The organism is Peribacillus sp. AS_2, assembly GCF_026891895.1.
GTDB classification, from domain to species: domain Bacteria; phylum Bacillota; class Bacilli; order Bacillales; family DSM-1321; genus Peribacillus; species Peribacillus frigoritolerans.
Window position 1 is genome coordinate 115,344 of sequence record NZ_JAPTGA010000006.1, and the last position, 57,671, is coordinate 173,014.

Here is a 57,671-nt window from a genome sequence, read left to right on the forward strand (position 1 = left end):
GTCTTAGTTGGTGGTACTGGAAATGGTCCAACAGGGGAACATCTTTTTAAAGTCCCAACACTAATGTTTCAAACAATCTTTCTTTTAACTAGTAGTTTTACCATAGGTCTTGGAATCAATGCGATGAGACTTGGCAGGCAGAAAGCGACGATTGGTTTCTTCATTATCACCCTTATTCTTGGTTTAGGCTTTTTAGGAGTCGAAATTTATGAATTCGTGGAGTATGTACATGAAGGAGCAACGATTCAAACAAGTGCTTTCTTATCTAGTTTGTTCACACTACTAGGTACGCATGGAGCTCACGTTACACTTGGTTTATTCTGGGGAACCTTCATCACCATGCAGATTAAAAAACGCGGTATGACTCCACAGACAACAAACAAGGCTTTCATCTTTTCACTTTACTGGCATTTCTTGGACGTTGTCTGGATTTTCATCTTCAGTTTCGTCTACCTGAAAGGAATGATGTAATATGAAAGAATTATTCCCACGGGGCCAAGTTATGGGATTTGCTTTTTCGCTAGTTCTGACTTTGGTCGCATTATCAGTTATTATGTTTGATCTCTCACTTAAAATGGCTATGATCATCCTACTTGTTACAGCTTTCATGCAAGCAGCACTTCAATTTGTTATGTTCATGCATGCAGGAGAGTCTGAAGATAAAGCATCGATTTACACAAACGTTTACTACGGATTGTTCGTTGCATTGGTTACAATTTTCGGTACAATGCTAACTATGATTTGGGGATACCAATAATCGATTCTGGAAAAGCTGGGCGTCTTGATGACGTCCAGTTTTTTTGTATGTTAATTCTTATACCGGCCTATCCATTTCATTCATGGAAGTTTGCTTAACAAGGATGTGGCTATCCATTTGTTTAGTATAACCATTTCACAACATTATATTTATAAATGGGGATTTTCACTTTTGAAGCATTCCAGTGTGTTTAAGTGCAATGTGTTACTGGGGTAAAACGTTAATAGAAGGGACACATCAACTAAGAAGACGATCAGCCATTTTTGATATAAAAAGTTATATAAGAATTAATTAATTAATATAGCGGAGATGATGAATTGACATTGCCGGTTTTGATTGTGACAATTATCTTAAGTTTGTTAAAAATATTGGTTTTCTGTCTTCCAACAGATGCAGTTAATTGGATTATCAGTAAATTTAAAATACATTCAGAAATTAGTGGCGGGAATGCGATCATAACCTTTGACGGAAAACGTTTGGAAGGTGAAGAAAAAATTCAAGTTATTAATTATTTTTAATAGCGCTAGATTTTTGAAGAAAAATCATATATTCCCGGGAATGAGGAATTGTTTTTACATCCAGATAATAGTGGGACTCCATTGGTCATTGATACTAAAAGAGGCAAAAAGGATGTTAGGTTATTTGTATATATTTACAGCGACCGCGTGGATGTAGTTAAACAGTACAAGAAGAAGCTCATTTCTTATAGTCTGTTTTCCGATAGCCTCCAAGAACGTTCCATGCCATTAATAAGAAATTTAGTTTAATAGAACATTAAAAAGACGGTCCTTAAAAGACCGTCTTTGAGATTGTAAACAAAAGGGTTAAAACATAGTTGATTGGAGCGGGTGTGCGAGACTCCTGCGGGAAAAGCGAGTCCAAGGGAGACACCGCGGGCGCAAAGGCACCGGAGAGGTTCCCGGACCGCCCGCGGAAAGCGAGTGCCTGGATTGGAAATTAACGGTTAAATTGTCTGCAGCTGAGACGGGCCTTAAAAAGACCTTCTTTTTTATAAGGCTTTTAATATAATTCCATTTCAAAGATATTTTTTCATTATGAAAATTCTGGTACACAAACTGGCATCTTGATTTTAGTGCCTTTTGAAAAAAACAATTAAAAGTGTTATTAAGTAGGAGGGGATTGCAAGAGGGTCGTTAATCGTGCATATGAAAAGTATTTGGGATAGTATTTAAGGGAATAAAAAAGCAGGTATCTATTGCGATGCCTGCTTTTTTATGCTTTCCATTGTTTTTCAACTTGATGAAGGGCTTGTTGTAAAATTACTTCATGATCAGTACCCGGTTTAGCAAGGACGTTAGTTTGATAAGATTTTCCTTGGAAATCAACTGTTACTGTAACTTTTACCATTATGCATCTTTCCTTTCCTAATTCAGAATTAAATGAGGTGGTTGTACCTATTTCTTTTATACCCGTAGCAGAAGGATAATCAAACATTTCAAAAGCTAAAATCGTGAGAATTAATATTCAAAATTATCTGATATTTTAAGCGGGGTGTCAACACTTTTTTTTTGACATGCCCCATTTTCAGGTTTTTTAAAAAACGACCTGGCTTGTATACATGACAGCCAGGTTGTTTTTTTAAAACGAACTATATTCATATTTTAGTTAAAATAATACCGATTAATGCTGCAAGGACACCAGCAATTTGATAGTTTTTTAGTCTTTCCTTGAATATATAACATCCAGCGAATACGACAACCAAACAGTTCAGGCTGACGACAGGGAAAATGATGCTTGCGATGCCAGTGTTCAACGCAAAGAAATAACATCCATAGCCTATCATGCTTAAAAAGCCTACTAAGGAACCGATTTTGACTTCCTTTAGCTTGATTTTTTCTTTTTTAAAGGCTAGAGCCGAAAGAAGATAAAGCATTCCGCCTCCATACATTGATACAAGGATATCAAGGGAGTTTAATTGAAGACGTGTTGATGTCGTCATAAGAATGCCGAGCACACCAAAAGATAAGATGGAAAGTAATGTGTGCATCATCCATGGGACATATTGATGATTACCTTTTGCATTAGGTGTATATTGGATGACTAATGTAGCGATAAACATGCAGGCGATTCCACTCCACTGCAAGGAAGAAATATGTTCGTGAAATATTAAAGCTGCACAGAGAATGGGGAATATGGCATTCGCTGCGATTAATGGAGATGTCAAGCTTGCCGGACCTTTTTCAAAGGCGCTTGCCATCTGGATGTTACCATTGGCGTTCAGTACACCAATTGCTGCACCAAGCATGATGGACAGCCAGTTCAGCTGCAAACCATCCATTGATACTCCATAAACAATGGACAAAATAAAAGCTGAAAAATAAAAGAAAAATTGGATATGTATCTTGGAATACCCTTTTCCGCTGCTCCATTTAAAAATGCTGTTATTGATTCCGAAACATAAACTCGTGATGAGTGCTGCAAAAATCCACATTGACTTAATCTCTTCCTTCATGTAGGATAAACTTCTTCTACATTTTAAGCTGAATGCCCTTAGGAATCAAACCAAATTTAAAATGTATGATTGACAGATTAGATATTTTTTTCTATATTTACTATGACAATTTTAAAATATTTCCCGATAAACGGGAGAGGTTCATAGCATCACCCTCTTAAAAAAACTATGGCTTTGATATTTTTTGCGAATCAACCATATCTTTGAGGAGATATGGTTTTTGTTATATAGAGGCCCATTTTATGAATCTCCCTGAAATGTGGGATTAGGAGGACTTTTCATGTCTGGAAGAAAAGAAGAAGAATTAAAAAAAGATATCACACTGCTTGGGAATCAAGGAACAAAATATACATTTGACTACGCTCCTGAAATCCTTGAGTCATTCGATAACAAGCATCCGAACCGGGACTATTTCGTCAAATTCAATTGCCCGGAATTCACTAGTTTATGTCCAATCACGGGCCAGCCGGACTTTGCTACCATTTACATCAGCTATATTCCCAGTGTGAAAATGGTGGAAAGTAAGTCTTTGAAACTCTACTTATTCAGCTTCCGTAATCATGGTGATTTCCATGAAGACTGCATGAACATCATCATGAATGATTTAATCGAATTGATGGACCCTAAATATATTGAAGTCTGGGGCAAGTTTACACCAAGAGGCGGAATTTCCATCGACCCTTACACGAATTATGGGAAACCAGGTACGAAGTATGAGGAAATGGCGAATTACCGCTTGATGAATCATGACTTATACCCGGAAACCGTGGATAATCGCTAAAGAATAGGAGGGACAATGGGCATATGCCCGTTGTCTTTTTTTAGTTTATAGCTAATTTCGATCAGTGGTCCTGTTATTCTGTCCTTTTTAAAAGTACAAATGTCCTCCTATAATGGAATTTCCACTTGATTGTTTCGAGAAAAAGCGTAATAATAGGGAGAGTTAATTTTGACAGAATATTTACGAAAATAGGGGATGTCGAGATGAAAGTTGCAAAGTTTGGTGGAAGTTCACTTGCGTCAGGTGATCAGTTGAGGAAGGTATTCGAAATTGTTGTTTCTGATCCAGAGAGGAAGATTGTGGTCGTTTCCGCTCCAGGAAAACGCAATTCCGATGATATAAAGGTGACGGATTTATTGATTGAAGCTGCGGAACAGCAGCTGCGCGGGGATAACGGAGAGCATTTGATAGAAGATGTTGTATCCCGCTATGCGAGCATTGCTGAAGAGTTGGATATATCCGAGAGTGTCATCACAGGGATTCATGAAAATTTAATGGCGCTGCTGCATGCAGATCAAACTAACCCAAAGCGCTATCTGGATGCCTTGAAGGCAGGTGGCGAGGATAATAATGCGAAGCTGGTCGCAGGTTATTTCCAAAGCCTTGGAGTGGAGGCACAGTATATCAATCCGAAGAAGGCAGGCTTGATCGTAACGGATGAAGGTGGATTTACCAGGGTGCTGCCAGAGTCTTATGATCGGTTATATGCTCTGCGTGATGAGCCGGGAATCGTTGTATTCCCAGGATTCTTCGGATATACGTTAGATGGTGATGTGTTAACCTTCTCAAGAAGCGGTTCCGATATAACGGGTTCGATTCTTGCTAATGGGGTCAAAGCTGATTTGTATGAGAACTTTACGGACGTGGATGCCGTTTATGCGGTGAATCCAAATGTGGTTTCCAATCCGAAGGGAATCCGGGAATTAACCTATCGTGAGATGCGTGAGCTTTCTTATGCAGGTTTCTCGGTATTTCATGATGAGGCGCTGATTCCTGCATTCCGGGCGGGAATACCTGTCCATATCCAGAATACCAACAATCCGGCGGCACAAGGGACCCGCATTGTGAATACACGGGATAATACGAACGGGCCTGTTATTGGGATTGCAAGTGATAAAGGATTTTGCAGTATTTACATTAGCAAATATTTGATGAACCGGGAAGTTGGTTTTGGCCGGAAACTGCTGCACATCCTCGAGGATTATGGAGTTTCATATGAGCATATTCCATCAGGCATCGATGATGTGACGCTTATTCTAAGGCAGGACCAGATGAAAGGGGATGCCGAAAAGAAAATCATTTCCCGAATCAAGAAAGAGCTTCATGCCGATGAAGTGAATGTGGAACATGATCTTGCCTTGATCATGGTTGTAGGGGAAGGAATGCGCCATAATGTCGGTACAACGGCAAGAGCGTCAAAAGCCTTGGCTGAAGCAAAGGTGAATATTGAGATGATCAATCAAGGCTCTTCGGAGGTAAGCATGATGTTCGGTGTGAAAGGGCACAACGAAGAGACGGCAATTCAGGCATTATATCACGAGTTCTTTTGAGTAGGGACCTCCTTTTAGAAGGGGGTTTTTTGTGATTGACCTTTTAATCACTATACATACGCTGGATTTTTTTCATCTGGCTCTTTATGGTAGTGGCAATGACCGTGGGGATAATCATTCCAAGCTAACAGACGCGCTGCAGGGTTCAGAGCGTCTTTTTTCAGGTGGCTAAAGCAATTGGAGGAGAACGGAGTTGACGCTCTTGAAACGGATAAAAAGGGACGTCCAACCCCATACATATCTTACACCAAATTATAAATGAAATAGATGTCAATGGCACATCAAGTTTATGAGCTAAATGATTCACTGGCACCGAATAAGTTCTATCTATATGTGATTGGAGTGTAAGGCACGAGACTCCTGCGGGAAAAACGAGTGCCTGGAGCATAAATCAACATTCAAATTGTAAAAAGCCATAAAAAAACTGTAGAAAACCCGGTTTTCATCGAGTTTGTCTACAGTCTGAGCCTCCAACTGGAAGATTGGAGGCCTTCCTTTTATGTTAGTCCATGACGGTCAGGAGCTGATCGATCGCGTTCCTTGGACGAGGGGCAGGAATCATATCGGGATAGCCAACGTGAAGGCTGCCGACGATCTTCTCGCCTGGTTTCACTCCCAAAGCTTCACGAAACTCCATGCTGTGTATCATGCCGTATGTTTCCCATATCATCCCGATTCCCTGTTCCCAGGCAAGCAGGCTGAAATTCTGGATCAAGGCACTTGTAGCCGCATAATCTTCTTCACGTGTCATGGGATTCGGATTCTCTTCCATGATCACTGCGACAAACATCGGTACACCTATGAGTTTATTATATCCTCGCTGTCCGGCTGCTTTTTTCTTTTCAGGGTCCTTCTCTTTGCCTTCCATGAATGCACGTGTTGCTTCTGCGAGTTTTAAACGGCTATCACCATGCACCACGACGAAGCGCCATGGCTGGGTCATTTTATGGTTCGGTGCCCATGTCGAAGTTTCCAATAATGATTGGATGGTATCAATAGGAACAGGGATGTCCTTAAATCGTTTGATGCTGCGCCGTTCTTTAATGATATCTTCTAGTTTCATGATCATCCTGCTCCTTTAATCATATATGTAAGTTTAATAGTTGAAAAAAAAATAATCCCCGGCTGCCTAATATGCTTCCAATGTGAATAAATTACTTGAATAAAGAGGGGGCAATATTCTAGTGACTTGCATTCGCTAATGAGCATATAATTTTACTAGGCACAGAGAAGCCGGGGCGACATTGTATCTATGTACAATATCAAAAGGGTACGATAAGAGAATATCGTAATTGCTTATCAAATTTCAGAGATCGATAATGAAATTGAAAATCATTATCAATTAGAATTTTCGCTTATTTCCTGTTATTTGTCAAGGGTATTTATAAAAAAAAATCAAGATATTTACCAATGCTTTAAAACAGTTAAAATCTTTTAAAAAATCTGTATAAAAATGTATAATGAGAGGATAAAAAAATGCTATTTACATACGGAGAATCGAAGGTGTCATAGATGAAAAAATTGTCCTCATTTCTTAAGCCGTACTGGCTTTTGATCATTCTTGCTTTATCCTTAATGATTGTCGAGCTCGGGGTAGAGCTATTACAACCTCTATTTATAGCAAAAATCATTGATGATGGCATTTTGCAGAAAGATTTATCGGTGGTGATTAAATGGGGAAGTGTCATGGTTGGACTTTCCGTTTTTTCATTTCTTGGCGGGATCGTTAATTCATTTACGGCATCACATGTAAGTCAAAGCTTTGGACATGATGTCAGGACAAGCCTTTTTGGTAAAATACAGGCGTTTTCTTTTGCGAACTTGAATAATATCCCGACTTCCTCGTTGATCACAAGGATGACGAATGATGTGACCCAACTTCAAAATACGGTTTTTATGGGCTTGCGTATCATGGCAAGGGCGCCGTTGATCGTAATCGGCGGAGCGATCATGGCTATTGCGGTCGATTTGAAATTATCCCTAGTATTGGTCATTTCAATTCCGGTTCTTGTTTTCTTCTTGGGATGGATTATGAAACGGGCGGCTAAGCTGTTTAAGCTCGTCCAGAAAAAACTCGATAATGTCAATGGAGTCATGAGGGAAAACCTGATAGGCATGCGCTTGATCAAAGCTTTTCTTCGTAAGGAGCATGAAATCGGCCGATTTGACGATGCGAATGAAGAGTTGAAAAGAAAGACTGTGTCTTCCCTTCGTTTAATTGAAACGACGATGCCTGTGCTGATGCTTGTCATGAATGTGGCGATTCTGATCATTCTCTGGCTTGGAAGTGAATTTATAACGACGGGAGATATACAGGTAGGGGAAGTTGTGGCGATTGTCAACTATGCCACGAGGATTGCGGCATCCCTTTCCGTTTTTTCATGGCTGATCATGGTCATTTCCCGTGCAAAGGCTTCAGCGGAACGTGTGACGGAAATATTTGAAACTTCGATAGATATTGATGAAGGTAAGGCGGAAAGCAAGAGTGGGGCCGTCAATGGGGGAGGCATTAAGTTTCTGGATGTATCTTTCCGCTATCCTGGAACCGAAACCCCGATATTGAAAAACCTGACCTTCTCCATCGATCCGGGAGAATCGCTTGCCATCATAGGAGCGACAGGATCAGGGAAGACATCACTGTTTCAGCTGATTCCGAGATTATATGAAGTTGAAAGCGGCTCCATTCAAATTGATGGCCAAGATCTGAAAGATATTCCCTTGAATTCGCTGCGGAACAGGATCGGCTATGTACCGCAAGAGGCCCTGCTTTTTTCGGGGACCATAAAAAATAATGTCGCTTGGGGAAAAGAGGGTGCCTCGATGGAGGAAATCATGGCTGCGGCCATGCATGCTCAGGTCCATGAGACCGTAATGAAACTTCCGAAGCAATATGAAACCGAGTTAGGGCAAAAAGGAGTGAATCTGTCTGGAGGGCAAAAACAGCGCTTATCGATTGCAAGAGCATTGGTGCGCAAACCGAAGATTCTCCTTCTGGATGATAGTACAAGTGCGCTGGATTTGAAGACGGAAAGTAAATTGCTTGCCGCTTTAAAGGACTATACATGCACAACGCTCATCATTACACAAAAAATCAGTACAGCCATGGAGGCTGACAAAATCTTGTTGCTGGAAAGCGGTCAAGTCCTTGCGCTGGGGAAACATCAGGATTTGATGCAAACAAGCGATCTTTATCGAAAAATCGTTCGCTCACAGTTTGGGGAGGAGGGGATTTCGCTTGAGTCGAAGAATATCTCCCGATAAGGCAAAGTCTAAACCGGTCAACTCCTGGAATACGGTAAAAAGGATCATTCCCTACTTGGCAACGAATAAAAGCCTGCTATTATGTGTCCTTTTCATGGTACTGATAAGCTCGGTTTTGGGATTGCTTGGCCCCTTTCTTGTTGGGATGGCCATTGATGATTATATTGTCACAAGAGATAGCGGGGGGCTGATCAGCCTTCTTTTAGGGCTTCTCGGAGTCTACATATTTTATTCCCTATCCATGTGGCTTCAGAATTATTGGATGATCGGAATTGCACAGGATACGGTTTATGCGATGCGCAATCAACTATTCAAAAAGCTTCACCAGTTGTCCATTCCCTTTTTTGATCGGCGTCAGCACGGGGAGTTGATGAGCAGGGTCACGAATGATATTGAAAATGTCAGTTCCACTTTGAATAGTTCCGTCATCCAGATCTTTTCAAGTGTGCTGACACTTGTCGGGACGATCGGAGTCATGCTGTATTTGAGCCCTTTATTAACTATACTAACTTTATTCATCGTTCCTCTCATGTTCTTCGGTCTGAGGTGGATAACGAACAGGACGGGAAAGCTGTTTAAAGCACAGCAGAAGAACCTTGGAGAACTGAATGGGTTTATAGAAGAAACGATTTCCGGACAACGGATCGTAAAGGCTTTTTCACAGGAAGATAAAGTGATCCGTGATTTTATCATCCGGAGTGAAAATTTAAAGAAAGCCGGATTCCTATCACAATCATACTCAGGGCTGATTCCAAAACTGATGAATTTACTGAACAACTTAAGTTTCACGGTAATAGCCGCTGTCGGAGGGTTTTTGGCGCTGAATGGCATAGGTACGGTTTCCATCGGGGTCATTGTCATCTTCACCGAGTACTCAAGGCAATTCACCCGTCCGCTCAATGACCTGGCTAACCAATTCAATACACTCCTCTCAGCTGTTGCCGGTGCTGAACGGGTTTTCGCCATACTTGATGAAAAAGAAGAAGAAGTGGATGAGAAACAGGCTTCTGAACTTCGTGAAGTCCGCGGTGAGGTGGACTTTGAGGGTGTTTCCTTTTCGTATAATGATGAAGAGCAAACGATATATGATGTTAGTTTCCATGCAAAAAAAGGGGAGACCATCGCGCTTGTGGGTCCCACGGGGGCAGGTAAGACTACGATCATTAATCTTCTTGCCCGTTTTTACGAGCCGAACAGCGGCCGGATATTGATTGACGGCCAGGATATCCAACAGGTGACGAGGTCAAGCCTCCGTAAGCATATGGGCTTCGTTTTACAGGATTCCTTCTTGTTTCAAGGCACGATTCGTGAAAATATCCGCTACGGCCGGCTGGAGGCAGAAGATGAAGAAGTGGTGAATGCAGCCAAGCTTGCCAATGCCCATTCCTTTATCATGAAACTGCCAGATCGATACGATACCATCTTGAATCAAGATGGCAGTGGAATAAGTCAGGGGCAGCGCCAGCTATTATCGATTGCCAGGGCTATTTTAGCGGATCCCGTATTATTGATTTTGGATGAAGCGACAAGTAGCATAGATACGATAACCGAGCTTAAAATCCAGGAAGCATTACACCGCTTGATGGAGGGAAGGACAAGTTTTGTCATTGCCCACAGATTGAATACAATTCAGCAAAGTGATCAAATCCTCGTACTCGATGAAGGAAGGATCATTGAAAAAGGATCCCATGATGAATTGTTGCGACAGAGGGGTTTTTATTACGATCTAAACGGCAGATCTTTAAGGGAAAATCAGATAGGATAAAGAAAAATGTGTGCCATCCGGCGCACATTTTTTGTGTTGGTCCCATAATGAGCATCATAAACTTGGGGATCGCATCCCGTTCAGTTAATGATGAACCTTCTAAAAATGCGTTCACACAATACGGTTTTTATAAAGCGTTGAAATCATTGGTTCCACTTAAGTGGGAAAAGAGGGAATTATCGACAAAATAATGGAAAATACTTTACAAATTGACTAAATTGCTATTGCTAAAAAACCTTACGGTAACATATAATTCAGAATATATATAAAATTCTTTAAATTTAATGGGTACGGGGAGAAATATAGTCCTGGCCCCTAATAAATGAAGGTTTTTTATAGTTGTACACTAGATCGATAGAGAGGAGATGGAAAAAAATGAAAGCGCTTAAGTCTGTTATTCTTTGGGGGATCATATCTGCATTGGGTGCGGTGAGTTTTGGTTTCGTCGCGCTAAACCGGGGGGAAAGCATCAATGCCATGTGGATTGTTACTGCGGCACTCTGTGTTTATTCAATTGCATACCGCTTTTATAGTAAATTCATTGCACGGAAAGTGTTTGAGCTAGATGACAATCGCCAGACTCCATCGGAAGCGAATAATGATGGGAAAGATTATGTACCTACAAACAAATGGGTGTTGTTTGGTCACCACTTTGCAGCAATTGCCGGAGCTGGACCTCTCGTAGGCCCCATCCTTGCAGCTCAGATGGGATATTTGCCAGGGACGCTATGGCTTGTAGTCGGAGTTGTTTTGGCTGGTGCCGTACAGGATTTCATCATTCTTTTCGGTTCGATGCGCCGTAACGGCAAATCTTTGGGAGAAATGATCAAAGAGGAGATTGGACCGATTACAGGCTTGATAGCGATGGTTGGTATCCTCGGTATCATGATCATTTTACTGGCGGTACTTGCCCTGGTTGTCGTGAAAGCGCTGGTGGGCAGTCCGTGGGGAATGTTCACGATTGCCTCGACCATACCGATTGCAGTCCTTATGGGCATTTACATGCGTTATATAAGGCCGGGACGGGTTGGTGAAGGGTCGATTATCGGAATCATACTTTTGATGCTCGCGTTATATTTCGGCCGCTTTGTAGCCGAGAGCGCAACATTGGCGCCGATGTTCACTTTCGACGGGGAAACGATTGCCATCATGTTGATTGTCTATGGTTTCGTTGCCTCCGTTTTGCCAGTATGGATGTTATTGGCACCGCGTGATTATTTAAGTACATTCTTGAAAATCGGTACGATCATCGGACTTGCACTAGGCATCTTTATTGTCATGCCGAGCCTTGAAATGCCTGCTGTCACTCAATTCATCGATGGAACGGGACCTGTATTTTCCGGAAATTTATTCCCGTTCCTATTCATTACGATCGCTTGTGGAGCGGTATCGGGATTCCATGCACTCGTTTCCTCAGGTACGACTCCTAAAATGATTGAACGCGAATCGCATGCACGTCCAATCGGATACGGGGCGATGTTGACTGAATCCTTTGTAGCCATCATGGCGATGATTGCCGCCTGTGTATTGACGCCAGGTATCTATTTTGCCATTAACAGCCCGGGGGCCGTTGTGGGAACGGAACCAGCGCAAGTGGCTGCTACGATATCAGATTGGGGTTTCCTTGTGACACCTGAGATGATTACCGGCCTTGCAGACGATGTTGGGGAAGAGACCATTATATCCCGTACTGGAGGAGCTCCAACATTTGCAATCGGCATGGCCCATATCTTCTCGCAAGTGATTGGGGGGGCGTCCCTGATGGCGTTTTGGTATCATTTCGCGATACTGTTCGAGGCATTGTTCATATTGACCACCATTGATGCAGGAACCAGGGTGGGACGTTTTATGATACAGGATATCATCGGCACCTTTTACAAACCATTTGCCGAAACGAATAGATGGCTGCCCAATATAATTGCGACTGCCATTTGTGTAATCGGTTGGGGCTACTTCCTTTATCAAGGGGTCATTGATCCTCTTGGCGGAATCAATACCCTTTGGCCATTGTTTGGAATCGCGAATCAGATGCTTTCCGCCATTGCGTTGCTGCTTGGGACGACGGTCCTTTTCAAAATGGGCAAAAAAGCGTACACATGGGTCACTCTTGTGCCCACTACATTCTTGTTGATAGTGACCATGACGGCAGGGTGGCAAAAGCTGTTCCACGAAAACCCGGCAATTGGCTTTTTAGCACATAAGGATAAATTTAAAGCGGCTTATGATAGTGGGGAAGTTCTTGCTCCGGCAGCCAATCTCGCCGAGATGAAGCGGGTCATCGTCAATGATTATGTGGATGCTGCCCTATGTGCCATCTTCATGATCGTGGTGATCACGGTCCTGATTTCTGCCATTAGGTTATGGATAAAAGTCTTGAAGAACCAGAAAATAGATTTACATGAAACGCCTTATGTATCAAGGTCGTCATAAGGGAGGGAAAGCGATGTTGAAAAGAATAATTACAATTCTCAGCTACAGAAAGCAATTCGTCAGTTTGCTCGTCGGCGTGCCAAGTTATGATACGTATGTGGCACATATGAAAAAGCATCATCCTGAAGATCCCGTGAAAACCAGGAAAGAATTTTTCTGCGAAGCCCAGGATGAACGGTATAACGCAAAGGGTGGGAAAGTGTCTCGTTGCTGTTAATGAATATTTATTGAAGGGCCCTCAATAGGGGGCCCTTTTTTTAATGGTTTTCGAGGGGGGGATAAGTGGAGGGTGAAATGTAACAGCCATGGAGTCGTAAAGATGGCAAAGTAACTATTAAACCAAAAAAATCAAATTTGCTGATCCTTAATTCTTATTGATGTTATTTAATCTAACATTTTTTCTGAAAAACACAAAAATTAAGTTGAATTATTAGAAAATTAAGTATATGATAAAAAATATAACATAATGATGTTAATAAACATAACGTATATATAAAGGGGGAAAAAACAGTATGCAAATGGCAGATTCGGTTTTCATGTTTTTGGCGACGATGATGGTTTGGCTAATGACACCAGGGATTGCCCTATTTTATGGAGGGATGGTAAAAAGTAAAAATGTCTTGAATACGGCAATGCATAGTTATATGCCTCTGGCTGTCATTTCTATTCTTTGGGTGCTGATTGGGTATTCATTATCATTTTCACCTGGTAATTCACTTCTGGGCGGTCTGGACTGGGTTGGTTTAAAGGATGTGGGTTTTGCACCTGGACCTTACAGCGAAACAATTCCCCATAGTTTGTTCATGTTATTCCAAATGACTTTTGCCGTTTTAACGGTCTCGATCATTGCTGGTGGCATTGCCGAGCGGATGAGGTTTTCAGCATTCCTGATTTTTACGATCCTATGGTCTTTATTCGTATATGCTCCCGTTGCACACTGGGTATGGGGTGGAGGCTGGTTAGCGGAACTGGGTACACTTGACTTTGCAGGTGGCAACGTTGTTCATATATCTTCAGGGGTTGCAGGTTTGGTATTGGCAATCATGTTAGGTAAAAGGAAAGAGTCGGGGGACAGTGCGCCGCATAATCTTCCTTTAACATTTCTTGGAGGATCATTAATTTGGTTCGGTTGGTACGGCTTCAACGTCGGAAGCGCACTGACAATCAATGGAGTGGCGATGAATGTATTCGTTAATACAGCTGTTGCAGCAGCTGCTGGTATCATTGGATGGCTGATCGTCGAGTATATGGCTAATAAAAAGGCAACATTGCTGGGTGCAGTATCCGGAGCCATTTCTGGCTTGGTGGCCATTACACCCGCTTGCGGATTCGTAACGCCCGCTTCATCAATCATCATCGGTGTCATCGGCGGTGCCGTTTGTTTCTGGGGCGTATTCTTCCTGAAGAATAAACTGGGTTACGACGATGCGCTTGATGCTTTCGGATTACATGGGATCGGCGGGACTTGGGGTGGCATAGCTACAGGTTTGTTCGCGACAACTTCCGTAAACGAAAGCGGTGCAAATGGTTTATTCTATGGAGATTTCAACTTGTTGTGGAAGCAGCTTGTAGCGATCATTGCGACCTATATCTTCGTTGCCGTGGTCACTTATATCGTTGCTAAAGCCATTAACCTTTTCGTACCGTTGCGTGTCAGTGAAGAAGATGAGTCAATGGGGCTTGATCTTACACTTCATGGAGAAAAAGCTTATCACGAATCAATCTAAAAGGGGGTGCCTATATGTCCGAGATTTTAACGAAAATAGAAATCATTACACGTCCTATCCAATTTGAACAATTCAAAGCGGAACTTGCGAAAATAGGGGTAAGCGGAATGACAGTATCGGAAGTAAAAGGAACGGGTCTTCAGAAAAGTTATGTGGAAACATATAGAGGCAGAAATCGTGAAATGTCATTGCATGATCGAATGAAAATCGAAATCGTCGTGTGTGAAGTGCCAGTTCAGGATGTTGTGGATGTAGCAAGGAAATTCTTGAGTACCGGTAAACCGGGAGACGGTAAAATCTTCATACATGAATTGGCGAATGTTGTGAATATCCGTACCGGTAAAGAAGGTCATGATGCGCTAAAGAATGACATCTGATGCTGTGATCAATTCCGCCGGATACAGAGGATTAAAGAAAGGGAGCTGAAAATGGGGAGACTGGTCCGAATTGTTAATGCAAAAAAACAGAAGATCGTTAATACGCTCATTTCAGAGGATGTATATCAACCTGATGACCGACCCTTTTTATTGGAATTGCCACTGAAAAATTTAGAAGAGATGTTATCACTCCGATTAAAATCCCCGTTTCAAAATCCCCCTTCAAAAAAATGACCTTTCAGCCGTTATCCTAGGAGAGCGGCTTTTTTGTTTGATGTCCGCTGGATTTTGATATTTAAATGTTTGTATAATAAGGAAACTTTTTTCTTGAATCCCCCATGGAAATCGGGGAGCATTCCAACTATAATGAATAAGGACATAAATTTAAATACGATTTTTTTGCTTTTTTCGACGCTTTTCGCTTAGTTACTTCAATTTTTCTTTAATTTTCCGAAAAGTGAATTCAAAAAAATGTAAGTTTACCAAAAAACTATGAATTACTTCATGAATGCCCTGCTTAAAAATGGGGGAATTATTAATATGTTCTTTTAAGAGGTGAAAGGGAATGGATCAATTTACGGTCGAATCCGTTTTAAATATCATCAGGGAGTTTGTACCGAAGGATGCTTCAATTTCTGTGGCTGATTCCGAAAAATACATTTATTATCAACCGAGCAAACAAGTGGACTTAAGAATAAAACCAGGTGATTTAATCAGTGAAAATACTGCGACATATAAAGCGCTGAGCATCCGTAAAAAAATAGGGGTGCAAGTTGAAAGTAATGTATTTGGCGTACCTTACTATGGGCTGAGTGTTCCTATCATGGACGAGGGCAACCCTTTAGGGGCGGTAACGGCCATCTTGCCGTCAAAGCCATTGATTTTACCGACATCATTCCTGACCATTAAAACAGATGATCGCTGGATACCGCTTCCATATGATGAAATTATGTATTTGGAAGCTCAAAATAGGAAAACTAAAATTCAGTCCGAACGTGTGAGTGGATTTCATAAAATGAATTTAAGTGAATTGGAATTCATTTTACCTAGTGATTTATTCATTCGTGTGCACCGTTCGTACATCGTCAATATCAACTATATACAAGAGATCCTCCCTGATTTCCATTCTACATTTTTATTGATAATGAAAGACAACTCCAAAATCCAGGTCAGTCAAACATATGCAAGTCAATTCAGGAGGGCTTTGGGGTTTTAGTGATTCTCCTTTGTGTGAAAGAAATGCTGGTTTATGCCCAATTTAAGGCTTTTCATTCGAAAATGAATGTGACGATTACACATGATTGGTAAAATTAAGTGTAAGAAAAGCGAAAAATGGGGGTCTTTTGTATGAACGAAAGCGTTTTCAAAAAAATTCGCAACGAACAATTTAAGGGGAAAGTAGTTACAGCGGAAGAAGCAGCATCATGGATTGAAAATGGGATGAAACTCGGTATGAGTGGATTTACCCGTGCTGGTGATGCTAAAGTTATTCCGATGGCTCTAGTTGAAAGAGCTAAAACTGAAAAATTCAAAGTTGACGTTTATACTGGTGCCTCATTAGGACCGGAAGTCGACCAACATATGGCGGAAGCAGGCATCATAAATAAACGTTTGCCGTTCCAAGCGGATAAAGGCATTCGCAATAAAATCAATGCTGATGAAGTAACTTATGTGGATCAGCATTTGTCTCATACGGCTGAACAAGTTCGTCAAGGCATTGTCGGACCAATCGATTTTGCAATCATCGAAGCATTGGCGATTACGGAAGATGGATTGATCATCCCGACAACTTCTGTAGGCAACTCAGCCATATTCGTTCAAGAAGCTAAACATGTGATCATTGAATTGAACGTATCCCATCCAGAAGGATTGGAAGGGATGCATGATATATATACACCGGCTAAACAAGGGGAACGCGAACCGATTCCTATGACTAAAGCAAGTGATCGCCTTGGATCGATCGGCATTGCGGTTGATCCTGAAAAAGTAATGGGAATCGTCGTTTCTACAGATCTTGATGCACCTTCCACAATCGTGCCGCCGGATGAAGAAACTGCAACAATCGCCAACCACCTCATTAACTTCCTTCGTGGAGAAATAAAGGCTGGCCGTTTAACTGAAAGCCTTGCTCCGCTTCAGTCGGGTGTAGGTTCAGTGGCAAATGCAGTATTCGCTGGCTTCCTTGATTCTGAATTCAAAGATTTGGAAGTTTATTCAGAAGTGCTGCAAGATGCGGTATTTGATCTGATCGATGCTGGAAAGGTTAAATTCGCTTCAGGGTGTTCGATTACATTAGCTGAAGAAAAAGGGAAACAAGTTTACGGTGAGCTTGAAAAATACCGTGATAAGCTAGTTCTTCGTCCACAAGAAATATCCAATCATCCTGAAATCATCCGTCGTTTGGGCTTGATTTCAATCAATACAGCGTTAGAGTGTGATATCTATGGTAACGTAAACTCGACACATGTTTCTGGGACAAGAATGATGAATGGAATTGGCGGATCAGGAGATTTTGCCCGTAATTCACGCCTAGGAATTTTCGTAACGAAATCATATGCAAAAGGCGGCAAAATTTCCAGTATCGTTCCTTTCGTTTCTCATGTGGATCATACTGAACATGATGTGGACGTATTAGTGACAGAGCAAGGGATCGCTGATTTACGTGGCTTGGCACCAAAAGAGCGCGTAGAGTTAATCATAGAAAACTGTGCTCATCCTGATTACCGACCACAGCTACGTGCATACTTCACTGAAGCTGTCGCGCAAACGGGCGGGCATCAAACTCCGCACATTCTTGAAAAAGCATTTTCATGGCATACGAACCTAGCTAAAAACGGTACGATGCTTGAAGCGGTTCTTCAAGATCAAAAATAAGACTCAAAACCCCGCCAATAAAAAGCGGGGTTTTTTATTGGGTCCGTGTCCGATATAGGTGAAAACCAATGAATCTTTCGTCACATCAATGGAATATTGAAAGGTAAATAGATTATTTCTCCTAAGTAATTTGTATGGTGTTTCCTATTGGGATTCTTTTTCCTGCGACAAATAACAGATTTAAAGTGTAAAATGATGCTTAACCATCAAAAAGTTAGGGAACTGTACCTTTAGGCTTTTTTCTATTATTTTTATATATAATTATTCATCCAAGTTATAGATATATGGTAAACTGCTAACAATGAATGATTATCATACATAGGATTTTTCGCATTTATGATGTTGTTTCCTTAGAAATAGGGAGTTAAATAGAATTGCTTATAGTGGAGGAGATAATTTGTTCAAGCAAAAACTGCATTTTTGGACGTTAGAGTTATTACTATTGTCTTTACTTTTTTATGTTGGTACAAAGATTTCTTTTCTTTTTGAACCAATAGTCATTTTTACATCTACATTGTTCTTTCCAATCTTGATTTCGGGTTTTCTCTACTTCCTGTTCAATCCCACTGTTGATTTCCTCGTTAAAAGAAGAGTGCCAAGGGGATTGGCGATTTTATTGCTTTACGTATTTTTCCTTGGGTTGATTAGTTTACTGGTCGGTTTGGTTGGCCCGTCACTTTCCAAACAGGTTACGGATTTACTCAATAACCTTCCGGATTATTTCAATCAAACAAGGAAGTTCATTGAAGATTCAGCGGAGTCAAAATGGTTTTTATGGACGGTGGAACAAGATTATGTACCTCTGCAAGAAGTAGGGGATTCGCTGCAAAAATATTTGACGAACTTACCTAGTAATATAACGAACAGTTTAACTTCCGTTTTCAGCGTGGTGACGAATATCACTTTAGTTGTCGTAACGGTTCCTTTCATCCTGTTTTATATGTTGAAGGATGGGGATAAGCTTCCGGCCGCCATTATGAAATTCGTACCGGTTCGCTATAGAAAACCAGCTTTAACAGTACTTCAGGAAACTGGCGGGACGCTTACTACATACATACAAGGGCAGATGCTTGTTTGCATGTTTGTCGGGATCGGAACGTTCATCGGATATCTAATCATTGGGTTGCCTTATGCGTTCTTATTCGCGCTGATTGGCGCCGTAACCAATATCATTCCATATGTAGGTCCGTTTATCGGAGCCGCTCCTGCCGTCATTGTGGCGTTGATCCATTCACCGACAGAGGCATTATTGGTCATTCTGGTTGTAACGGTCATTCAGCAATTGGATGGTAATTTCATTTCACCGTTAGTCATCGGGAAGAAATTGAACACACATCCGCTTACCATCATCATCCTATTGCTTGTCGCCGGAAACATTGCCGGTATCATCGGCATGATTTTGGCGGTTCCGACTTACTCTGTTGTTAAAACGATCGTATTGAATATCGTAAAATTCATCAGGATCCGAAAAGAGGAAAAGCTTGAAGAAGATATATTGGAATGAAAAAACGGGTCAGACTCAATTGAGTCGGGCCCGTTTTCTTATTGGGGTAAATAGGTCACAAACCTAAGGAAATATATTTTACTTCCAGGAATTCTTCGATGCCCTGGTGTCCGCCTTCACGGCCGAGTCCGCTTTGCTTGAATCCGCCGAATGGAGCTTGCGGAACGGAAGGAAGTCCATCGTTCAAGCCAACAATACCGAATTCAAGTGCCTCGGTGAATTTGATGCCCTTTGTGATGTTTTCAGTGAAGACGTAAGCTGCCAAACCGAAGATGGAGTCATTTGCCCTCTTGATTGCCTCTTCATCAGTCTTAAAGGAGGCAATGGGAGCTAGTGGACCAAATGTTTCTTCCTTCATGCAGAGCATGCTGTCATCAATGTTGGACAATACGGTCGGTTCAAGAAAAAGGCCGCTTATTGATTTACCGCCAGCTTCGAGCTTAGCGCCGCTGCTGATTGCTTCATCAATTTGTTTTTGAACCTTATCCACTGCATTTTGATCGATAAGCGGACCGATATCGACGCCATCTTCCAGTCCATTTCCTACCTTTAGTTCCTTGACCTTGGCAACGAGCTTTTCGATGAAGGCCTCTTGAATGGCTTCGTGGACATAAATGCGATTTGAACAGACGCATGTTTGTCCTGCGTTACGGAACTTTGAACTGATGATGCCATCAACCGCTTTATTAAGGTCGGCATCCTCAAGAACGATTGCTGGTGCGTGACCTCCGAGTTCTAGTGAGATTTTCTTTACCGTGTCTGCGGAGCCCCTCATCAGGGTTTTGCCGACTTCTGTAGAACCGGTAAACGTCAATTTACGAACCCTCGTATCTTGAAGCCAAGTTTCGCCGATTTCTGAGGATTTTCCTGTCACGACGTTGATGACCCCTTTTGGAATGCCAGCTTCTTCGGCTAATTCAGCCATTTTTAAAGCTGTTATGGGAGTCAGGTTTGCCGGTTTAATGACGACTGTGCAGCCGACGGCAAGCGCTGGTGCCACTTTTCTTGTAATCATGGCTGCAGGAAAATTCCAAGGCGTAATGACAGCTACAACTCCGACAGGCTGTTTAGTCACGAAAAGCCGCTTATTGGACACGGAAGCAGGAATCGTTTCACCGTACACCCTTTTTCCTTCTTCGGCAAACCAAGATAAAAAGCCATTGGCATATGTCATTTCACCAAGAGCTTCTTTAAGGGGCTTTCCTTGCTCTTCAGTCATGATTTTTGCCAGTTCTTCTTTATGATCATCAATCAATCGATGCCATTTCCAAATTAGTTCAGCACGTTCGTAGACTGAGAGTGCAGCCCAACCCGTAAAGGCTTCATATGCGGCATCTGCAGCCTTCGCAGCTTCAGTTGCACCGCCTTTAGGAACGGTGGCAACTACTTCATCCGTTGCCGGGTTTCTCACTTCAATTTTATCCAATCCAAAATCCGACCACTCACCGTTAATAAATAATCCGTAATCCTTCATGATAAAACCTCCTAATTTGGTTAAATCCATCAAACTACTAAACTTCTAACTATATACTTTTACCTGTTACATAAAAGTATAAACACTTTTCAGTGATTCTGAAATTTATTTGTTTGGCTATTTATAGAAAATTGGCTATTCATTGCTAGAAAGGGAGGAATACACACAAAAAAAGAGGTGCAAGCTGCACACCTCTTCATTCAAGGTTCAATTATTTTTCCGATGAAACAGCCACTTCATTCATATCATCTGAGATGGCTTGGTTTGGATTGAATTCACCTTCTGATTTAGAAATGACCACCGTAGCGACACTGTTACCGATTAGATTCGTGATGGCGCGTGCTTCTGACATGAAGCGGTCGACTCCAAGCAGTAATGCCATTCCTTCAACTGGAATCATTGGGAAGGCAGCTAATGTTGCAGCAAGTGTGATGAAACCGGATCCCGTTACACCGGCAGCACCTTTGGATGTTAACATCAAGATTCCTAGAAGGGTCAATTCCTGCCAGATGCTTAAATCGACACCATAGGCTTGGGCGATGAAAATCGCAGCCATGGATAAGTAGATGGAAGTGCCATCAAGGTTGAAAGAATAACCGGTTGGGACAACCAAACCGACTACCGATTTTGAGCAACCGTATTTTTCGAGTTTTTTCATCACGCTTGGCAGGGCGGATTCCGATGAAGAGGTTCCTAAAACTAAGAGGATCTCTTCTTTTATATAGGCAATGAACTTGAAAATATTAAAGCCATACATTTTTGCAATTGAGCCAAGGATAAGAACGATGAAAAGTGCCATTGTGATATAAACACTGCCCATTAATTGTCCTAACGAGGATAAAGAACCAAGGCCAAACTTACCGATTGTATAAGCCATTGCTCCAAATGCGGCCAATGGAGAAACTTTCATGATCATACCGACGATGCCGAAGAAAATGTCGGCAATATGCTGAAAGAAAGAAACGACTGGCTGCACTCTCGGTCCCATTGCTGCCATCGATAATCCGAATAATACGGCAAAGAATAGAATAGGTAGTAAGTCTCCGCCAGCCAGTGCGGCAACGGCATTATCAGGAATGATATTAGAAATGAAAGCAACGGCGCCATGTTCCGTTTCGGAAGCGGCTGTCGTATATTGTGATACATCTCCGCCCTCGACTGAATCGATGTTAAAGCCTTTACCAGGTCCCAGCAGATTGACCACGATGATTCCGATGGCAAGTGCGAAAGTGGTAACGATTTCAAAATAAAGCAGGGCCTTTCCGCCGATGCGGCCAACCTTTTTCATATCGCCCATACCGCCGATTCCGATTACGACGGTTAAGAAGATGATTGGTGCGATGACCATTTTAATCATTTTAATAAATAAATCAGCCAATATCTTTAGTTGTTCACCGAAAGCAGGGAAGAAGAAACCGACTGTTATACCCAGAATGATACCGATGATGACCTGAACTGTTAAATTTTTTAATATTTTCAAGGGGCATTCTCCTTTGTTATATGATAGCGCTTTCTTAACTTGATAATAGTGTAACAGAAGAAAGAATCAGAATATTCTTTTGGTGATATTGTTTTCTTTTTGTTCTTTTTGGTCTTGGGGATTTTGAATAACTGAAGAGGAATTAAAGTGAAGATCAGGATATAAAGAGATTACTAAGCCGTAAAAAAAATACCGGTGGAGCACCGGTATTGGCGAAAATCAATTTTCAAATGGTTTTATTAGTGAATATATGGTTCCGATCACAGGAAGTTTCAAACCGACCTTGTCGGCTAGGCGCAGTGCACCGCCCTGTAAATGTTCCACTTCGAGGGTTAGGCCCTTCCGGCGGTCCTGGTGCATCGAAGAGGTTGATTCATGAGGTAATCCTGCCATGTTTTCCAACGCTTGAGCAATATTCTCCACAGTAATTCCGACGTCATAAGCATTTGCAAGCTCCTTCATTTCAACAAGGACCTTTTCTAGCAATCCATTGGTTTCCGGGTATCTCCGTATCGTGCCGATAGGGAGGTTCGATGCTGTTGTCACACCGGAAAACGCGGTGATGAACATGTATTTGATCCACATCCTGATCAAAATGTTTTCCGTTCTGCTTACCTTCATGATAGCTGTTCCCGCCGCCTGTTCGAATTCATCACATATCTTTTTTTGTGACGGATGAAGCGGGCCATAGATTAAATCGTGATTTTCATTGGAGTGAATGACATGCCCTTTTTCATCAAGGGTGGCGATGATGAAGGCACTTCCTCCCAAGACGGCTTCCTCGCCAAGCGCCTCCTGTAAAATGGATATATGCTCCAATCCATTCAAAAGCGGGAGCACCTTTGTGCCCTTTTCAACAAGCACCTTTAAATCTGTAAGGGTGCCTTGCAGATGCTGGCCTTTTACGGCGAGAATCACGAGGTCGACCTTTTCGATGTCATTTACATTCTCTGTGATATGAAGGTCGTTGAATTGGTAGTTTCCATGTGGGCTGGTTATGCTGATCCCGTTTTCCTTCAATTGTTTGGCGCGGTTCTTTCGGACAAGGTATTGAACATCCTGTCCGGCCTGCTGCAACCTGCCCCCAAAGTAGGAGCCAAGTGCCCCAGCCCCTATAATGACAATATTCAAAGCGCACACCTCTCTTTTGATTAAGATGTACTAATCATAACATTGACTGAAATTTCAGTAAATATTTCCGTTTGAAGGTCAACTGGTTGTTTAGATGTTTGTAAGAATGGGAAAAACAAAAGACCAGCCTGAAAGGTTTCAGGCTGGTGCTTATCATTATTTATAGATTTTTACTTTAACGGTTTTTCTGCCCCAATTGATAGCTTTTGAGTGAGAAGAGTAGAAGACGTCAATTTTATTCCCTTTGATTGCGCCGCCTTTATCTGCCGCAATGGCATCCCCGTATCCTTCTACATGAACTTTTGTTCCTAGTGGAATGACCTTAGGGTCGACCGAGATGGCTTTTACGTTAGGGTTTTTCTTTAAGTTAAGACCAGATGCTGTAATCCCGCTGCAGCCTTTGCAGTTCGCAGTGTAAGCTGTTGCCTTCACCGTGATCGTTTTGTATTTCTTGGATGATGATGATGTTTTTGCTTTAGCTTTAGGTTTAGCAGAGGTCGATGTTTTCTTGACCTTTAAAACTTGTTTTGGATGGATGTTATCTTTTTTCAGGTTGTTCCAACTTTTGAGTTGATTGACTGTTATATTATGTTTATTGGCGATACCCCATAGTGTGTCGCCGCTTTTAACTTTGTATGTAGTAGTAGCAGCCGATGAAACTCCGGAAAAACTAAATACCAAAAAGAAAGCAGTGAATAGTGGAAGTAGTATTTTTTTCAAAATGAATAGTCTCCTTTGTTTTAAATCGTAGACTTAGAATAACAGGTCTTTATGACAATAATGTTTCGGTGGAATAGTAATTGTGTTACAAAAAGGTTTCCCTTGATAAATAAATGTAATATAAACTAGGTCAAAAGTACTTATCTGTTAAATGTAAATATATTATTTATTATGTCAGTATAAGCGTATTTTTGTTAAATAGTGTTGATGTAATGGCGTATTCTGTTTAATGAGGTAATATATGGATGTTGAATCCCTGGTTTTAAAGTCCTGTATATTTTGTAAAAAAACAACGTAATATTAGACGATTGAATGCTGTTTATTTTAGTAGGAGAGGATATGCGGAACATGGAAAAAGCCGACATCTATGTGATGCCGGCTCAAACTGTAGACAAAATCGATGAAAATCGAGTTTGTCTAATTTTTTTGAGAGCTTGTTAAAATTCGAACATTGATTTCCACTCCAGGCACTCGCTTTCCTCGGGCGGTCCGGGAGACTCCTCGGCGCCTTTGCGCCTGTGCGGTCTCCCTTGGACGCGCTTTCCCCGCAGGAGTCTCGCACCTTTTCAATCAACTTTGTTTTTAAAATGTAGATAGACTTCCTTTTGTCTATATGTGATGCGGCTTTTTTCATGATTTGGCCTAATGTAAAGCAAATTCAGAAGCGAAATCGACCAGCATTTTTTGATAGACTGCTACTGATTCAAGATTGACGCATTCCCTATCTCCATGCCAGTTCTCGCCTTTTGGTCCGAATTCAATCGCTGGGATATCATATGCCGCAAAAAAGACGGTATCTGCGGAGCCATGTTGTCCGAAAATGACAGCGTCTTGCTTGGTGTTTCTTTCGATAATCGGTCGGAGCAAAGTGATGAATGGGTCTGACTCTTCGGTTTTTACAGGTTTACTGTACATATTAAGGTGAACATTTTTTCCTGTCACACTTTCGATCTGAGCAATGATATCTTCCATTGTTTGCGTAGGGAGATAACGAATATCAAGACTTAGCAAACAAGCATCCGGTACCTTATTATAGACATCCCCGCCTTTTATTTTTGCTAGGTTAAGTGAAGGTGAAGAGTAAAGGGGAGTATGATCCCGGGTGAATGGAAGTTCCTTTATTTTTTGATAGAGATCATAGGCCTTTTCAATTGCATTCACGCCTTCCCATGGACGGCTTCCGTGTGCAGATTTGCCGGATACTTCAATATCGAGACGAAGGGCACCCTTTGCCTGGAGTCCGATTCCCAATTGCGTCGGTTCAGCACAAATTACAAAGTCCCCCCGATAACCATGTTTCGCTAAATATCCGGAACAGTTCAACCCGCCAATCTCTTCATCCGATACGATCTGTAGCTGGATTTTTAAACCTAAGTCCTTATCTTTCAGTTCGGTAAATGCACACATCATCCCTGCAACCCCAGCTTTCATATCGGCTGTTCCGCGTCCATATAAATTTCCTTCATGAACCTCAGGAAAAAATTGATCCGGCGAACCGCTGACAACATCGACATGGCCATTCCAAATTAGGGTTTTATCTCCGCTGCCAATCTCGCTAACAAGCATTTTATAACCGTTATTTACGATCACATTCACGGTAAGTCCTTGATCTTTAAGCCAGTCCGCACAGTAATCTACCGCTTGGTTGGCTCCTTCTTTCGATGAACTGTCGATGGATACTAAATCTTTAAGTAACTCGATGAGCAAAAAGAAAACCTCCTAAAAATATGCATACTACTATTATATATACCCTTTCTGAGTAAGGGTTAACTCGAAAATATTTTCCTGTTAAATAACGTTTAGCATTTTCATCCCCTGGGGTATGTAAAGGGGGAGCGACAATTTACATTCTTTAAGGAGGATGATAGATATGGATAAACGTATAATTGGTGTATATGAAACTGGAGAAGAAGCCATAAAGGCTGTTGAGTCATTACAGGCCCAAGGGTATAATCGTGAAGATATTTCAGTGGTAGCTAAAGATAAAGAAGAATTAAATGCAGTGAATGAAGAAACGGGTACAAAAGTTGAAGAGGGGCTCGCAGCTGGTGCGGCGACTGGAGGCATTTTGGGCGGTGCTGCCGGATTATTGGCAGGTGTGGGTGCGTTGGCGATTCCGGGAATCGGGCCGGTACTGGCTGCTGGACCGCTTGCTGCAACATTAGCCGGAGCGGCTGTAGGCGCTGGAACAGGAGGATTGGCCGGTACATTAATCGGAATGGGCATACCTGAAGACGAAGCGAATCGTTATGAAGCGGATGTAAAGAGCGGCAAATTGCTTGTGTTAGTCGATTCGGATGCTAGAAAATCTAGTTCTTCTTACTCGGGAATAACCGAAACCGATGAAACGCTGACGAATGGCAGAAGAACTCTATAAGTCGTACTTTTAAAAAGGACGGATCCCTTAGGGGGCCGTCCTTTTTTTGATTAGAATGTGAATTTCTTTATTTCTTTGTGCATTTCCTGGGATAGGGCATCCAATACACTAGCCAGGGCATTTAATTGTTCCATGGAAGCATTCGTTTGTTCTGCGGAAGCTGATACTTCTTCAGTTCCTGCCGCAGTTTCCTGACTGATTGAATTTAATTTTTCTGCATTGCCCGCCATCCGTGTGACCTCGTTTACCATATCGTTCATCATCTCTTTTATTTCGTCAAAATTGCTGAATGTAGTCGTGATGATGGATGCAATGTGACTGAAAGCATTTTCCGTATCCGTTACGGAAGTATCCTGAAGATGGATTTTTTGATTGACTTGACCAATCAAATGAACGGTATTGGTTGTATCTGTTTGCATGGCTTGAATGATTTCAGAGATTTCTTTTAGTGATTTTTCCGTTTGTTCGGCCAATTTCTTCACTTCATCGGCAACAACAGCAAACCCTTTTCCGTGTTCACCAGCCCTCGCTGCTTCGATGGCAGCATTCAGGGCGAGTAAATTCGTTTGTCCTGCAATCCCGCTTATGGTTTTTACGATCGCACTGATATCATTGGATCGTGCATCCAATGATTTGACTGCCGTGCTCATCTTATTGGATATCTGGGACGTTTCATTGAATTGTTGTTTCAGGCCTTGTACTTGAGTGATTCCGTTTTCGGAAGCCTTGAACATATTTTCGGATTCCGTGGCCATTTTTCCCGTTTGCGCCTCAAGATCATTGATTTTGTCAGCCAATAGCTTTACGGCCATTCGTTATTCTGCCCGACTTCGATTTGGTCTATGGCACCGGCTGCTATTTGTTCCATCGTCATGGCCACTTCGTTAGCTGCCGCTGAATTTTCATCGGCACTGGCCCACTAGCGTCATGGAGGAATCCGATACTTTATCGGAAAGGTTGTTGACAACCCCTAACATATGACTCATATTCCTGGTCATTAAGCTGATATCTTCTGCAAGTTGGCCAATCTCACTTTTCTGGAAATGGAATTCCAGGAGGTGAAATCGCCGTCAGCCATTTTCCGTATGGATTCCTGCAGCTTTTTAATGGGATTCGTTAAAGAACGGGTGATGAAGATGGCAGATAGTGCAGTGACGGTAAAGACAATCAACAGTGTGATGACATTTTCGACTATCATCGGGCTTGCCCGGACTTTCACTTCATTTTCCTCCATTACCCCTGCTATTCTCCATCCGGTGGTAGGATTTGTGGCGTATCCGAAGATCCGGCTCTTCCCTTCAAATTCCTCGATCATTGATCCGGATTCACCTTTCATTTTTTTGAAAATATTTTCCTTTGATATATCCTGTTGAATTTTTTCCTTGTCTGGATGTGTAACGAATGACCCTTTCTGATCAAGCAAAACCGTATAGCCCGTTTCGCCGAATTTCGTTTGATTGACCATCGTGATCAATGTATCGATTGAGATGTCGACACCGAGCACGCCTATTAATTCATCACGATCATCATATATGGCCTTTGCTGCCGTAATGACAAGTTCATTCGTAGCCTGATCAGTATAAGGTTCCGTCCAAATGGTCTTGTTTTTTTGTTTTAATGCGGATTGATACCAATCCCTTTGTCTCGGATCGAAGTCAGCCGGCAAATCCGCTTTAGGGAATATTAATGTTTTTCCATCTTTCTCGGTGCCAAGGTATAAACCATTTATTTCAGAATTGCTTGACTGTGTATGGGAAAACTCATCCATTATGGATTCGGGGTTCTTATCATAAGTACTCATGATAGGATACTTACTGATCCTATCCAATTGATTTTCCGTTTTTTGAAAGAATGTCTCGAAAGAATCGTTCATTGACTTGACTTGCTCTTCCGTCGATCCGGTAATTTCCTGGGTCGTCAACTCGATACTATTTTTATAGCTCATGTAGGAAATGGCCATTCCGCTTATCATGATCAAAGCTAAAAAGGGAATCAATATTTGTTTTTTTAGCGAATTAAAATACCAGTCTGTCAGTCTTTTCATCTGTAAAATTCTCCTTATATACTTCTAATTAATTTTGACTTCTATTTGATATTTCGGTCTTCTTTCGCTTTTTTTGAAGGGACAAGTTAGAAAATTCCAATATTAATTTTGTCGTGAAGTGCAAAGGTGGGAAGGGGGTGGAATATAGTGGATAAAAAAAGAGCTGACTGCCATGGTCAACTCTTTCATTCATTGAATACTATTCGAATTGGATATTTTTTGTCCTATCCATATACCATGTGTAAAACTCGTCTGCATATTCAACGGATACATCTTGGAGCTTTGTATGGTGTACAGGCTTGGAGCGGTTGGTCGTTTCAATTGTGGCAAGCCTGAAAAACTTTTGCAGCTTCGAACGTTCCACCTCAATTTGAATGACCTTGCTTCTTTTGGTAATGAATAGTGATGTTTCCAAACTTCCGGATTTGAACTGAATGAACTCATCATTTAACAAGTAACGGCTATTTTTGTAATCCATTATTCTCAATGTATAAATGAGGACGAGTAGAATCAGCGAGATATACCATAGGGAGGGTTTGAAATAATAAATCGCCAATGTTGTGAGAATCCAGAAAAAGCTAGGTCGCAGCATTCGGATTTTGAAGGCCTGTTTCGATAGTGACCTCATTGATCGTTCCACTTTGTAATCGGGTAAAATCTCTTCTACCATCCCATATGCCCGTTCAATTGATAAAAAGGGATAGAGGGTGTTCGTTTCCAGCTCTTCATCACCGGTGCTTCCTGCACTGATCAGTTTCACTTCTGCCAACCCCAGCACTCTTTTAATGATTGATTGGGTGATTTCGACTGCTTGTACTTTTTCTTTCCGAATGGAAAAAGCGGATTCGTCCAGTACACCTTTCTTGATATATATGCGCTCGTGATCGGATGAAATTTCATATTTTCCATATTTAACGAATGTGGAAACGATTCCGAAGGCAACGGCGACACATATGAGGCCTGCAATAACGATGGTAATGATCCACCATGTATCCAATAACTTGGCAAGAAACCCTTCGGTATTCTCCAAATCGAAAAAATCAACGAGTGTATTATATAACGTAGCCAATATCGGGATAAGAGCCAGGAAACTGAGTGATGTAAAGGAAGCTTTCAGCACATCATGTTTGCTAGGAGTGAAATGGATCGTTTTTTCAATGGCTGGTTCCATATCCTCAGCAATTCGTTCTTCGGGAATATCCGCTTCAATAACCGGAAGTTCCTGTTTTGAAGCATATTCCCCCTCAAGCCGTTCGGCCTCTTTTCGGGAAATCATCTCGAAAGGTACGCTACCCTGATCACCAGTCATCCCCGTTTCGAAAGTTAAAGAGGTCAATCTGAAAATCTTATGAAATAACGTCGTGCGTTGCTGGACATTCTGAACCTTATGAAGCGGGACAGTTCGATACGATTTCGAGACAAGCCCTGAAGTGATGTATAAGGTACCTTCTATGATTTGGTATTTGTATGTATACCATCTAAGGATGACAGAAATGACTTTCCAAACCAAATAAACTAGAAAGCCGATTTGGAGTACCTTCATATACATCTTTTCAGAACCGAAATTCAGGACATAAAGCATGATTATGAAAAATACATTTCCTTTCAGCAATTTCCAAAATTCGAAAGGGATTTTGATAGGGTGTAATCGTTTTGCGTGTTCTTCCATCATTAATCCACTTCCTTAATTTTTGCGAAATGGGCAATTTTATCTCGTAATTCATACGCCTCTTTCTCGGGGATGGCCGGTATGTCATGAGAGTCGCCCATTGTTCCGATGCTTAGGGAATAAAGGTTGTATTTTCGCAAAAACGGTCCTTGGTTCAATTTGACGGATTGAACCTTCGTCATCGGAATGAGTTCATGCGTTTCACTCCAGGCTCCACGTTTTGTTTGAATGAATTCTTCGTTCACGTCGTATCGCCAATACTTTTGCAAAAGTATCGGTTCAATGAAGATGGACCAGATAGCATGGAAAAAAGATAATACGATAAGTCCGTTTAAAATCCATCCAATCCATTCTTTCCAAGTGAAATAATCATCAACAAATAATAGGATGCCAAGGACGGCGAGGATAATGAGATTGGTAATGGCTTCAGTCATCCGCCACACCTTCACTGATTCTTTGGATATTTTCTTCGTTGGTGGCTGTATCTTGGAATACATATATTCACTCCTTACTATGTCTTTATACTTATACGGATTATCTTGCAAAAAAGTTCCCTATTAAAGGTATATGTATAGGAACTGTGCAGCCGCATACCGTGGAGTGGCGGGCGAATAATCCTGCAGTTTCCCGAGTATGTATAAATAAGGAGTTTTCTAGTGGATCTTTTCTTTTTATATGACCGAATAATGGACAAGATAGAAGTGGTGAGTTTCTAGAGTGGGAGTGATAGGTTTGACGTATAAAAGGAAGTTGAGTTTTATATTCTTCCTGTTTTTGATTTGTTTTTTTAATGGAGAATCGATGCAGGCTGCAAATGATGATGGAAACCTAGGGCAGGAAATTCAACGAATATTGGAGCAATCGCCAGGATTGGCTGGGGCGTTGACGGGAATTTCCATCCGTTCAGCTGAAACGGGGGAAAAGATTTATGAACGGGGATCGCAAACGAGATTGCGGCCTGCTTCGAATCTTAAGCTTTTGACAGCAGCAGCCGCGCTTGAAACTTTAGGGGAAGATTATACTTTTCAAACGGAACTATACATAAAAGGAGTGCAGGTTGGCCATGTTCTGCAGGGCAATGTATACCTGAAGGGGAAAGGGGATCCCACATTATTGGAAAAGGATTTTGATGAGCTGGCAGCTTCACTGAAGCAAAGGCAAGTCAAGTTCGTTCACGGGGATCTTATAGGGGACGATTCTTGGTATGATGATGTTCGTTATTCTCAAGACTTAGTTTGGGGCGATGAACAGGAATATTACGGTGCAGCCGTTTCGGCTTTAACTGCTTCCCCGAATGAAGATTACGATACCGGTACCATCATCGTGGAGTTAGCTCCTGGGGAAAAGGCTGGAAAGAGGGCAACGGTAAAGCTGGAGCCTGAAACCGATCACGTGAAGGTCATCAACAAAACGAAAACTGTATCGGCAGATGCTAATAATAAGATTGAAATCGAACGGTCTCATGGCACACAAGTCATTACGGTGACCGGGACCATTCCGGAAGATGCCGGGGTGACCAAAGAGTGGGTCTCGGTGGAAGATCCCACAGAATATGCCTTGAGCCTATTTGAAAAATCAATGAAGGAACATGGAATTAAAGTGTTAGGAAAAAGGAAAAAAGGGAAAACGCCAGTAGGAGCGCATATGATTGCCACTCATCAGTCCATGCAGCTTTCACAGCTGCTTATTCCTTTCATGAAATTGAGCAATAACAGCCATGCCGAGGTTTTAGTGAAGGAAATGGGCAAAGAGGCAGATGGGGAGGGAAGCTGGAAGGATGGTTTGAAGGTTGCTCGAAATCAGCTGAAGAGTATGGGTCTCGATATGCAAACGATCATGATGCGTGATGGGTCTGGAATTTCCCAAGTCAATATGATTCCAGCGAATGAAATAACGAAGCTGCTGTATGCCATTCAGGAAAAAACGTGGTTTCCTGCTTACTTGAATGCTTTACCGATTGCAGGCAACGAAAATCGGATGGTGGGCGGTACTCTTAGAAAGAGGATGAAAGGGACACTTGCAGCCGGGAATGTCCGCGCGAAAACAGGGACAATTTCAGGTACGAGCTCCTTATCCGGTTATGTGACGACCAAAAGAGGGGAAAAAATCATATTTTCAATCATCTTGAATAATTTTGTAGAAGAAAAAGGCATTACGGCAATCCAGGATAAGATAGCCGTAATGCTCGCAGAACAGGAAAACCTATTGGGAAGCGGCCATTAGTATTCATGGAAAGCTAAGTTGAAGTTCAGGATCTGCGAGAAAGAGGTCGGTATCAGCCATATCATTTTCTTCGGCAAGTCCGAATTGGCAGCATAATGCCGCTAAGCCGTTTTATTTGCTGATCTGATCAGGTTTCAATCGCAGATCCGAATGGCGTATTCAAATCGATGGTCATTATATGACATTGCATCAAGTCGGCAATCGAACATTCGAAGGCCATTCTCCGATATATATGTCTATAACAAGAAGTTTTCAAGTCCATTACATGGAAAGTCCTAGCCGTTTGATCGTAGACAGTTTCTCCATGAAGTGGAGGGAAGGGGGCCCTTTTCCTCCTCTGTTTCTTTAATCAGACATGAAGCTGGGGGCAAATTGGTTTTTATTCAATATCAGCACCTTCTTCTTATTTTTTTAAATTATCCCCCTCAAGGAAGGAGTTTAAGGGAGGATTAATAGAAATAAGTATATAGGAGGAATGCTTATGAACTTTCCAACACTTAATGGACAGTATACGATCAGCAGTCTTATAGCTGAAATTCACGAAATTTCCAAAAAACGCTCACTCTATATATTGGCCATAGATGGCCGGGGCGGATCTGGAAAAAGTACACTCGCTGCCCGTATCCAAGCAGAATGTCCAGGTAGCGTGGCCGTTCATATGGATGATTTTTATTTGCCGTCATCGGAAAGGGTTCAACTGCCTCCATCCCAAAAGCCTATCGGGGCGGATTATGATTGGAAACGGGTTTTTAACCAAATCCTAAAACCGCTTACAAAGGGGAAGGAAGCAAGATATCAAAGGTATGATTGGGAAACGGACACTATGGCCGAATGGCATGAAGTTCCTGCTGGGGGCCTTGTGATTATAGAAGGAACGTATTCAATCCGTAAAGAATTGGCAGGGTACCATGATTTCACGATTTGGGTGGAATGTCCCCGTGATCAGCGTTTGAAACGTGGCCTTGAGCGGGATGGTGAAGATGCGCGTCAAATGTGGGAGGATAATTGGATGGTTCATGAAGATCTCTATGTGGGAGTGCAAAGGCCTCAAGAAAGAGCGGATCTTGTTGTGGACGGAATGAGCTGAGCCAGTGGATATTTTAATTGTAAGGGTTTACCTATAAAATATATTGTATGTTTAGATAAATTTCCGGGGAGCCGGAAATAGGGGGGAAACTATGTTTACTAATGAAGAACAAGCTGCCGTATATAAAGCCATTTATAACCGTAGGGATATCAGGAGTTTTTTGCCAAAGCCCATTTCAAAGGATATACTCCGCAGAATTTTGGATGCTGCACATCATGCGCCGTCTGTAGGATTCATGCAGCCTTGGAGTTTCATCGTGATTTCGTCTCAGGAAACCAAGAACAGTTTGGCATGGGCAGCGGATAAAGAAAGAAGGGCCCTCGCCATTCATTATGAAGGAGGTAAAGAAAATAAGTTTCTTAGTTTGAAAGTGGAAGGGTTAAAAGAAGCACCATATACCATTTGTGTTACATGCGACCCGACACGGGGGGGCTCCCATGTTTTAGGGAGGAACTCCATTCCGGAAACCGATATCCTATCCACTGCCTGCGCCATTCAAAATATGTGGCTGGCTGCCTATGCGGAAGGGTTGGCAATGGGATGGGTAAGCTTTTATAAGAAAAATGATATTCGTGATATTTTGGAGATTCCGCCCCATATAGAACCTGTTGCACTCCTGTCGATTGGCTATACTGATCAATATCCGGATAAACCGATTCTTGAACTTGCTAATTGGGAAAAAAGAAGGCTGATGGATGAACTTATTTTCGAGGATAAATGGGGGAATAAATAAACCGATATATTATGATTCCAAAACAGTTTATTAAGCCTCTGGTTCAGGGGTGGAAAATATAGAAGACTCTTACAATAGATACTCATTTGTAAGAGTCTTCTTAAAAATTCGGTTTGATTTTAAAATCTGCGCCGTTTTGAAGATCCCGGTATACCGAGGTCTTCACGGTATTTTGCAATAGTGCGGCGGGAAATCTTCGTCCCTTCATTTTCGAATATTTGACAAAGTTTCTGATCTGAAAAAGGCTTTATTTTATCTTCATCGGCAATCAGGACCTTTATTTTTTCTTTGATGGTGGCCGTTGATTCGGTTGCTGGGCTGTTCACGCGGTGTAACCCTCTAGTAAAGAAGTTCCTTAGTTTAAAGAGGCCATGCGGCGTCTGGATATATTTATTGCTCGTCGCCCTGCTGATCGTTGATTCATGAAGCTGAAGTTTTTCCGAAATATCCTTCAGTGTCATAGGTTTTAATCCTGTAATTCCTTTCATGAAAAACTCATGCTGCTCCTCCACGATTGACGCGGTCACTTTGTAAAGCGTCATTTGCCTTTGTTCGAGCCCTTTTAACAGTAATTGGGCATCATTTATATGCCCTTTTATATAATCTTTAGCTGGATTAACGGAATTGATGGCGACGTGGTTCTTGTAGTAAGGATTGATGGAAAGTTTAGGTGTACAGCTATCGTTGACCGTTATCAGAAAACCTTCCTTATCTTTTTCCACGTAAACGTCCGGAACGATGTAATGAGTCATATCATCGGAAAAGTGACTGACAGGACGCGGGTTTAACGTACGGATGAAATCCGAGGCCTCTTGTACTTCCTGAACGGTCACTTGGTGAAGGGCGGCAATTTTCCTGTAGCGTTTTTCTGCTAAATCTTCTAAGTGCTTTTTAACGATCTTATACGCCAATTCATTGTGATTCTCATGCTCACGCAGCTGAATGAGTAAACAATCGGTCAGATCTTTAGCACCGACTCCAATTGGGTCAAGGGATTGCAATATTTGAATCATATTTTCGATTTCTTCCACGGGTACGGAAAAATGCGAAGCAGTCCAATGGACATCCAATTCTAGAAATCCATAATCATTTAAGTTTCCAATCAAAAATTGGAGAATCTTCTTTTCAAATGCATTCAATGAACTTAGTAAACTCAATTGTTCCAGTAAATGCCTTTCAAGTGTTTCTGTGCTGACTGAATGATTGTTGATAGGGTTGTAATCATTGTCTCCGTTGAAACCTTTACTTTTAGAGGAAGAACCGCGTATCTGAGAATTTATTTTATTTGTACGAATACTGTGCGATGAGGGGGGTTCTTTAAAGCTAATTTCGAGAACGGGATTTTCGTAAGCCTGCCGGTTCAGGAAATCTATCAGTTCATGGGTGGAATATTGAAGGATATTGATCGATTGCTGTAATTCAGGGGTTAATGACAACTTCAAGGTTTGTTTTTGGTACAGTTCAAATCCTACCTGCATATATATCAACTTCTTTCATTTAGATTAACATAGCGGCTCAAAAGGAATGAAAAAATATTAACATGATAATAATACAAATCTTCCGAAAATTCAACATTGTGTGTCAGGTTTTGTAACATCAATTAGAAATAAAGAGGGGGATTCGAAAAAATGCTTGTCATTCAGTAGTTAATCAAATGAATGGGAGTTGATTGATTCGAATGTGAATCAAATGATTTATATGTGAATCAACACATGCTCCTATTGATTTATATATGAATCGTTTTAACTTGAATACCTTTAATATCAGGCCCATATAATTTGGCATGCATCTTGCTACATCTATAAATATAAAAATAAACTAGCTTGAAAAAATCCATTACATGAGAAGGGTGTTTTTTACATGATTAAAGAGACTACGAGTATTCAGGAATTAATCGATTTGGATAAAAAGCATTTTATTCATCCGACCACGGCAATCGAACAGCAGCAGGCAGATGGTCCAAGTTTCATCTTTAAGGAAGGGAAGGGAATATATCTTACGGATGTCACGGGCAGGACTGTCATTGATGGCATGGCTTCACTTTGGAATGTGAATATTGGACATGGACGAGAAGAGATGGCTGAAGTCGCGAAGGAACAAATGGCCAAATTAGCTTTCACATCAAGTTTCGCCACTTTCAGCAATGAGCCGGCAATCCGTTTGGCGGCCAAAATCGCATCCATCGCGCCTGGGGATTTGAATGCAGTTTTCTTCACTTCAGGTGGATCGGAGTCGAATGATACGGCAATCAAACTTGCTCGTCATTACTGGCTTTTGAAAGGGCAGCCTAATCGTCAAAAAATCATTTCCCGCTCGAAATCCTATCATGGAGTGGCAATGGGAGCTACAAGTGCGACTGGCCTGAAGCCGTTCCGGGATTTCACGAATTCAATCGCACCTGATTTTTATCATGTGGACGGTTCCTCCATTGAGGAGTTGCGTAAGGTCATAGAACAGGAAGGACCGGAAACGATTGCGGCATTTATCGCTGAACCGATTCAAGGGGCCGGTGGCGTGAACCTTCCTCCTGAAGGCTATTTTAAGGAAGTAAGGGAAATTTGTGATGAATACGGCATTTTGATGGTGACGGATGAAGTCATTACAGGTTTCGGAAGAACAGGAACTTATTTTGGGATTGAACACTTTGGTGTTGTGCCTGATATGATGTGCTTTGCAAAAGGTGTGACGAGCGGATATGCACAGTTAGGCGGGGTCGTCCTGAATGATAAGATGCATCAGGATTTCATTGCCCTTTCAAAAGGTACGCTTTTACACGGCTACACCTACAGTGGCCATCCGATGGCATGTGCGGTTGCTTTGAAAAATATTGAAATAATTGAACGTGAAAACCTTATAGAAAACTCGAAACAGCGTGGTGAAGAGTTGCTTGCCGGCTTTAAGAAGCTCCAAAGCAAACATCCGATTGTTGGTGATGTGAGGGCACTTGGACTAATTGGGGGCATCTCCATCGTAAAGGACAAACAAACAGGTGAAGGCTTTGAGACACAGCTTGCTCCAAGACTTGTTGCTGAAGCTGCGAAGAATGGTTTGATTTGCCGTTCAGTTACGTTTGATCAAGATACACTCGTATTCGCACCGCCTTTAATCATTACTAAAGCAGAAGTCGAAAGAATGATTGAAATCCTTGATGAGACATTTACTGCAGTCGAAAAAGAAATTTTATAAGAGGTGAAAGTGATGGTCATGACGGAAACGCTGAAAAAGAAATTATACATTAATGGTAAATGGCAAGAAGCTGAAAAGTTCACGACACTAAAGTCTCCTTATAGCGGGGAGGTCCTAGCGGAGATTCCCTCGGCAAGCCTTGAAGATGTCGAGTTGGCCATAGAATCAGCCTATCAAGCTAGAAAAACGATGGCAGCTTTACCTAGTCATAAACGCGCTGCCATACTTGAAAAGCTTGCGAGCCTTTTGGAAAGCCGCAAAGAGGAGGCAGCTGAAATTATTGCAAAAGAGGCAGCGAAACCGATTAAAACGGCAATGGTTGAAGTATCCCGGACGATTGCCACATATAAATTTGCAGCAGAGGAAGCAAAAAGGATTCATGGAGAAACATTGACGATGGATGCCACAGCTGACGGAGAAGGAAGGATAGGATACACGGTCCGTGAGCCTCTAGGCGTTGTGGGTGCGATTACGCCATTTAATTTTCCGATGAACCTGGTTGCCCATAAAGTGGGCCCGGCCATTGCTGCCGGAAATACACTCGTCCTGAAACCTGCGAGCCAAACACCGCTATCTTCACTATTTCTTGCTGAATTATTGGCCGAAACGGATTTGCCGGCAGGTGCGTTTAATTTAGTTACTGGAAGCGGTTCGGTAATCGGTGATAAATTAGTCACCGATTCACGGGTGAAGAGCATCTCATTTACAGGAAGTCCGGCTGTAGGAATCGGGATCCGTAATAAGGCCGGGTTAAAGAAAGTGAGTCTTGAACTAGGTTCGAATGCGGCTGTCATCGTGGATAAAGGGATCGATATTGATAAAATCATCCAACGCTGTGTATCGGCAGCATTCGCTTTTCAAGGGCAGGTCTGCATTTCCTTACAGCGCGCTTATGTTCATGAAGAGGTGTATGATGAGTTCGTCAAAAAATTCACGGAAGCAACGAATGGCTTGAAACTGGGAGATTCTTTGGACCCGTCTGTGGATATTTCAGCATTGATCAGCGCCGGGGATGTACAGAGAAGCCTGGATTGGATCGGTGAAGCTAAACAACACGGGGCGATAGTTGCAGCAGGAGGTAAATCTGAAGGTAATATCCTGCATCCCACTGTGTTGCTGGAAGTGGATGCCATGCTTAAGGTATCTTGCCAGGAGGTCTTCGCTCCAATAGTTTTGATCAATAAGGTTTCTTCCGTTGAGGAAGCGATTGACTTTGTCAATGATTCCGAATTCGGATTGCAGGCCGGGATTTACACAGAAAATATCAATCTAGCTCTTTCTGCCGCAGAAAAATTGGAAGTCGGCGGTGTCATTATTAATGATATCCCAACTTACCGTGTTGACAACATGCCATATGGCGGAGTCAAAAAAAGCGGGACTGGGCGCGAAGGATTGAAATATGCCATTGAAGAAATGACGGAAATGAAATTGGTCATTATTAATCGGAATTAATCAGAAGAGAGGTGAGCAGCTGCTCACCTCTTTTTTTCTGTGAAACTTGGAAGAAGTTTTGCCTATGAGTTATGCAAAAATGAATAGGTAATTCACGACTGAATTTAAATATGACAGGAAAGGGCAAAAAAACGTGAGTTACCTAAAATTTCAAACTGGCATGAATCTTGCTCATATTTATATATAGGTAGATAACTTAAAACAGAGGAGGAAATTACATGCAGGAAACTTTGCAAAATAATACGAAAAAAGAAGGAACGGGAGCATTGGACTTAAAGATGTTCATCAATGGGGAATGGGTGAATTCGACTTCGGGTGAGAAGAGGGATGTATTGAATCCGGCCACGGGGGAAGTTATTGCCAAAGCAGCGGAAGGAACACAGGAAGATGTGGATGCAGCGGTCGAGGCAGCAAAATATGCTTTCTATGAAGGTGGTTGGTGGGGAACTCCTGCCGTCGAAAGAGCTCGCATTTTATTCAAAATAGCCGACAAAATAGAAGAAAAAGCTGAAGAACTAGCTGCGTTGGAAACATTGGATAATGGGAAACCATTGCGTGAGGCTCGTTTTGATATAGCTGATTCCGCAGCATGTTTTAGATATTATGCAGGATTGGCCACAAAACCGACAGGTCAGACTTTTGAAGTTCCTGACGGCCAGCAAGCGATGGTCGTAAGGGAACCGATCGGTGTATGCGGGCAGATCGTTCCTTGGAATTTCCCACTAATGATGTCAGCCTGGAAACTTGCTCCGGCGCTTGCTGCAGGAAATTCCGTTGTGTTCAAACCATCTGAGGTCACTCCGGTGACGGCGGTCAAACTATTTGAAATCATGGATGAGGTAGGATTGCCAAAAGGTGTTGCGAATCTTGTGTTAGGAGCGGGGCCAGTTGTCGGACAAGCAATTGCAGAGCATGAGGAAATCGATAAAGTAGCCTTTACAGGAGGCACGGCAACAGGACGTAAGATCATGGAGGCTTCGCTAGGTAACCTAAAGAAAGTCACATTGGAGCTCGGCGGCAAATCGCCTAATATCGTATTTGCGGATTCTGACTTTGAGACTGCAGTTGATTATGCACTATACGGGATTTTCTGTAATCAAGGACAAGTGTGCTCAGCAGGCTCCCGTTTACTATTGGAAGAGTCCATTTACGATCAGTTCATTGCAAGTCTTACTGCGAAGGCGAAAAAAATCAAAGTAGGTTCAGGTTCTGATGAAAACAGCCAGATGGGACCTATCGTTTCAGAAGCCCATATGAACAAAATATTATCGTATATCCAAATCGGAAAAGAAGAAGGTGCCAAATTAATCGTCGGTGGAAATCGAATTAAAGAAGAAGGCATGGATAAAGGTTACTTTGTCGAACCTACTATTTTTGTTGATACGACACCGGATATGCGGATTGTACAGGAAGAAATTTTTGGACCGGTGCTTGTCGTTCAAAAGTTCAAGGATGAAGCGGAAGCTCTTCGACTTGCCAATGATACGAAATATGGTTTAGCGGGAGCGGTGTTCACGAATGATATCTCAAAAGCGTACCGTGTCATTAAAAAAGTGCGTGCCGGCATCACGTGGATAAACTCATATCATCCGACTTATAACGAAGCTCCTTGGGGAGGGTTCAAGCAAAGTGGAAATGGACGCGAACTGGGAACTTTCGGTTACGAAGCTTACACTGAAGTGAAGCAAATCAATAATAACTTGGATATCCAGCCAACAGGCTGGTTTGATGAAGAGTAAATAGCTTGACGAAAAAAGGCTGTTCCTTGGGGAACAGCCTTTTTTCTATGGAATCGGAGATATAATCCGAGAATCGCAGATAAAAAGCCGAAATCGGAGATAAAATCCCAGAGACGCAGATATAATCCGAAATAGCAGATATAATTCGAGAATCGCAGATATAGTTATAGATTGCTAAACATTTCTTTACTATTGTTGGACTTTTTCAAGATCAACCCGTCCTGAAAAGAAAACGGCGCCATTACCCATATCCGCGAGGCGATCTGGGGTAAGGGAATTGATGTGTTGCTTTGTTTCGGGCGTATTCTGCCACAAGCCTTGGCTGACAAGAACGCCTGGTAACACATTTTCACCGGGAGCAGCGGTAAGCAAGCATTCACCGCGACCGTTCCAGATTCTAACCATATCTCCGGCGGCTATCCCCATTGTTTTGGCATCAGCGGCATTCATGTGCAGTTTCGGTTCCTTTTCCATGGAGATATGTTTGGCATTATTTGAAAAGGTTGAATTCAAGAAATTGTGATTAGGTGCTGGAATGAATAAAAATGGCAGGTCGCTGTCTTTTATGATAGGCGTATATGTGGGCAATGGCTCGAATCCATCCCGCTTCATCCGTTCGGAATAAAGTTCGATTTTACCGCTTGGTGTCGGGAGTTTGCCTGGGAACATCGGCTGCATTTTGGCTTTGACAAATTGATTCCTTGAAAGGGAGTCATAGGTGATGCCTTCCAAATGCGGGTTGTCGGGAAAATCCAGAGCCTGCCGTATCATATCTTCCTCTGAATCTCCAAATGCTTGTTCCCCAAATCCCATTCCAGCAGCCAACAGTTTGAACAATTCAACATTCGATTTCGATTCGCCATATTTTTCGACTACAGGTTTTTGTATTTGGACGTAATTATGCCAATATGAATTATAAAAATCCTCCGTTTCATAAGATGACGTGGCAGGAAGGACGAGGTCGGCAAACATGGCCGTTTCGGTTAAGAATAGATCATGTACCACTGTGAATAGATCTTCCCGCATTAGACCTTCCTGCACCCTATTTGCATTCGGAGCGACAAGTGCTGGGTTGGAGCCGTATACAAACATAGAGCGAATCGGGTTTTCTTTTTCCATAAGAGCTTGGCCGATTTGGTTCATATTAATGGTCCGGGTAGCTTTATTTCGCAATAAATCAGGACGTCTTAAGGCATTTATATTAAAGGCCAGATATCCTGAATTCCCTTTGATGGCTCCGCCGCCTTCCTCCATCCATTGGCCGGTAAGGGCAGGCAGGCAGGCAATGGTACGTACCGCCATGCCTCCATTGTCATGGTGCTGCAGGCCATTTCCTATCCGAACGAATGATGGGCTTGTGGTGCCATACATCCTGGCAAGTTCATATAAGTCATCAATGGGAACGCCAGTTATCGCGGAAACGGTCGCAGGGTCATATTGGCGGACATGTTCGCGCAATTCAGCAGCACCGACTGTGTATTCATCGAGAAAGGGCTGGTCGACTAGATTCTCGGCATAAAGAATATGCATTAATCCGAGGGCAAGTGCACTATCGGTGCCAGGCAGAATCGGAATGAACCAATCTGCCCACTTGCCAGTTTGGTTTTTATGAACGTCAATGACAACTACTTTGGCCCCGTTTTTTCGGGCTTGCTGGGCAAGCGTCACTTGGTGCATATTTGTGCTCACAGCGTTGATGCCCCACATGATGAATAGCTTCGTATGGATCGTTTCTTCTGGATCGATGCCGAATGAACCACCCATTGTATAGCTGTATCCGACTGAGCCTGCCGCATTACAGATGGAACGCTCGAGCATGCTTGCGCCGAGTTTGTGGAAAAAGCGGCGATCCATCCCCTCGGCGCTGAGGTTGCCCATGTTTCCGTAAAAGCTGTAAGGAAGTATGCTTTCCGGTCCATGCATTTCGATCAAGTCTTTCCAATTGGAAGTGATTGTGTCAATGGCCTCTTCCCAGCTGATTGGAACGAAATTCCCTTTTCCTTTCGGACCGATGCGCTTTAATGGCTGTTTTAAGCGATTGGGGTCATATAGGCGGGCAGTCATGTTGCGGACTTTGTTGCAAATATTCCCTTTTGTGACTGGATGATCAGGGTCTCCTTGAACTTTAATGATTTTCCCATCTTTTTTGTGCAGCAGTAAACCGCATTGATCAGGACAGTCAAGAGAACAAACAGAGGGAAAGACTCCATCTGGCTGATTGATATAGGATTGCATGGCGTATTCCTCCTAAATGATTTATTCTAATAAAATGAATTTTCTTACTTATATTGAAAGTGAAATCGTTGAAAGGTGCAAGAACTTCTTAACATATGTTTTTTTTTCTGATAAGCTTACAAGATGAAAATTAACCTATAAATAGGAGGATTCATTTTTGGAATATGGAATTATAATATCAATTGCAATATACATGGCAGGTATGCTTTTAATTGGTTATTTGGCCTATCGGAAAACGGCTAACTTAACCGATTACATGCTTGGCGGCCGGAACTTGGGGCCGGCTGTAACGGCATTGAGTGCAGGGGCTTCCGATATGAGTGGCTGGCTGTTGATGGGTCTTCCTGGTGCGATGTACATAAGCGGGTTGAGTGCTGGCTGGATTGTCATCGGCCTGTGTGCAGGCTCTTATTTAAACTGGTTATTCGTGGCACCAAGGCTTCGGACATATACGGAAATTGCCGGCAATTCGATTACGATTCCCGACTTTTTGGGAAATCGGTTTAAAGATGGCTCCCGCGTCTTAAAAGTGGTATCAGCATCGGTCATTTTAATTTTCTTCACCTTTTATACCTCTTCAGGCATGGTGGCAGGCGGTGAGCTTTTCCGTACGGCTTTCAATTTAGATTACCGGTGGGGTATCTGGCTGACGGCAAGCGTTGTTATTCTTTATACATTATTTGGCGGATTCCTGGCTGTCAGCTGGACGGACTTTGTACAAGGTACAATCATGTTCATTGCCTTAATTCTAGTACCAGTTGTCACGATTGTAAATATTGGGGGCTGGGATCCCACCTTCAATGAAATAAAATCGATTAACCCGAATTTATTGCATGTTTTTGAAGGAACATCAACCATTGGCATCATATCTCTTCTGGCATGGGGGCTTGGTTATTTCGGGCAGCCTCATATAATCGTCCGCTTCATGGCGGTCTCATCTGTTAAAGAATTGAAAAGTGCACGGCGAATCGGCATGGGATGGATGATTTTTGCTATTGTAGGAGCGATGTTCACTGGATTGGTGGGGATAGCATATTTTAACCTGACAAATAGTCCTTTAGGGGATAGGAATGCTGAGTCCGTCTTCATCATATTAGCTAAAGAACTGTTTCCATCTTTAATTACAGGCTTCTTGTTGGCTGCGATTTTAGCAGCGGTCATGAGTACGATTGCATCACAGCTGTTAGTATCGGCAAGTGCTCTGACAGATGATTTCTATAAGCAGTTCATTCGGCCGAACGCATCTGATAAGGAATTAGTGCTGGTAGGTCGGTTTGGCGTATTGGCGATATCTGCCATTGCCCTATTATTGGCTTTTAATCCAAGCGGTACGATTCTTAAATTGGTTGGTTATGCATGGGCTGGTTTTGGAGCGGCATTCGGTCCTGTCATTTTGTTAAGCCTGTACTGGAAACGGATGACGAAATGGGGAGCCTTGGCGGGAATGATTGTCGGTACGGCAACCGTGATCGTCTGGGATATGATCGATAGGTTTGCTGAAATATACGAAATCATTCCTGGTTTCATCGCTGGTTCAATAGCTGTGGTCGTTTTCAGCTTACTATCGGCCAAGCCTACAAAAGATATCGAAGAAGAATTCAATCAAGCCATTAAAGACCTCTCTTGATTTATTGAAAATCCAGTAGTAATGCTGCTGGATTTTTTAACGATATAAAACAATGATTACTATATATATGTTACAATATCGATAGAGTCCTTATGTTGAAAACATGAGGGCTTTTTTTGAGTGATTTGGGAATAATAAACCAAAAAACAATACAAAGGAAAAAATATGAACCAATCTCATAAAATTGCATGTAAAGTGGCTTTTATATATATATTCATTGGGGTCTTATGGATTATCATTACGGATTACATCTCTATGACGCAGGCAAGGTCAGATGTTCAGATATATGCAATGTTTCAACATTCCAAAGGGTGGATGTTCATATTCATAACCGGACTTTTCCTGTACTTCATAATCAGGTATTGGACGGGGAAAATGTTGAGGTCCCAACAGGAATTCATTCTGAAGGATGAACAGTATCGGTCGCTGTTCAAGCATAACCCGGATTGTGTCCTTGAGCTGAATCTCGAAGGAAATGTCGTTTCGATAAACCCGGAAGCAGAAAAACTGTTAGGTCATCATAGTGACAATTTGAAAGGCAAGAATGCGAATCATCTCATCAACTGGAATGAAAGTGGTAAAGTAGCTGAATTCTTTCTACAGTCCCTTCAAGGGGATGCTGTAAAATTCGAAACGACCATACAGAATAGCAGTGATGAACAACGGATAATCCGTGTAACTTTTTTACCGATCATCGTCCACTCGGAAATGGTTGGAGTATATGCCATCGTAAGGGATATCACCGAATTGCGGCGCGAAGAGGAATTGATGATCATGTCTGAAAAGCTATCTGTTATCGGACATCTGGCTGCAGCCGTCGCACATGAGATAAGGAATCCGCTGACATCTTTAAAAGGATTCGTACAGCTAATGGATATGACCCAGGAAGTGAACCCGTTGCATTCTGATATCATGTTGAAGGAAATTGACCGAATTAATATTATCTCAAGTGAACTTTTGGTTCTCGGGAAGAAACAGGATGTCGCATTCTGCAGGATCGATCTTGCCGACAGTTTACAACAGGTATTCACGTTGATGAAAGCAGAAACGAATTTGAATAATATCGAAATGGGGCTAAGGATTAAAACCGCCGAACCGATTTATATTATGGCTGATTCAATTGAACTTAAACAGTTGGTAATCAATATCGTCAAGAACAGCATTGAAGCGATCGAAGATAATGGGGAAATTGATATATCGCTGCAAATCATCGAAGGACATGCTGTAGTCAGCGTGAGTGACAATGGCATGGGAATGGGACCCGAGCGCCTTGAACGGATTGGTGAACCTTTTTACTCGACGAAGGAAAAAGGTTCAGGGATCGGGCTTGCAATTTGCCGGAAAATCGTTCATCGCCTTCACGGGGAAATGGATTTTGAAAGTGAGATAAACAAAGGGACGACGGTTACAATTCGTATTCCGTTGGCTACTGGACAAGAATAAATGGTACTATGAAAGATAGGAAAAGTTTTATATTAAAGGAGAACGATATGAGCGAATTACCTGCATTAATAAACGATAGAAAACCATATATACAAGAAGCCTGGAAAAAGTCCGGATTCGGACAACTTACCCCGATACAAACGAAAGCGATCCCCGTGATTGTCGAGGGAAAGGATATCATGGCCGAATCACCGACAGGTACAGGAAAAACATTGGCATATTTACTGCCATTGCTCGAAAAGATTGATCCTGAAAAAAAATCGCCCCAAGCTTTGATTCTGGCATCATCACGGGAACTGGTCATGCAGATCAATGAAGAAATTCGCATTTGGTCAGAGGGAAGCGGCATAATGGGTGCAGCATTCATCGGCGGTGCTAATGTGAAAAGGCAGTTGGACAAACTGAAGAAGCGTCCACAGGTGATTGCTGGAACACCGGGGCGGATTTACGAATTGATTGCCCAAAAGAAACTGAAGATGCATGAAGTTAAGACGATAGTACTTGATGAAGGAGACCAATTGATCATTCCAGAACATATGGGAACGATCAATAATATTATCAAAACAACACTAAAAGATCGGCAAATCATGGTATTTTCAGCAACCCTGCCAGAGGAAACGGAAAAAGCGGCCAGGGGATTCATGAATGAACCCGAAATGATCAAGGTCGATAAAAATGAAAAAATGGAATCCAAGGTGGACCATCTTTACTTTGTTGTTGAGAGACGGGAGAAGTCCAAGATTCTCGAGAAAATCACAAGACTTAAAGATGTGAAGGCACTTGCCTTCCTGAATGATATTGCGGAGCTTAGCGTCTTACATGAAAAGCTGAGTTATAAAGGTATTGAAATGGGCGTGCTTCACGGTGAATCCAATAAAGTCGACAGGGAGAAAGCACTGCGTAAGCTTCGTTCCGGAAAATCCCCGATGCTGATAGCAACGGATGTAGCGGCCAGGGGGCTGGATATTAAAGGCCTTACTGCGGTCGTTCATATTGATATGGCTGACAATATCGAACAATATATCCATAGATCCGGGAGAACTGGGCGTGCAGGTGCAGATGGCACGGTCATTTCAATCGTAACGGAAAGAGAAGAGCGAGAGTTGAAAAAAATGGCTCGTGAACTGGAGTTACCATTAACGAGAGTAACCTTCTATGGTGGAAACATCGTAGTCGATGAATGATTCGCAAAAAAGGGACGGCCATGGCGGCTGTCCCTTTTTTTGGAATTCACGTAAGAATTAAAAATTAAAAGAGGTGCTCAATTTGCAGGATCCAACTGAACAGAATGAAGCTTATTTTTACTAAGTTAAGTGTTCATTTATGGGTGATAATCATGAATGAAAACGCTTCCTTAATGTGGGTTTTTGACATATGATAGCAATAGACATAGGTTAGGGGGAAACGGTATGACAAGAAAGTATAAACAATTTGAAACGGCAGTCATCCATGAAGGATATGACTCGAAGAAGCATTTGGGAAGCTTGGCAACACCTTTATTCCAAACCTCAACATTCACTTTCGAAAATGCCGAGCAAGGGGAGAGGCGTTTTGCTGGTATCGAAGATGGATATATTTATTCTCGCCTTGGAAATCCAACGGTACAAGTGCTTGAAGAAAAGATTGCCGCACTGGAAGGCGGGGAAGCTGGCCTTGCTTTCGGTTCAGGCATGGCTGCCGTTTCAGCAGTACTTTTTGCGTTAACTAAAACAGATGATCACATCCTCTGCTCACAGGGGGTATATGGTTGTACATTTGGCCTTCTGCAGCTAATGAAAAATAAATACCGGATAACTCATGATTTTTGTGAAATGGATACTGAAGAACAGCTTAGGAAAATGATCCGGCCGGAAACGACCTGCATCTATGTAGAAACCCCGATCAACCCGACGATGAAAATGATTGACTTACAGATGGTGGTGAAAGTTGCGAAGGAATATAATGTGATGGTCGTAGTCGATAATACATTTTCGACGCCCTACCTACAGAGACCGCTTGAGTATGGCTGTGATATCGTCCTTCATAGCGCTACGAAATATCTTTGCGGGCATGGGGATGTCGTTGCGGGACTTGTCGTCGGTAAAAAGGAATTCATGAATCATATAGCTGGGACTACACAGAAAGATATCGGTGGAATCATTTCACCATTCGACGCCTGGCTACTATTGCGGGGGTTAAAGACCTTGCCCGTCAGGATGGACCGTCATTCGGCCAATGCAATGGCAATCTTTCATGAACTTAAGAAACATCCAAAGGTGAAAAAGGTATATTATCCAGGTGATGAAGCTTCCCCGGATCATTATATCATGCAAAAACAGATGAAACATGGCGGCGGCCTTATCTCTTTCGAATTGCATGGCACAAAACAGGATGCACAGGAATTCCTCAATAAATTGAATCTAATTAAAATTGCCGTAAGTCTTGGGGATGCCGAAACATTGATCCAGCATCCCGCTACCATGACGCACTCTGCCGTTCCTGAAGCTTCACGGGAACAAATGGGCATCAGTGACCAGCTGGTCCGTCTCTCTGTTGGTCTAGAAGCTTGGCAGGATGTATGGCAAGATCTTCAGCAAGCATTTTAGGCTACCATATTCCTTCTACTTTTTATGAAGATGGTTATGGATATGATAAAAGTGATGGCAGAGAGGATATAAGAAATGTCCGTGATTACAGGATAGGCGGAGCTATTTCGTATCCCGATGCCTATGAACGCCCAAACGAATACGAGAAGATAGCACCAATCCCGGTTTTTACCTGCGAAGACAAAGGCCAGGGTTGTTGCTGCAATCAGCAGGACGATCGTCCAGGTTAAACTGGAAACCCCAAAACCGTCCCATTTGATATAGGTTAGGTAATAAGAAATGTCAGCGATCGTTGCAACACTTACCCAGCCTGTATAGACGGAAAACGGAAATAGGTCGAAAGTAGTGTGTCCCACTTTTTTTATGCTTGTATAAATGACCATTAAAGTAGCCAAAAGAGCAATGATAATGAATACGGATAACAAAAAGTGTTCATAGTGCCAAGCTAAAAGCCAAGCGCCATTCAAGACACAGCTTAAAGCGAACCAAGGGAAGGATGCCTTATAAGCAGGGCTGTTTTGATGTTTACTTAAAAACTGCCTGAATACCCAGATGGCGAGCAGGAAATAGATCAAGCCCCATATGGAAAATACATATCCGGCAGGAGTGAAAACGACATGAAGTTTATCGGAAATCTCTCCTGATGTCTGGCCGTTCAATGGCAGGAAATTGGCTAAAAAGTTCATCGTGACGACGAACAGATAGAAAATCAGGTTGATGATGGAAATAAGCATTAAGCTTCCTCCTTATATGAAGTGTGACTCTCTAATCCTATTCCACATATTTAGCCTGCCTAACCTTTTTGGAGCACATCGGGGTTAATGGGGATCATTTTTACATAAAGATAGGAAGTTCCTGTAACAATTGAACCATTTAAGGTTAGAAATTTTACATCTTCACTTTATGGTGATAAAATATTCAAAGATTCATATTATTTTAGTCCTTCGGGGTCGGGTGAAAATCCCAACCGGCGGTGATGAAGAAATTCTAAGCCCGCGAGCCTGTTAAAAGGCAGGATTTGGTGAGATTCCAAAGCCGACAGTACAGTCTGGATGGGAGAAGGACGTGTGGAACCCAAGTGTATACGTACGCCTAATTTTTCAAAAAATGAAAATATTGGGCTTTTTAGGTATACAATTTTTTTCACTCATTTCTCCTGCTAACCCTTTAGGTCATCCTAAGGGGTTTTTTATATTTTATAAAAGGGGGAAAAACATGTTTACGGGAATCATTGAGGATATCGGTACCGTACATTCCTTGAAAAAAGGAAAAAGCAGTATGGAGTTATCGATTCGTTCTGAAAAAATCCTTGAAGATGTGCATCTGGGGGATAGTATTTCAGTCAACGGGGTCTGCTTAACGGTAACGTCCTTCACGAAAAGTTTATTTACGGTCGACGTGATGCCGGAAACGGTCAAAGCTTCCTCGATCCGGACGTTAAAATTGGGATCACCTGTTAATCTCGAACGAGCCATGAGTGCACAGGGAAGGTTTGGCGGTCATTTTGTTTCAGGTCATATCGACGGAACCGGAACGATCATAAAAAAAGAACGGAAAGAAAATGCCGTATATTATGTAATCCAACTGGAAGAAGGGCTTAGTGCCTTTTGCATTCCAAAAGGTTCCGTAGCCATTGATGGAACAAGCTTGACGATATTTGGGATCGAAAGGAACCTTTTGACGGTTTCATTGATTCCATTGACTCATCAGGATACCATATTGGGACAAAAAGCGGCTGGCGATATCGTTAACATTGAAAACGACATGATAGGGAAATATATAATACATCAAATGAAAAATGGCAATCCAAAACCAGGACTGAGTTTAGAGTTTTTGGCAGAGCATGGATTCTAATAAAAGGGCGGTGTAATGATGTTCCATACAATAGAAGAAGCAATAGAAGATTTGAAGGCTGGCAAGGTAGTTATCGTGTCCGATGATGAAGACCGTGAAAATGAAGGGGATTTTGTAGTGTTGGCCGAAAAGGCGACACCGGAAGCGATTAATTTCATGGCGACTCATGGACGTGGTTTGATTTGTACGACCATCACTGAACAACTGGCAGCAAAATTGAAACTGCATCCTATGGTAGGTGAAAATACCGATCATCATGGCACTGCTTTTACGGTAAGTGTCGATCATAAAAGCACCTCTACAGGAATCAGTGCTTTTGAACGGTCCTTGACCATCCTTGAGCTTCTTAATGAAGATTCGGTCGCTGAAGATTTCCAAAGGCCAGGTCACACTTTTCCGATAGTCGCTAAAGAAGGCGGCGTATTAAGAAGGGCAGGACATACGGAGGCATCGGTGGACTTGGCGAAGTTATGCGGTGCCGCTCCAGCCGGTGTAATTTGTGAGATCATGAATGAAGATGGATCGATGGCCCGCGTATCCGATTTAGAAGTCATCGCTGATAAATTTAACCTGAAGTTCATTACGATAGCCGATTTGGTTCGGTATCTTCAACATAATGATCCAATCGGGAAACAGGAACTTGAAATGAACATCCCGAAAGCTTGAAAGATTTTTAAGGAATGAAATCTTAACATGAAAAAATTATTGTTTTTAAAAATTAGGAGGAATTAGACATGGGGAAAACTATTGAAGCACAATTAATCGGATCAGGATTGAAAGTAGGAATCGTGGTAGGAAGATTTAATGAGTTTATCACAAGCAAGCTTTTAGGAGGGGCAATGGATGGCCTTAAGCGTCATGGCGTTGATGAGAATGATGTTGACATCGCGTGGGTCCCGGGTGCTTTTGAACTTCCGTTAATTGCTAAGAAACTTGTGAATACAGGTAAATATGATGCGGTAATCGGTCTTGGAACGGTAATCAGGGGTGCTACTTCACATTATGATTATGTCTGCAATGAAGCAGCTAAAGGCATGGCTTCCGTTTCTTTGGAAACAGGTGTACCGGTTATCTTCGGTTTGCTGACAACTGAGAATATTGAACAAGCCATTGAACGTGCTGGAACAAAATCAGGTAACAAAGGCTATGAAGCGGCCGTTAGTGCAATTGAAATGGCCAACCTTGGAAAATTGATTGAACAGTGATTTCACATAAGGAAGCCGCAGGGAATGACATTCCTGCGGCTTTTTTTTGATGTGCCGGATCGTGGTCTGATTGAGTCAACTTTCCTCAACCATCTGGAAATTCTTTGAAGTTCGTAAAGTTAGCCATTGATCGATTAGCTAATGCTGCTCTTTGACACTCACCGAAACTCCTTCACTGGAAATACCCTGATTTCAAAGTAAAGTGTTTTTTTATTATTTATCATTATAAATTATGGGTAATAAGGAATCATTAGGTAATTCATCGAAAAAAAAACGAACAAAAGTGTCACGTAATGAAAGCATGATAAAATATGCAGATATGATTATGCTACAATTGTAAAGATTGCAATTGAAATTCATGTCTTTAGGGAAAAGTAAATTTATTAGTTATTAGGAGGGGTTTGTGTGTACCATCTCTTTACACATAATGATTTGGATGGAGTCGGGTGCGGCATTGTAGCAAAGCTGGCATTCGGAGATGAAGTAGTGGTTAGTTATAATTCAATTGGTCGCCTTAATCAGAATGTAGGTGCTTTTCTTGAGCAGGCCAAGATTGAAGATACATTGATCGTTACTGATCTATCGGTTGATGAAGATAATGAAAAAATGATTACTCAGTTTGTGGAAGATGGAGGCAAGGCGCTGCTAATCGATCATCATAAGTCAGCACTGCATTTGAACGAACATGATTGGGCATCTGTAACTGTCGAACAGGAAGATGGTAAACAGACGGCAGCCACATCATTATTCTATCAGTATGCAGTTGAAAATAAATTGCTGGAACCTTCAAGCATTGTCGCTGAATTCGTTGAATTGGTCCGTCAATATGATACTTGGGAATGGGAAGTCAATAAAAATACAACGGCAAAGCGATTGAATGACCTGTTTTTCATGATTCCGATAGAGGAATTCGAAATGAAAATCGCAAATAAGCTGTCCACGGCTGAAAGTTTCACTTTTGACGAAGTGGAGCAAACGCTTCTGAATGTTGAAGAGAGTCGAGTGGATCGGTACATAAACAGAAAAAAAAGAGAAGTTTATCAAGCTACGGTTGGTCCCCATACAGCTGGTGTGGTCCATGCAGAGTCATACCACTCGGAATTGGGAAATGAACTGTCGAAAGAGTTCTCACATCTGGATTATATAGCCATCCTGATGGTAGGAAGCAAAAGAATCAGCTTCCGGACAATCCACGATGATATAGATGTTTCTGAGGTTGCTGGCAAGTACGATGGTGGAGGCCACCAAAAAGCCGCCGGTTGTACGATGTCCGAAAAGGCATATAGCCAATATGTCGAAAAGACCTTCCATGCCGAGCCCCTTAAACGAGACGCACATAAGAATCAATTGAATGTAAAAGGATCCCCAGAGGGTTGCCTATATTCAACAAGAGACAAACAGGATATATTCATCTATGAAGATGAAGAAGAGGAATGGATTGTTGAAATCAACGGAAAACAACAGAAAAAAACATTCGATACATTTGTGGAAGCGGAAAAATACATGAAGCGGAAATACGCTGCATGGCTGGCCCATGATGAAAGATATGAAGAGTTTGTCAATAAGGGATAATTAGAAAGGCGGCTGTCCGAATGGGACAGCCGCTTTTCAATCTTGATTTTATCTTTTAAGCGGGACAGGATGAACGATCGTGCGTGACTGTTTTTTTGGAATGGAATTTTGGCGATGAAGAATTGCATTGATTTCTCCGCCGATCACAAAAATCAAACCACTCAAATACAACCATAGCATCAAGATGATGACGCCTCCTAAACTGCCGTAAGTGGAAGAGTAGTTGGCAAAGTTACTGACATAGAATGAAAATCCAAGTGATATTCCCAGCCAAAGTACAGTTGCGGTAACTGCGCCAGGGATGACATGTTTAATGGGAAAACTTTTATTCGGTGCAAATCGATATAAAAAGGCCAGGACAAGTGAGATGACTACAACCGCGATGACCCACCGTAATAAGCTGAATAAGATTTGCGTTTCTTCTGGGATCGGAATGACCTGCTGTAATAATTCGATGATGACCTTTCCAAAGACGGGGAGACCTAACATGACGATGAATGCTACAACCAGGCCTAATGTCAGTATGATGGAAATGAAGCGGGCTTTAATGAAATTCCTTGTTTCTTCCACATCATAGGCGATATTCATGGAATGGATGAACGCGTTCATTCCGTTGGATGCGGACCATATCGTTCCAAGGATACCAAAGGTCAGTAAGCCGCCGTTCCGTTCAGATAATATGTTGATGATATTTTTCTCGATGACTTCCATCGTTTCCGCAGGCATGAAGGTTTTTATCGTGTCGAGGGCTGTCTGAATATCGATATTCAGATAAGGTAATATGGACAGCAGTAATATGAGCAAAGGGAATAGTGCCAGTAAATAGTAATAAGCTTGTTCTGCTGCCAGCCCGGTCACACGATCTTCCTTTATTTCTTTAATAAGTTTCTTTGAAAATTGGATCGACTTATTCATCTGGGCATCACTCCTGAATAGTTACTTAGGTTATCTACTTCTATTCCCTTTGTTCATGTAAGTTAATCCTCAAAAGAAAAGAAATTGAAACCTCCAATCCGGGCACTTGTAGAAGCTTGTGACAATGTCATAGCCCCTAAAACAAATTTGGAGAGAGGCAAGTTCTAAATCCTCAGTAAAGAAATATCCCTCAATCTCGAAAGTTTCTAGAATAACTGTAAATAAGTGCTGTTAAAACTTCAAGGACGGCACCAATACTACTACTAGGTATGATTTTATGCCTGCTTTCTTACAAGTATTATCATGTTAGTGAGTTATGAAAGGTAAGCAGAAAAAAGGCCAGAAAGCAATTTCCGGCCTTTTTCTCTAGTGAACTTCTTTTTCCTGTTTCTTTTGAACCTTCGGAGGGGTCCATTTGAATACTTTATTTAGGATATTATAGATATGTTTGGATTCTTTTGTAAGGATGGGCCCAAGAATCGCTAAGGTCAAAACATAAAGTGCTGCAAACGGGGTTAGTATAGGCATTAAACCTCCTGCAATGCCTAAGTTGGCTAAAATGATGGAGAATTCGCCGCGTGAAACGATCGTTAAACCGATGTTTGCGGAAGCTCTGTGAGATAAACCGGATTTGCGTCCGGCAATCATACCAGCTGCAAAGTTACCGATTATGGTGATGATGACGGCACCAAGAACCATCCAGACAGCTCCGCCAAGGGTCGTCGGATCGATACTCAAGCCAAAGCTGAAGAAAAATATGGCCCCGAAGAAGTCTCTGAAGGGAATGACAAGTTTCTCGATCCTGTCGCTATGCTCCGTTTCAGAAAAGACCAGGCCGAGCAGTAATGCACCAATGGCTTCCGCAACATGAATCGTTTCCGAGAAACCGGCGATGAAGAATAGTAATGCGAACACGACGATGATAAATATCTCATCGGAGGTTATATTGAATAATTTGTTAAGGACCCCAGATGCTTTCCGGGCGATAACGAAAAATATCAGCATATACCCAATCGCGATAAATGTAGAAAGTAATGTTCCCCAAACGGAACCAGAAGAGCTTAATACCAATCCAGATACGACTGATAAATAAACAGCGAGGAAGATATCTTCAAACATGATGATGCCAAGGATTAACTCCGTTTCATTGTTACCGGTCCTTTTAAGGTCCACAAGTACCTTTGCCACGATGGCACTTGAAGAAAAACTGATGATCCCGGTTAATATCAGGACCTCTTTTAATGGAAGACCTAGCAGGAAGCCATACAGCAAGGCCATTCCCACGTTGATTAAAATGTAATAGGTTCCGCCTGTCACGATATTTTTCCCTGACTTCATAAGCTTTTTGACGGAAAATTCAAGCCCAAGGTAAAACAGAAGGAATAAAATACCGACACGACCGAGGAATGCTATGATTTCATCACTTTCAATGAAACGCAGGTCAATTAATCCGAAGTGCGGGGCATGGGGTCCAACGAGCATCCCGATGATAATTAATAACGGAACATTTGATATTTTGAATTTACCTGCAACGAGAGCGGCTAATGCCACTAGAAGTAGGGCAGTTCCCACTTCAAAGACTAAATGATCCATATGAGCTTAGTCACTCCTTTCGTCGGTCAATAATTCTCTTATCAGGTTACGAATATCTTTTCTTTCACCGGATATTACAAGAGTGTCGCCTGTTTCGATGATGGAGTCTGGACCAGGATTATTCAGTTGTTTTTTGCCTTTTTTAGAATGGGCGATGACGGTCACGTTATAATTGCTCCTGATATCAATCGAACCGATCGTTTGATTGATGGCCTTTGAACCGGGTTCGACTTTGAACCATTCGATCACCAAGTCACCCAAGGACATTTCAATTGTTTCAAGTGCTTGTGGTTTATAGACCATGCCGCCTATGATGGAAGCCAGTTGCCGGGATTCCTGATCATTAAGGGTGATGCTCGATATGACGTCCTCATGTTCATTATCAAAATGGTATAATTCCCGACGGCCATCATCGTGAATGACGATTACTAACTTTTCATCATTTCTCGTTATGATTTCGAATTTTTGACCAATACCAGGAAGTTCACTTTCTCTAATTTTCACTGGAATTCCTCCTTAAAATGTTGGTTAGAGTTAATAGAAGATAGCAGAATGTTTATAAGTTAACGTCAATATTCGTCTTGAATTTCTTCTCCTTGGATAAACCGATGTATTTTAATGTCTCCGATGGACTGGAATGATGGTAATGCTTCTGTATCAAGGCCAGAGACACGCCTTGTTTATAGGCATGGTAGCCAAAAGTCTTACGCATCGAACTTGCTCCGAATTTGCCTGTCAGCCCTGCACCTTCCACAGCATCATGGATGATTCGGTGCGCCTGTTGACGTGTAATCGGCTTTTTTGTCTTAGGGGAAAGAAATAAAAACTGACCTTCGATAACCTTCGAGCCTTTAAGGTATTCTTGTAAGGCTGTACGGACTTTCAGGTTCAAATAAATTTGGTTGACTTCGTCAGTTTCCGTCCGTTGCTCATAGAACTCCTTGATTTTGCCCGTTTCATCCAGAACGCTGGCGACGGTGATTTCGAGCATTTCATTTATCTTCATACCTGTATTGATGCCGAGTACAAACAATAAATAATCCCGACTGGAGTGAGCGCGTAAGTATGTTTTTATTTTGCTGATTTGATTGATATCCTTAAAGGCTTCTACATATTCCATAGATCTTCTCCTCTTACCAATGTAACATAATTATATTATAACACAAGTTATGTAACATTGCATGCAATTAGTTCTGCACGTGATGCCTACCCAATCAGTAATGCTTGCTTTCGAACGTAAAAAATCCTTTTCCTTATTCTCTGCTCAAACGAGGTAAAATATTTCCGTGAAGTTGTTTAATGTGGAGATTGTGTTTGCATCATGGGGGGAATCCGTCTGGAATGATAAAAAAAGAAACCCCAAGTTGGGGTTTCTTTTTTTAGTACACGGCTTTTTGTAATTTGTGAATGACCTCAAGTGAAAGCCCGGTTCCGATGGCTACAGATTCAAGCGGGTTATCCGCAAGTTTGACAGGGACGACGATTTCATTCGTCAGCCATTCCTGTACCCCGTTGAGAAGTGCACCCCCGCCGGATAAGATGACTCCTTGATCGACGATATCGCCGCTCAATTCAGGAGGACAATCTTCCAAAGTGGCCCTTATTGCTTCCAGTATATGAAGAAGCGATTCCTGGATGGCTTCCTGGACGTCAGTGGATGATATTGTAATCGGTTTTGGTAGCCCGGTTACAAGATCGCGGCCCCTGACTTCCATGGTGATCACGGAATGTTCAACAAGTGCGTAGCCGATTTCTTTTTTTATTTCCTCGGCTGTTCTTTCCCCAATCAGCACATTATGTTTTTTCCTGACATATTGGCTGATATCTT

The 57,671-nt window shown here is 42.1% G+C and carries 48 protein-coding genes, 2 pseudogenes and 2 riboswitches (2 of these 52 cut by a window edge); of the genes and pseudogenes, 30 read left to right on the plus strand and 20 right to left on the minus strand.

Annotation, left to right across the window (positions count from 1 at the left end; translation table 11 throughout):
- The 3 genes and pseudogenes from qoxC to OTG27_RS12675 form a co-directional block, all read left to right on the plus strand.
- Window positions 1-471 carry the 3' portion of a cytochrome aa3 quinol oxidase subunit III gene (gene qoxC / locus OTG27_RS12665; protein WP_057278578.1) on the plus strand. It extends 126 nt beyond the left edge of the window, so 471 of the gene's 597 nt are visible here — the last part of the coding sequence; its start codon lies beyond the left edge, outside the window; its stop codon occupies window positions 469-471.
- A gap of 1 nt (window position 472) precedes the next feature.
- Entirely contained in the window at window positions 473-757 is a 285-nt protein-coding gene (gene qoxD, locus OTG27_RS12670; protein ID WP_057278579.1) for a cytochrome aa3 quinol oxidase subunit IV, read from the plus strand.
- A gap of 338 nt (window positions 758-1,095) precedes the next feature.
- Window positions 1,096-1,524: pseudogene (locus tag OTG27_RS12675) on the plus strand (YfmQ family protein).
- A 466-nt stretch (window positions 1,525-1,990) separates the two neighbouring features.
- Here OTG27_RS12675 and OTG27_RS12680 read toward each other — a convergent pair.
- A complete protein-coding gene (locus tag OTG27_RS12680; protein ID WP_034305885.1) occupies window positions 1,991-2,125 on the minus strand; it encodes a BA3454 family stress response protein in 135 nt (44 codons plus the stop codon).
- Between the two features lie 247 nt (window positions 2,126-2,372).
- Complete coding sequence (locus OTG27_RS12685) at window positions 2,373-3,230, minus strand: EamA family transporter (protein ID WP_268937123.1); 858 nt, start codon at window positions 3,228-3,230, stop codon at window positions 2,373-2,375.
- A gap of 130 nt (window positions 3,231-3,360) precedes the next feature.
- Window positions 3,361-3,406, plus strand: a riboswitch (PreQ1 riboswitch).
- Window positions 3,407-3,510: 104 nt separating this feature from the next.
- On the opposite strand from OTG27_RS12685, the gene queF reads away from it, so the two are divergent.
- The 3 genes from queF (at window position 3,511) to OTG27_RS12700 (ending at window position 5,733) form a co-directional block, all read left to right on the plus strand.
- A complete protein-coding gene (gene queF / locus OTG27_RS12690) occupies window positions 3,511-4,011 on the plus strand; it encodes a preQ(1) synthase (protein ID WP_034305880.1) in 501 nt (166 codons plus the stop codon).
- 203 nt (window positions 4,012-4,214) lie between these two features.
- Window positions 4,215-5,561 carry an aspartate kinase gene (locus OTG27_RS12695; RefSeq protein WP_096338882.1) on the plus strand — a complete coding sequence of 449 codons (1,347 nt, stop codon included), beginning with the start codon at window positions 4,215-4,217 and terminating at the stop codon, window positions 5,559-5,561.
- A 31-nt stretch (window positions 5,562-5,592) separates the two neighbouring features.
- Window positions 5,593-5,733, plus strand: coding sequence for a hypothetical protein (locus tag OTG27_RS12700; RefSeq protein WP_176548644.1), 141 nt, complete (start codon window positions 5,593-5,595; stop codon window positions 5,731-5,733).
- 330 nt (window positions 5,734-6,063) lie between these two features.
- On the opposite strand, the gene OTG27_RS12705 is transcribed toward OTG27_RS12700, so the two are convergent.
- Window positions 6,064-6,624 carry a nitroreductase family protein gene (locus tag OTG27_RS12705; RefSeq protein WP_054397999.1) on the minus strand — a complete coding sequence of 187 codons (561 nt, stop codon included), beginning with the start codon at window positions 6,622-6,624 and terminating at the stop codon, window positions 6,064-6,066.
- A 449-nt stretch (window positions 6,625-7,073) separates the two neighbouring features.
- On the opposite strand from OTG27_RS12705, the gene OTG27_RS12710 reads away from it, so the two are divergent.
- The 9 genes from OTG27_RS12710 (at window position 7,074) to OTG27_RS12750 (ending at window position 19,499) form a co-directional block, all read left to right on the plus strand.
- A complete protein-coding gene (locus tag OTG27_RS12710; RefSeq protein WP_268937124.1) occupies window positions 7,074-8,822 on the plus strand; it encodes an ABC transporter ATP-binding protein in 1,749 nt (582 codons plus the stop codon).
- Window positions 8,797-10,587 carry an ABC transporter ATP-binding protein gene (locus OTG27_RS12715; protein WP_268937125.1) on the plus strand — a complete coding sequence of 597 codons (1,791 nt, stop codon included), beginning with the start codon at window positions 8,797-8,799 and terminating at the stop codon, window positions 10,585-10,587. The genes OTG27_RS12710 and OTG27_RS12715 overlap by 26 nt, the downstream gene beginning before the upstream one ends.
- 375 nt (window positions 10,588-10,962) lie before the next feature.
- On the plus strand, window positions 10,963-13,017 hold the full coding sequence (locus OTG27_RS12720) for a carbon starvation CstA family protein (RefSeq protein ID WP_063577456.1): 2,055 nt from the start codon (window positions 10,963-10,965) through the stop codon (window positions 13,015-13,017).
- Between the two features lie 13 nt (window positions 13,018-13,030).
- Complete coding sequence (locus OTG27_RS12725) at window positions 13,031-13,234, plus strand: YbdD/YjiX family protein (RefSeq protein ID WP_063577455.1); 204 nt, start codon at window positions 13,031-13,033, stop codon at window positions 13,232-13,234.
- Between the two features lie 295 nt (window positions 13,235-13,529).
- The gene (locus tag OTG27_RS12730; protein WP_063577454.1) at window positions 13,530-14,744 is read left to right on the plus strand and encodes an ammonium transporter; all 1,215 of its coding nucleotides are present in this window, start codon (window positions 13,530-13,532) and stop codon (window positions 14,742-14,744) included.
- Between the two features lie 14 nt (window positions 14,745-14,758).
- A complete protein-coding gene (locus OTG27_RS12735) occupies window positions 14,759-15,121 on the plus strand; it encodes a P-II family nitrogen regulator (RefSeq protein ID WP_098865677.1) in 363 nt (120 codons plus the stop codon).
- 565 nt (window positions 15,122-15,686) lie between these two features.
- Entirely contained in the window at window positions 15,687-16,337 is a 651-nt protein-coding gene (locus OTG27_RS12740; RefSeq protein WP_057278591.1) for a LytTR family DNA-binding domain-containing protein, read from the plus strand.
- A gap of 131 nt (window positions 16,338-16,468) precedes the next feature.
- Window positions 16,469-17,995 carry a succinyl-CoA:acetate CoA-transferase ScpC gene (scpC, locus tag OTG27_RS12745; protein ID WP_239860143.1) on the plus strand — a complete coding sequence of 509 codons (1,527 nt, stop codon included), beginning with the start codon at window positions 16,469-16,471 and terminating at the stop codon, window positions 17,993-17,995.
- A gap of 397 nt (window positions 17,996-18,392) precedes the next feature.
- Entirely contained in the window at window positions 18,393-19,499 is a 1,107-nt protein-coding gene (locus tag OTG27_RS12750; RefSeq protein WP_063577452.1) for an AI-2E family transporter, read from the plus strand.
- Between the two features lie 55 nt (window positions 19,500-19,554).
- Here OTG27_RS12750 and OTG27_RS12755 read toward each other — a convergent pair whose 3' ends face one another.
- The 5 genes from OTG27_RS12755 to OTG27_RS12775 form a co-directional block, all read right to left on the minus strand.
- Window positions 19,555-20,973, minus strand: coding sequence for an NAD-dependent succinate-semialdehyde dehydrogenase (locus OTG27_RS12755; RefSeq protein ID WP_048685027.1), 1,419 nt, complete (start codon window positions 20,971-20,973; stop codon window positions 19,555-19,557).
- A 211-nt stretch (window positions 20,974-21,184) separates the two neighbouring features.
- Window positions 21,185-22,453, minus strand: coding sequence for a dicarboxylate/amino acid:cation symporter (locus OTG27_RS12760; protein ID WP_057278594.1), 1,269 nt, complete (start codon window positions 22,451-22,453; stop codon window positions 21,185-21,187).
- Window positions 22,454-22,672: 219 nt separating this feature from the next.
- Window positions 22,673-23,593 (minus strand): ketopantoate reductase family protein, encoded by a 921-nt coding sequence (locus tag OTG27_RS12765; protein ID WP_308789442.1) that lies wholly within the window; start codon window positions 23,591-23,593, stop codon window positions 22,673-22,675.
- 147 nt (window positions 23,594-23,740) lie between these two features.
- The gene (locus OTG27_RS12770; RefSeq protein WP_063577450.1) at window positions 23,741-24,304 is read right to left on the minus strand and encodes a 3D domain-containing protein; all 564 of its coding nucleotides are present in this window, start codon (window positions 24,302-24,304) and stop codon (window positions 23,741-23,743) included.
- Between the two features lie 642 nt (window positions 24,305-24,946).
- Window positions 24,947-26,011, minus strand: coding sequence for a M20 family metallopeptidase (locus tag OTG27_RS12775; protein WP_268937127.1), 1,065 nt, complete (start codon window positions 26,009-26,011; stop codon window positions 24,947-24,949).
- 163 nt (window positions 26,012-26,174) lie between these two features.
- On the opposite strand from OTG27_RS12775, the gene OTG27_RS12780 reads away from it, so the two are divergent.
- A complete protein-coding gene (locus OTG27_RS12780) occupies window positions 26,175-26,681 on the plus strand; it encodes a general stress protein (protein ID WP_048685038.1) in 507 nt (168 codons plus the stop codon).
- Window positions 26,682-26,731: 50 nt separating this feature from the next.
- Here the strand turns inward: OTG27_RS12780 and OTG27_RS12785 are convergent, their stop codons facing one another.
- The 4 genes from OTG27_RS12785 to OTG27_RS12800 all read right to left on the minus strand — a co-directional run bounded on the left by OTG27_RS12785 (window position 26,732) and on the right by OTG27_RS12800 (window position 30,891).
- Window positions 26,732-27,493, minus strand: coding sequence for a methyl-accepting chemotaxis protein (locus tag OTG27_RS12785; RefSeq protein WP_268937128.1), 762 nt, complete (start codon window positions 27,491-27,493; stop codon window positions 26,732-26,734).
- Between the two features lie 185 nt (window positions 27,494-27,678).
- The gene (locus OTG27_RS12790) at window positions 27,679-28,725 is read right to left on the minus strand and encodes a HAMP domain-containing protein (protein ID WP_268937129.1); all 1,047 of its coding nucleotides are present in this window, start codon (window positions 28,723-28,725) and stop codon (window positions 27,679-27,681) included.
- A 199-nt stretch (window positions 28,726-28,924) separates the two neighbouring features.
- A complete protein-coding gene (locus tag OTG27_RS12795) occupies window positions 28,925-30,397 on the minus strand; it encodes a PH domain-containing protein (protein WP_268937130.1) in 1,473 nt (490 codons plus the stop codon).
- Entirely contained in the window at window positions 30,397-30,891 is a 495-nt protein-coding gene (locus OTG27_RS12800; protein ID WP_034305830.1) for a PH domain-containing protein, read from the minus strand. The genes OTG27_RS12795 and OTG27_RS12800 overlap by 1 nt, the downstream gene beginning before the upstream one ends.
- Window positions 30,892-31,195: 304 nt before the next feature.
- On the opposite strand from OTG27_RS12800, the gene dacB reads away from it, so the two are divergent.
- The 3 genes from dacB (at window position 31,196) to bluB (ending at window position 34,437) form a co-directional block, all read left to right on the plus strand.
- Window positions 31,196-32,617 (plus strand): D-alanyl-D-alanine carboxypeptidase/D-alanyl-D-alanine endopeptidase, encoded by a 1,422-nt coding sequence (dacB, locus tag OTG27_RS12805; protein ID WP_483878188.1) that lies wholly within the window; start codon window positions 31,196-31,198, stop codon window positions 32,615-32,617.
- 481 nt (window positions 32,618-33,098) lie between these two features.
- Window positions 33,099-33,704 carry a uridine kinase family protein gene (locus OTG27_RS12810; RefSeq protein WP_268937132.1) on the plus strand — a complete coding sequence of 202 codons (606 nt, stop codon included), beginning with the start codon at window positions 33,099-33,101 and terminating at the stop codon, window positions 33,702-33,704.
- Window positions 33,705-33,795: 91 nt separating this feature from the next.
- A complete protein-coding gene (gene bluB, locus OTG27_RS12815; protein ID WP_063577443.1) occupies window positions 33,796-34,437 on the plus strand; it encodes a 5,6-dimethylbenzimidazole synthase in 642 nt (213 codons plus the stop codon).
- Window positions 34,438-34,556: 119 nt separating this feature from the next.
- Here bluB and rpoN read toward each other — a convergent pair whose 3' ends face one another.
- Window positions 34,557-35,915 (minus strand): RNA polymerase factor sigma-54, encoded by a 1,359-nt coding sequence (rpoN, locus tag OTG27_RS12820; RefSeq protein ID WP_262869731.1) that lies wholly within the window; start codon window positions 35,913-35,915, stop codon window positions 34,557-34,559.
- Between the two features lie 382 nt (window positions 35,916-36,297).
- On the opposite strand from rpoN, the gene OTG27_RS12825 reads away from it, so the two are divergent.
- From OTG27_RS12825 to OTG27_RS12835, 3 genes are all read left to right on the plus strand, one after another.
- Window positions 36,298-37,623, plus strand: a complete 1,326-nt coding sequence (locus tag OTG27_RS12825) for an aminotransferase family protein (protein ID WP_268937133.1) — start codon at window positions 36,298-36,300, stop codon at window positions 37,621-37,623.
- 18 nt (window positions 37,624-37,641) lie between these two features.
- The gene (locus tag OTG27_RS12830) at window positions 37,642-39,075 is read left to right on the plus strand and encodes an aldehyde dehydrogenase family protein (protein ID WP_374941260.1); all 1,434 of its coding nucleotides are present in this window, start codon (window positions 37,642-37,644) and stop codon (window positions 39,073-39,075) included.
- Between the two features lie 218 nt (window positions 39,076-39,293).
- Window positions 39,294-40,814 carry an aldehyde dehydrogenase family protein gene (locus OTG27_RS12835; RefSeq protein WP_063577441.1) on the plus strand — a complete coding sequence of 507 codons (1,521 nt, stop codon included), beginning with the start codon at window positions 39,294-39,296 and terminating at the stop codon, window positions 40,812-40,814.
- 189 nt (window positions 40,815-41,003) lie between these two features.
- Here OTG27_RS12835 and OTG27_RS12840 read toward each other — a convergent pair whose 3' ends face one another.
- Window positions 41,004-43,049: a molybdopterin oxidoreductase family protein gene (locus tag OTG27_RS12840; RefSeq protein WP_268937135.1), complete on the minus strand. Its 2,046-nt coding sequence runs from the start codon at window positions 43,047-43,049 to the stop codon at window positions 41,004-41,006.
- A 157-nt stretch (window positions 43,050-43,206) separates the two neighbouring features.
- Between OTG27_RS12840 and putP the strand changes: the two genes are divergently transcribed.
- The 4 genes from putP (at window position 43,207) to megL (ending at window position 48,704) form a co-directional block, all read left to right on the plus strand.
- Window positions 43,207-44,676, plus strand: a complete 1,470-nt coding sequence (putP, locus tag OTG27_RS12845) for a sodium/proline symporter PutP (protein ID WP_034305814.1) — start codon at window positions 43,207-43,209, stop codon at window positions 44,674-44,676.
- Window positions 44,677-45,051: 375 nt separating this feature from the next.
- Window positions 45,052-46,119, plus strand: a complete 1,068-nt coding sequence (locus OTG27_RS12850) for an ATP-binding protein (protein ID WP_268937136.1) — start codon at window positions 45,052-45,054, stop codon at window positions 46,117-46,119.
- 47 nt (window positions 46,120-46,166) lie between these two features.
- Complete coding sequence (locus tag OTG27_RS12855) at window positions 46,167-47,303, plus strand: DEAD/DEAH box helicase (RefSeq protein ID WP_057278610.1); 1,137 nt, start codon at window positions 46,167-46,169, stop codon at window positions 47,301-47,303.
- A gap of 225 nt (window positions 47,304-47,528) precedes the next feature.
- Window positions 47,529-48,704, plus strand: a complete 1,176-nt coding sequence (megL, locus tag OTG27_RS12860; protein ID WP_268937137.1) for a methionine gamma-lyase — start codon at window positions 47,529-47,531, stop codon at window positions 48,702-48,704.
- Here the strand turns inward: megL and OTG27_RS12865 are convergent.
- Window positions 48,701-49,438, minus strand: a complete 738-nt coding sequence (locus tag OTG27_RS12865) for a TspO/MBR family protein (RefSeq protein WP_268937138.1) — start codon at window positions 49,436-49,438, stop codon at window positions 48,701-48,703. The two genes, megL and OTG27_RS12865, sit on opposite strands and share 4 nt — an antisense overlap.
- A gap of 202 nt (window positions 49,439-49,640) precedes the next feature.
- Window positions 49,641-49,772, plus strand: a riboswitch (FMN riboswitch).
- Between the two features lie 147 nt (window positions 49,773-49,919).
- On the opposite strand from OTG27_RS12865, the gene ribE reads away from it, so the two are divergent.
- The 4 genes and pseudogenes from ribE (at window position 49,920) to OTG27_RS12885 (ending at window position 53,335) form a co-directional block, all read left to right on the plus strand.
- Complete coding sequence (gene ribE, locus OTG27_RS12870) at window positions 49,920-50,558, plus strand: riboflavin synthase (protein WP_096338906.1); 639 nt, start codon at window positions 49,920-49,922, stop codon at window positions 50,556-50,558.
- Between the two features lie 18 nt (window positions 50,559-50,576).
- Window positions 50,577-51,215: pseudogene (gene ribB / locus OTG27_RS12875) on the plus strand (3,4-dihydroxy-2-butanone-4-phosphate synthase); the annotation flags it as partial.
- A gap of 77 nt (window positions 51,216-51,292) precedes the next feature.
- Window positions 51,293-51,763, plus strand: coding sequence for a 6,7-dimethyl-8-ribityllumazine synthase (gene ribH / locus OTG27_RS12880; protein ID WP_034305700.1), 471 nt, complete (start codon window positions 51,293-51,295; stop codon window positions 51,761-51,763).
- Between the two features lie 405 nt (window positions 51,764-52,168).
- Window positions 52,169-53,335 (plus strand): DHH family phosphoesterase, encoded by a 1,167-nt coding sequence (locus OTG27_RS12885; protein WP_268937139.1) that lies wholly within the window; start codon window positions 52,169-52,171, stop codon window positions 53,333-53,335.
- A 48-nt stretch (window positions 53,336-53,383) separates the two neighbouring features.
- On the opposite strand, the gene OTG27_RS12890 is transcribed toward OTG27_RS12885, so the two are convergent.
- The 5 genes from OTG27_RS12890 to mreBH form a co-directional block, all read right to left on the minus strand.
- Window positions 53,384-54,250, minus strand: coding sequence for a YihY/virulence factor BrkB family protein (locus OTG27_RS12890; protein WP_057278615.1), 867 nt, complete (start codon window positions 54,248-54,250; stop codon window positions 53,384-53,386).
- A 366-nt stretch (window positions 54,251-54,616) separates the two neighbouring features.
- Window positions 54,617-55,843, minus strand: coding sequence for a cation:proton antiporter (locus OTG27_RS12895; RefSeq protein WP_057278616.1), 1,227 nt, complete (start codon window positions 55,841-55,843; stop codon window positions 54,617-54,619).
- 6 nt (window positions 55,844-55,849) lie between these two features.
- A complete protein-coding gene (locus OTG27_RS12900) occupies window positions 55,850-56,347 on the minus strand; it encodes a cation:proton antiporter regulatory subunit (RefSeq protein ID WP_034305691.1) in 498 nt (165 codons plus the stop codon).
- 52 nt (window positions 56,348-56,399) lie between these two features.
- Window positions 56,400-56,963 carry a tyrosine-type recombinase/integrase gene (locus tag OTG27_RS12905; RefSeq protein WP_063577433.1) on the minus strand — a complete coding sequence of 188 codons (564 nt, stop codon included), beginning with the start codon at window positions 56,961-56,963 and terminating at the stop codon, window positions 56,400-56,402.
- 259 nt (window positions 56,964-57,222) lie between these two features.
- Window positions 57,223-57,671, minus strand: partial view of a rod-share determining protein MreBH gene (mreBH, locus tag OTG27_RS12910; RefSeq protein WP_057278618.1) — the 3' end only. The gene runs 559 nt beyond the window's last position; the window shows 449 of its 1,008 coding nt (coding positions 560-1,008); its start codon lies off the right edge, out of view; its stop codon occupies window positions 57,223-57,225.

Coding starts and splice junctions, on each gene's coding strand:
- OTG27_RS12840 (WP_268937135.1), bottom strand. CDS start 43,049: ATGCAATCCTATATCAATCAGCCAGATGGAGTCTTTCCCTCTGTTTGT.
- OTG27_RS12790 (WP_268937129.1), bottom strand. CDS start 28,725: ATGAAAAGACTGACAGACTGGTATTTTAATTCGCTAAAAAAACAAATA.
- bluB (WP_063577443.1), top strand. CDS start 33,796: ATGTTTACTAATGAAGAACAAGCTGCCGTATATAAAGCCATTTATAAC.
- OTG27_RS12865 (WP_268937138.1), bottom strand. CDS start 49,438: ATGCTTATTTCCATCATCAACCTGATTTTCTATCTGTTCGTCGTCACG.
- OTG27_RS12710 (WP_268937124.1), top strand. CDS start 7,074: ATGAAAAAATTGTCCTCATTTCTTAAGCCGTACTGGCTTTTGATCATT.
- OTG27_RS12695 (WP_096338882.1), top strand. CDS start 4,215: ATGAAAGTTGCAAAGTTTGGTGGAAGTTCACTTGCGTCAGGTGATCAG.
- OTG27_RS12705 (WP_054397999.1), bottom strand. CDS start 6,624: ATGAAACTAGAAGATATCATTAAAGAACGGCGCAGCATCAAACGATTT.
- ribH (WP_034305700.1), top strand. CDS start 51,293: ATGGGGAAAACTATTGAAGCACAATTAATCGGATCAGGATTGAAAGTA.
- OTG27_RS12810 (WP_268937132.1), top strand. CDS start 33,099: ATGAACTTTCCAACACTTAATGGACAGTATACGATCAGCAGTCTTATA.
- qoxD (WP_057278579.1), top strand. CDS start 473: ATGAAAGAATTATTCCCACGGGGCCAAGTTATGGGATTTGCTTTTTCG.
- OTG27_RS12835 (WP_063577441.1), top strand. CDS start 39,294: ATGCAGGAAACTTTGCAAAATAATACGAAAAAAGAAGGAACGGGAGCA.
- OTG27_RS12855 (WP_057278610.1), top strand. CDS start 46,167: ATGAGCGAATTACCTGCATTAATAAACGATAGAAAACCATATATACAA.
- OTG27_RS12785 (WP_268937128.1), bottom strand. CDS start 27,493: ATGGCCGTAAAGCTATTGGCTGACAAAATCAATGATCTTGAGGCGCAA.
- OTG27_RS12740 (WP_057278591.1), top strand. CDS start 15,687: ATGGATCAATTTACGGTCGAATCCGTTTTAAATATCATCAGGGAGTTT.
- OTG27_RS12890 (WP_057278615.1), bottom strand. CDS start 54,250: ATGAATAAGTCGATCCAATTTTCAAAGAAACTTATTAAAGAAATAAAG.
- OTG27_RS12905 (WP_063577433.1), bottom strand. CDS start 56,963: ATGGAATATGTAGAAGCCTTTAAGGATATCAATCAAATCAGCAAAATA.
- OTG27_RS12895 (WP_057278616.1), bottom strand. CDS start 55,843: ATGGATCATTTAGTCTTTGAAGTGGGAACTGCCCTACTTCTAGTGGCA.
- OTG27_RS12680 (WP_034305885.1), bottom strand. CDS start 2,125: ATGGTAAAAGTTACAGTAACAGTTGATTTCCAAGGAAAATCTTATCAA.
- OTG27_RS12730 (WP_063577454.1), top strand. CDS start 13,530: ATGCAAATGGCAGATTCGGTTTTCATGTTTTTGGCGACGATGATGGTT.
- queF (WP_034305880.1), top strand. CDS start 3,511: ATGTCTGGAAGAAAAGAAGAAGAATTAAAAAAAGATATCACACTGCTT.
- dacB (WP_483878188.1), top strand. CDS start 31,196: ATGCAGGCTGCAAATGATGATGGAAACCTAGGGCAGGAAATTCAACGA.
- OTG27_RS12795 (WP_268937130.1), bottom strand. CDS start 30,397: ATGATGGAAGAACACGCAAAACGATTACACCCTATCAAAATCCCTTTC.
- OTG27_RS12830 (WP_374941260.1), top strand. CDS start 37,642: ATGACGGAAACGCTGAAAAAGAAATTATACATTAATGGTAAATGGCAA.
- OTG27_RS12735 (WP_098865677.1), top strand. CDS start 14,759: ATGTCCGAGATTTTAACGAAAATAGAAATCATTACACGTCCTATCCAA.
- scpC (WP_239860143.1), top strand. CDS start 16,469: ATGAACGAAAGCGTTTTCAAAAAAATTCGCAACGAACAATTTAAGGGG.
- OTG27_RS12755 (WP_048685027.1), bottom strand. CDS start 20,973: ATGAAGGATTACGGATTATTTATTAACGGTGAGTGGTCGGATTTTGGA.
- rpoN (WP_262869731.1), bottom strand. CDS start 35,915: ATGCAGGTAGGATTTGAACTGTACCAAAAACAAACCTTGAAGTTGTCA.
- OTG27_RS12800 (WP_034305830.1), bottom strand. CDS start 30,891: ATGTATTCCAAGATACAGCCACCAACGAAGAAAATATCCAAAGAATCA.
- OTG27_RS12720 (WP_063577456.1), top strand. CDS start 10,963: ATGAAAGCGCTTAAGTCTGTTATTCTTTGGGGGATCATATCTGCATTG.
- OTG27_RS12780 (WP_048685038.1), top strand. CDS start 26,175: ATGGATAAACGTATAATTGGTGTATATGAAACTGGAGAAGAAGCCATA.
- OTG27_RS12685 (WP_268937123.1), bottom strand. CDS start 3,230: ATGAAGGAAGAGATTAAGTCAATGTGGATTTTTGCAGCACTCATCACG.
- OTG27_RS12825 (WP_268937133.1), top strand. CDS start 36,298: ATGATTAAAGAGACTACGAGTATTCAGGAATTAATCGATTTGGATAAA.
- OTG27_RS12725 (WP_063577455.1), top strand. CDS start 13,031: ATGTTGAAAAGAATAATTACAATTCTCAGCTACAGAAAGCAATTCGTC.
- ribE (WP_096338906.1), top strand. CDS start 49,920: ATGTTTACGGGAATCATTGAGGATATCGGTACCGTACATTCCTTGAAA.
- megL (WP_268937137.1), top strand. CDS start 47,529: ATGACAAGAAAGTATAAACAATTTGAAACGGCAGTCATCCATGAAGGA.
- OTG27_RS12850 (WP_268937136.1), top strand. CDS start 45,052: ATGTTGAGGTCCCAACAGGAATTCATTCTGAAGGATGAACAGTATCGG.